The 57,671-nt window shown below is 59.3% G+C and carries 51 protein-coding genes and 1 pseudogene (2 of these 52 cut by a window edge); 20 read left to right on the top strand and 32 right to left on the bottom strand.

Going from position 1 to position 57,671, the window contains the following annotated elements:
- Positions 1-838 carry the 5' portion of an LLM class flavin-dependent oxidoreductase gene (locus KVU_RS14335; RefSeq protein ID WP_013368473.1) on the bottom strand. 482 nt of this gene lie to the left of the window's left edge, so only the first 838 of its 1,320 coding nucleotides appear in the window; its start codon is at positions 836-838; the stop codon falls past the left edge of the window.
- A 747-nt stretch (positions 839-1,585) separates the two neighbouring features.
- On the opposite strand from KVU_RS14335, the gene KVU_RS14330 reads away from it, so the two are divergent.
- The 5 genes and pseudogenes from KVU_RS14330 to KVU_RS14320 all read left to right on the top strand — a co-directional run bounded on the left by KVU_RS14330 (position 1,586) and on the right by KVU_RS14320 (position 4,167).
- Positions 1,586-3,211, top strand: a complete 1,626-nt coding sequence (locus KVU_RS14330) for a flavin monoamine oxidase family protein (RefSeq protein ID WP_013368471.1) — start codon at positions 1,586-1,588, stop codon at positions 3,209-3,211.
- A 1-nt stretch (position 3,212) separates the two neighbouring features.
- The gene (locus KVU_RS16305) at positions 3,213-3,431 is read left to right on the top strand and encodes a c-type cytochrome (protein WP_014538252.1); all 219 of its coding nucleotides are present in this window, start codon (positions 3,213-3,215) and stop codon (positions 3,429-3,431) included.
- Positions 3,428-3,478: pseudogene (locus KVU_RS16300) on the top strand (c-type cytochrome); the annotation flags it as partial. The gene KVU_RS16305 and the pseudogene KVU_RS16300, both read left to right, overlap by 4 nt.
- On the top strand, positions 3,479-3,607 hold the full coding sequence (locus KVU_RS16380; protein ID WP_014538251.1) for a hypothetical protein: 129 nt from the start codon (positions 3,479-3,481) through the stop codon (positions 3,605-3,607).
- 74 nt (positions 3,608-3,681) lie between these two features.
- Positions 3,682-4,167: a RidA family protein gene (locus KVU_RS14320; protein ID WP_013368469.1), complete on the top strand. Its 486-nt coding sequence runs from the start codon at positions 3,682-3,684 to the stop codon at positions 4,165-4,167.
- 187 nt (positions 4,168-4,354) lie between these two features.
- On the opposite strand, the gene KVU_RS14315 is transcribed toward KVU_RS14320, so the two are convergent.
- The 10 genes from KVU_RS14315 to KVU_RS14270 form a co-directional block, all read right to left on the bottom strand.
- The gene (locus KVU_RS14315) at positions 4,355-4,651 is read right to left on the bottom strand and encodes a PRC-barrel domain-containing protein (protein WP_013368468.1); all 297 of its coding nucleotides are present in this window, start codon (positions 4,649-4,651) and stop codon (positions 4,355-4,357) included.
- 140 nt (positions 4,652-4,791) lie between these two features.
- Positions 4,792-5,529 carry an ABC transporter permease gene (locus KVU_RS14310; protein ID WP_013368467.1) on the bottom strand — a complete coding sequence of 246 codons (738 nt, stop codon included), beginning with the start codon at positions 5,527-5,529 and terminating at the stop codon, positions 4,792-4,794.
- The gene (locus tag KVU_RS14305; protein ID WP_013368466.1) at positions 5,526-6,461 is read right to left on the bottom strand and encodes an ABC transporter ATP-binding protein; all 936 of its coding nucleotides are present in this window, start codon (positions 6,459-6,461) and stop codon (positions 5,526-5,528) included. Before KVU_RS14305 ends, KVU_RS14310 begins: the two co-directional genes overlap by 4 nt.
- Entirely contained in the window at positions 6,458-7,417 is a 960-nt protein-coding gene (locus KVU_RS14300) for an ABC transporter permease (protein WP_014538250.1), read from the bottom strand. The genes KVU_RS14305 and KVU_RS14300 overlap by 4 nt, the downstream gene beginning before the upstream one ends.
- Entirely contained in the window at positions 7,375-7,596 is a 222-nt protein-coding gene (locus KVU_RS14295) for a hypothetical protein (protein WP_164928161.1), read from the bottom strand. Before KVU_RS14295 ends, KVU_RS14300 begins: the two co-directional genes overlap by 43 nt.
- A gap of 5 nt (positions 7,597-7,601) precedes the next feature.
- Positions 7,602-8,501: a glycine betaine ABC transporter substrate-binding protein OsmF gene (osmF, locus tag KVU_RS14290; protein WP_013368464.1), complete on the bottom strand. Its 900-nt coding sequence runs from the start codon at positions 8,499-8,501 to the stop codon at positions 7,602-7,604.
- Between the two features lie 67 nt (positions 8,502-8,568).
- On the bottom strand, positions 8,569-8,847 hold the full coding sequence (locus KVU_RS14285) for a hypothetical protein (RefSeq protein ID WP_236953168.1): 279 nt from the start codon (positions 8,845-8,847) through the stop codon (positions 8,569-8,571).
- Positions 8,848-9,151: 304 nt separating this feature from the next.
- Positions 9,152-9,706: a DNA-3-methyladenine glycosylase gene (locus KVU_RS14280; RefSeq protein WP_014538249.1), complete on the bottom strand. Its 555-nt coding sequence runs from the start codon at positions 9,704-9,706 to the stop codon at positions 9,152-9,154.
- A gap of 2 nt (positions 9,707-9,708) precedes the next feature.
- Positions 9,709-9,951 carry a hypothetical protein gene (locus KVU_RS14275; protein WP_162467621.1) on the bottom strand — a complete coding sequence of 81 codons (243 nt, stop codon included), beginning with the start codon at positions 9,949-9,951 and terminating at the stop codon, positions 9,709-9,711.
- 317 nt (positions 9,952-10,268) lie between these two features.
- A complete protein-coding gene (locus KVU_RS14270) occupies positions 10,269-12,317 on the bottom strand; it encodes a catalase (RefSeq protein WP_013368459.1) in 2,049 nt (682 codons plus the stop codon).
- Between the two features lie 328 nt (positions 12,318-12,645).
- On the opposite strand from KVU_RS14270, the gene KVU_RS14265 reads away from it, so the two are divergent.
- Positions 12,646-13,533, top strand: a complete 888-nt coding sequence (locus KVU_RS14265; RefSeq protein WP_013368457.1) for an SDR family oxidoreductase — start codon at positions 12,646-12,648, stop codon at positions 13,531-13,533.
- 50 nt (positions 13,534-13,583) lie between these two features.
- Here the strand turns inward: KVU_RS14265 and KVU_RS14260 are convergent, their stop codons facing one another.
- Both KVU_RS14260 and KVU_RS14255 read right to left on the bottom strand, forming a co-directional pair.
- Positions 13,584-13,973: a PRC-barrel domain-containing protein gene (locus KVU_RS14260; RefSeq protein WP_013368456.1), complete on the bottom strand. Its 390-nt coding sequence runs from the start codon at positions 13,971-13,973 to the stop codon at positions 13,584-13,586.
- 22 nt (positions 13,974-13,995) lie between these two features.
- Entirely contained in the window at positions 13,996-14,388 is a 393-nt protein-coding gene (locus tag KVU_RS14255) for a hypothetical protein (RefSeq protein WP_162467625.1), read from the bottom strand.
- Positions 14,389-14,467: 79 nt separating this feature from the next.
- Between KVU_RS14255 and KVU_RS14250 the strand changes: the two genes are divergently transcribed.
- Together KVU_RS14250 and KVU_RS14245 are read left to right on the top strand one after the other, a co-directional pair.
- Positions 14,468-15,118: a response regulator gene (locus tag KVU_RS14250; protein ID WP_013368454.1), complete on the top strand. Its 651-nt coding sequence runs from the start codon at positions 14,468-14,470 to the stop codon at positions 15,116-15,118.
- Positions 15,119-15,172: 54 nt separating this feature from the next.
- Positions 15,173-15,409, top strand: coding sequence for a hypothetical protein (locus KVU_RS14245; protein ID WP_013368453.1), 237 nt, complete (start codon positions 15,173-15,175; stop codon positions 15,407-15,409).
- Positions 15,410-15,418: 9 nt separating this feature from the next.
- Here KVU_RS14245 and KVU_RS14240 read toward each other — a convergent pair whose 3' ends face one another.
- Positions 15,419-16,015, bottom strand: coding sequence for a sigma-70 family RNA polymerase sigma factor (locus KVU_RS14240; protein WP_014538245.1), 597 nt, complete (start codon positions 16,013-16,015; stop codon positions 15,419-15,421).
- 300 nt (positions 16,016-16,315) lie between these two features.
- Between KVU_RS14240 and KVU_RS14235 the strand changes: the two genes are divergently transcribed.
- Positions 16,316-19,438, top strand: a complete 3,123-nt coding sequence (locus KVU_RS14235) for a CheR family methyltransferase (RefSeq protein WP_013368451.1) — start codon at positions 16,316-16,318, stop codon at positions 19,436-19,438.
- Here the strand turns inward: KVU_RS14235 and KVU_RS14230 are convergent.
- Entirely contained in the window at positions 19,435-20,664 is a 1,230-nt protein-coding gene (locus KVU_RS14230) for an NAD(P)/FAD-dependent oxidoreductase (RefSeq protein WP_013368450.1), read from the bottom strand. The two genes, KVU_RS14235 and KVU_RS14230, sit on opposite strands and share 4 nt — an antisense overlap.
- A 233-nt stretch (positions 20,665-20,897) precedes the next feature.
- Here KVU_RS14230 and KVU_RS14225 point away from each other — a divergent pair, with 233 nt between their 5' ends.
- Entirely contained in the window at positions 20,898-21,395 is a 498-nt protein-coding gene (locus KVU_RS14225; RefSeq protein WP_013368448.1) for a YciE/YciF ferroxidase family protein, read from the top strand.
- Between the two features lie 30 nt (positions 21,396-21,425).
- Here the strand turns inward: KVU_RS14225 and KVU_RS14220 are convergent, their stop codons facing one another.
- Positions 21,426-22,874, bottom strand: coding sequence for a PAS domain-containing protein (locus KVU_RS14220; protein WP_236953167.1), 1,449 nt, complete (start codon positions 22,872-22,874; stop codon positions 21,426-21,428).
- A gap of 355 nt (positions 22,875-23,229) precedes the next feature.
- On the opposite strand from KVU_RS14220, the gene KVU_RS14215 reads away from it, so the two are divergent.
- The gene (locus KVU_RS14215; RefSeq protein WP_013368446.1) at positions 23,230-23,679 is read left to right on the top strand and encodes a TspO/MBR family protein; all 450 of its coding nucleotides are present in this window, start codon (positions 23,230-23,232) and stop codon (positions 23,677-23,679) included.
- A 48-nt stretch (positions 23,680-23,727) separates the two neighbouring features.
- Here KVU_RS14215 and KVU_RS14210 read toward each other — a convergent pair whose 3' ends face one another.
- Both KVU_RS14210 and KVU_RS14205 read right to left on the bottom strand, forming a co-directional pair.
- Complete coding sequence (locus KVU_RS14210; protein ID WP_013368445.1) at positions 23,728-24,105, bottom strand: PRC-barrel domain-containing protein; 378 nt, start codon at positions 24,103-24,105, stop codon at positions 23,728-23,730.
- Between the two features lie 29 nt (positions 24,106-24,134).
- Positions 24,135-24,992 carry a PRC-barrel domain-containing protein gene (locus KVU_RS14205; protein ID WP_162467624.1) on the bottom strand — a complete coding sequence of 286 codons (858 nt, stop codon included), beginning with the start codon at positions 24,990-24,992 and terminating at the stop codon, positions 24,135-24,137.
- 429 nt (positions 24,993-25,421) lie between these two features.
- On the opposite strand from KVU_RS14205, the gene KVU_RS14200 reads away from it, so the two are divergent.
- Together KVU_RS14200 and KVU_RS14195 are read left to right on the top strand one after the other, a co-directional pair.
- Positions 25,422-25,610 (top strand): DUF3008 family protein, encoded by a 189-nt coding sequence (locus KVU_RS14200; protein WP_013368443.1) that lies wholly within the window; start codon positions 25,422-25,424, stop codon positions 25,608-25,610.
- A gap of 169 nt (positions 25,611-25,779) precedes the next feature.
- A complete protein-coding gene (locus KVU_RS14195) occupies positions 25,780-25,950 on the top strand; it encodes a hypothetical protein (RefSeq protein ID WP_162467623.1) in 171 nt (56 codons plus the stop codon).
- A gap of 136 nt (positions 25,951-26,086) precedes the next feature.
- Here the strand turns inward: KVU_RS14195 and KVU_RS14190 are convergent, their stop codons facing one another.
- Positions 26,087-27,007 (bottom strand): LysR family transcriptional regulator, encoded by a 921-nt coding sequence (locus KVU_RS14190; RefSeq protein WP_013368441.1) that lies wholly within the window; start codon positions 27,005-27,007, stop codon positions 26,087-26,089.
- 346 nt (positions 27,008-27,353) lie between these two features.
- Between KVU_RS14190 and KVU_RS14185 the strand changes: the two genes are divergently transcribed.
- The 7 genes from KVU_RS14185 (at position 27,354) to KVU_RS14155 (ending at position 35,515) form a co-directional block, all read left to right on the top strand.
- The gene (locus KVU_RS14185; protein ID WP_014538241.1) at positions 27,354-28,277 is read left to right on the top strand and encodes an ABC transporter permease; all 924 of its coding nucleotides are present in this window, start codon (positions 27,354-27,356) and stop codon (positions 28,275-28,277) included.
- The gene (locus tag KVU_RS14180; RefSeq protein WP_014538240.1) at positions 28,274-29,110 is read left to right on the top strand and encodes an ABC transporter permease; all 837 of its coding nucleotides are present in this window, start codon (positions 28,274-28,276) and stop codon (positions 29,108-29,110) included. The genes KVU_RS14185 and KVU_RS14180 overlap by 4 nt, the downstream gene beginning before the upstream one ends.
- A gap of 27 nt (positions 29,111-29,137) precedes the next feature.
- Complete coding sequence (locus KVU_RS14175) at positions 29,138-30,715, top strand: ABC transporter substrate-binding protein (RefSeq protein WP_013368437.1); 1,578 nt, start codon at positions 29,138-29,140, stop codon at positions 30,713-30,715.
- Positions 30,716-30,768: 53 nt separating this feature from the next.
- Positions 30,769-32,400 carry an ABC transporter ATP-binding protein gene (locus KVU_RS14170; RefSeq protein ID WP_044008232.1) on the top strand — a complete coding sequence of 544 codons (1,632 nt, stop codon included), beginning with the start codon at positions 30,769-30,771 and terminating at the stop codon, positions 32,398-32,400.
- A gap of 3 nt (positions 32,401-32,403) precedes the next feature.
- The gene (locus tag KVU_RS14165) at positions 32,404-33,087 is read left to right on the top strand and encodes an RraA family protein (protein WP_013368435.1); all 684 of its coding nucleotides are present in this window, start codon (positions 32,404-32,406) and stop codon (positions 33,085-33,087) included.
- Positions 33,074-34,633, top strand: a complete 1,560-nt coding sequence (locus tag KVU_RS14160) for a gamma-glutamyltransferase (RefSeq protein WP_013368434.1) — start codon at positions 33,074-33,076, stop codon at positions 34,631-34,633. The genes KVU_RS14165 and KVU_RS14160 overlap by 14 nt, the downstream gene beginning before the upstream one ends.
- Before the next feature lie 78 nt (positions 34,634-34,711).
- On the top strand, positions 34,712-35,515 hold the full coding sequence (locus KVU_RS14155; protein ID WP_254656201.1) for an N-formylglutamate amidohydrolase: 804 nt from the start codon (positions 34,712-34,714) through the stop codon (positions 35,513-35,515).
- A gap of 73 nt (positions 35,516-35,588) precedes the next feature.
- Here the strand turns inward: KVU_RS14155 and KVU_RS14150 are convergent, their stop codons facing one another.
- The 13 genes from KVU_RS14150 to KVU_RS14095 all read right to left on the bottom strand — a co-directional run.
- Entirely contained in the window at positions 35,589-36,563 is a 975-nt protein-coding gene (locus KVU_RS14150) for an ABC transporter ATP-binding protein (RefSeq protein ID WP_013368432.1), read from the bottom strand.
- Complete coding sequence (locus KVU_RS14145) at positions 36,560-37,555, bottom strand: ABC transporter ATP-binding protein (RefSeq protein ID WP_013368431.1); 996 nt, start codon at positions 37,553-37,555, stop codon at positions 36,560-36,562. Before KVU_RS14145 ends, KVU_RS14150 begins: the two co-directional genes overlap by 4 nt.
- 1 nt (position 37,556) lies before the next feature.
- On the bottom strand, positions 37,557-38,474 hold the full coding sequence (locus KVU_RS14140; protein WP_236953166.1) for an ABC transporter permease: 918 nt from the start codon (positions 38,472-38,474) through the stop codon (positions 37,557-37,559).
- Positions 38,446-39,360, bottom strand: a complete 915-nt coding sequence (locus KVU_RS14135; protein ID WP_013368429.1) for an ABC transporter permease — start codon at positions 39,358-39,360, stop codon at positions 38,446-38,448. Before KVU_RS14135 ends, KVU_RS14140 begins: the two co-directional genes overlap by 29 nt.
- A 55-nt stretch (positions 39,361-39,415) precedes the next feature.
- Positions 39,416-41,011, bottom strand: coding sequence for an ABC transporter substrate-binding protein (locus tag KVU_RS14130; RefSeq protein ID WP_236953165.1), 1,596 nt, complete (start codon positions 41,009-41,011; stop codon positions 39,416-39,418).
- A gap of 459 nt (positions 41,012-41,470) precedes the next feature.
- Complete coding sequence (locus KVU_RS14125) at positions 41,471-41,776, bottom strand: FAD-dependent oxidoreductase (protein ID WP_162467622.1); 306 nt, start codon at positions 41,774-41,776, stop codon at positions 41,471-41,473.
- On the bottom strand, positions 41,739-50,108 hold the full coding sequence (locus tag KVU_RS14120) for a GH36-type glycosyl hydrolase domain-containing protein (protein WP_014538238.1): 8,370 nt from the start codon (positions 50,106-50,108) through the stop codon (positions 41,739-41,741). The genes KVU_RS14125 and KVU_RS14120 overlap by 38 nt, the downstream gene beginning before the upstream one ends.
- An 89-nt stretch (positions 50,109-50,197) precedes the next feature.
- Positions 50,198-50,335 (bottom strand): hypothetical protein, encoded by a 138-nt coding sequence (locus KVU_RS16150; protein WP_013368425.1) that lies wholly within the window; start codon positions 50,333-50,335, stop codon positions 50,198-50,200.
- Positions 50,336-51,195: 860 nt separating this feature from the next.
- Positions 51,196-54,234: a type I restriction endonuclease subunit R gene (locus KVU_RS14115; RefSeq protein ID WP_013368424.1), complete on the bottom strand. Its 3,039-nt coding sequence runs from the start codon at positions 54,232-54,234 to the stop codon at positions 51,196-51,198.
- Positions 54,234-54,920, bottom strand: a complete 687-nt coding sequence (locus tag KVU_RS14110) for a retron system putative HNH endonuclease (protein WP_014538237.1) — start codon at positions 54,918-54,920, stop codon at positions 54,234-54,236. Before KVU_RS14110 ends, KVU_RS14115 begins: the two co-directional genes overlap by 1 nt.
- Complete coding sequence (locus tag KVU_RS14105; RefSeq protein WP_013368422.1) at positions 54,907-56,178, bottom strand: AAA family ATPase; 1,272 nt, start codon at positions 56,176-56,178, stop codon at positions 54,907-54,909. Before KVU_RS14105 ends, KVU_RS14110 begins: the two co-directional genes overlap by 14 nt.
- Complete coding sequence (locus KVU_RS14100) at positions 56,175-57,377, bottom strand: restriction endonuclease subunit S (RefSeq protein ID WP_236953174.1); 1,203 nt, start codon at positions 57,375-57,377, stop codon at positions 56,175-56,177. The genes KVU_RS14105 and KVU_RS14100 overlap by 4 nt, the downstream gene beginning before the upstream one ends.
- Positions 57,374-57,671, bottom strand: partial view of a type I restriction-modification system subunit M gene (locus KVU_RS14095; RefSeq protein WP_013368420.1) — the 3' end only. It continues 1,706 nt past the right edge of the window; only the last 298 of its 2,004 coding nucleotides appear in the window; the start codon falls outside the window, past its right edge; it ends in the stop codon at positions 57,374-57,376. Before KVU_RS14095 ends, KVU_RS14100 begins: the two co-directional genes overlap by 4 nt.

Raw genomic sequence — 57,671 nt, 5'->3', positions numbered from 1 at the left:
TATCGCCGACGACAATTTCCGCGCCGGGCAGGATGACAATCTCGTCCGGTTGGCGGCCATAGGCTGCGGCGCGCGATTTGATATCTTTGTAAAACGCCTGCCCGCTTTCCAGCGAAGCGGCATGGGTAAAGATCCCTTCGGCCACGCGCGCGCCAAAATCACGCCCCTGATCGGAATCGCCCGCCTGAAACAGCACCGGCTCGCCCTGTGCCGAGCGTTCGATATTCAGCGGGCCGTCCACGCGGAAATACTGTCCCTTGTGGTTAAGGGGTTGCAGCTTTGAGGGATCAAGGAACTGACCGGTGCTGCGGTCGCGCGGGAAGGCACCATCGTGGTAAGACTTCCACAGACCTTTGGACACCTCTACATGTTCCAGCGCGCGGCCATAGCGGGTATCGTAATCGTAATGATCCTCGCGGTTGTAGTTGCGCGCGGTGCCCGCATCGCCGCTGGTCACCAGATTCCAGCCCGCACGCCCATGGCTGATCAGATCAAGCGACGCCAAACGCCGCGCCACGTTATACGGCTCGTTATACGAGGTTGTCAGCGTCCCGACCAAACCCAGATGCTTTGTATGGGTCGCCAGCGCCGACAGCAGGGTCAGCGGCTCTAGCCGGTTCAGATAATGCGGCGGCGAATGGGGTGTGATGAACTGGCTGTCGACAATAAAGATCAGATCGAATTTCGCAGCTTCGGCCTGTTTGGCGATCTCAATGAACCAATCAATATTCACACTGGCATCGGCGGGGATCTCTGGATCAAGCCAGGTGTTATGTTTCGACGGGCCGCCCGCGCCCATTGGCACCAGCCCAAGCTTGATCTGCCGTTTCGATGTCATTTGCGTCTCCGTGTTGATCCAAAGGCGGACCCCACGCAGCGAAAGACGGTCGCGACAGGCCCGCTGCCCATGATTTGGACAGGTGTTTCGCCGATCTAGTCAGCCGATCATCCGCGCTTCAAATGAGTTATCATTGCGCGATCAATGATTATTTTTAATGGGTTGATTGGTGTCGTTTGGCCGTTCCAGCAGAAAAACTTCTTACTGAATTCCGGGATTGACCGACCATTTCCCACTCAGGCGCGGATAAACCCATGATAAAAATTTGTAGCTCGCCTGACGCCAATGCGGATGAGAGCCCATTTTAGGGCTGCGCGTGCGCGCGGCACGATATGCGATTCGCGCAAGGCCGCACCGGCATCTGCGAAATTCCCGTCACCTGCGGTGGATGAAAAGCCTTGAACGGCGCTGCGGTGTGCAGGTGCCCTTGGGGCGGCCCATGCCGATATTTTTATCGCTGCGACCTGATCCAGTTGGGTGGATGTGACGCGTCACCGCCGCGGCCGGCGAATGGCCTGCAAGGAGCGAATGCCGCCCAGAATCTGATATTTCGCCGCGCAGCAACAACGGATCATAGGAGAATATCATACTTCTATGCGTAGTTATTGGTCGCAATTCTTCTAATTGCACGTTTTAGACAGATATATTTTTTCTGATCGCAAAAATATTCAGCACAACCCGTCTTGACATAATGTCGCATGTGACAAACTGTCACGCCTAGCTATTTTAGCCAAGAAGGAAGACGTTATGGATGAAAGATCCGCGCAGCAGGTTGCGCAAACCGCCGACACCCCCCCGACAAGACGACAGTTTTTGACCATGGTTGGCGCCCTGGGCGGCGCGGCTGTGATGTATCAGGTCATGGGGATGATGGGCATGGCGCATGCCTCGCCCTATGCCGGTAAAATCGATCTGGGCAGTGCGCCGCCCAATACCAAAGTGCTGGTGCTGGGCGCGGGCATCGCAGGCATGGTCGCCGCGATGGAGCTGCGCGATGCCGGTTATGAGGTCGAGGTGATCGAGTTCCGTGACGTGGCCGGCGGCCGGTGCTGGACGCTGCGCGCGGGCGACACCTATGAAGAACTGGGCGGCTTCGTCCAGACCGTCGATTTCGCTGAGGGCAACTATTTCAACCCCGGCCCGTGGCGCGTCCCCTATAACCACTATGGTATTTTGGACTATTGCCGCCGCCTCGGCGTCGAGATGGAGGCGCTGATCCAGATCAATAACAATTCCTATCTGCATTCCGCGACAAAGTTTGACGGCAAGCCGATCCGCTATCGCGAGATCAATTCGGATTTCCGCGGCCATATCTCGGATCTGCTGTCCAAGGTCACGAACCAGGGCCTGCTGGACGAGGTGCTGAGCGACGCCGACAAGACCAACCTGCTGGCGGGCCTGCGCACCTTTGGCGGGCTGGATGCGGATAACGCCTATCTGCAGTCGAACAACGCCAGCGCGCGGCGCGGCTATGAGCGCGCCCCGGGTGGCGGTGTGGACGGCGCGCCGATCGCGAACGATCCGATCGAACTTTCCACGCTTCTGGACTCCGGCCTGTGGCGCTCGCTTGCCACCAGCGAGGCGCTGAACGGCTCGATGCCGATCTTCCAGCCCAAAGGCGGCATGGATATGATTGCCCGCGCGATGGCGGCGAACCTTGGCGATCTGGTCAAATACAACAAACGCGTCATCCGGATCAATCAGGACGACAGCCAAGTTACCGTGACCTATCAGGACATGGACAACGGCGGCGCCGAGGTCACGACAACCGCGCCTTACTGCGTTTGCACGATCCCCTTCTCGATCCTCAGCAAGATCGAGCACGACTTCTCGGACCCGCTGTGGGAGGTCATCGACTCGATGTACTATGCCTCCTCGATCAAGGTTGGGATCGAATTCAAGCGCCGCTTCTGGGAAGAGGACGAGCATATTTACGGCGGGACGACCTATACCGATTTGCCCATCGCGCAGATCTCGTATCCGTCGAACGATTATCTGTCGAACAAGCCGGGCGTGCTGCTGGCCGCCTATGCCTGGGGCGCGACGGCCTATCAGTTCTCGTCCATGGCGCCCGAGGAACGCATCCAGCGGACGCTGGATTTTGGCGCACAGATCCACCCGCAAATGCATGACGAGTTCAAAGCAGGCGTTGCCGTTGCATGGCACCGCGTGCCGTGGACACATGGCTGCTATGGCCAGTGGCGCGATAAAGAGGCGCAATATCAAGACGCTGTCGCGATGGACCGCCGCGTCGTCATGGCGGGCGAGCATCTGTCCTATCTGCCCGCATGGATGGAGGGGGCCGTGCTGTCGTCGCTGGACGCCATCACCCGCCTGCACGCCGTCGCAACCGCCAATGCAGGAGAGCAATAAGATGCGCAGCCTCGTTTTGATCGCAGCAAGCTGCATCCTTGCCACCGCTACGGCCGCTGCCGCCGATGACAGCCAACGTTGGTTCGAAAGCGGCTCAAAGCTGACGCAGCAAACCGGCGAAGGCATCTATAATGCCGTTTGCGCGGGCTGCCACATGCCCGATGGCGCAGGGGCGGTGGGGGCGGCCTCTATCCCGCGCTTGCCGGTAACGCTGCGCTGACCGCGCCTGACCGGTCGATCTACATCACCTTGCATGGTCAGGGCGCAATGCCCCCCTTGGGCGCGCTGCTGGATGACCAGCAGGTCGCCGATGTGGTGAACTATATCCGCACCGCTTTCGGGAATGCCTTTGCCGATCCGGCGGCAACGCCCGAAATGGTCTCCGCCGCGCGGTGACCCGTTGGCCCGGCGCCCGCTCCCTCGGTGCCGGGCCAGCATCCCTCCCCAAGAACTGAAAAAGAGGTTTGACGATGAAAACGCTTGCTGTCGCCGCCGCGATCGCGCTTGGCTTTGCTGGCACGGCCACTGCCGAAGTGATCCGCCACACCACGCCCGGATCGACTTTTCCGATCCTGCGCGCTGTTGAAATTCCGCCTGATGCGACGCTGGTTTATCTCAGCGGTGTGGTGCCGGGCGTCACGAACGAGGCCGCAGCCCCGAACACCCCCGAGGCCTTTGGCGATACCGAGGCGCAGACGGTTTCGGTTCTGAACCGCATCACCGCCAATCTGACCGACCTTGGCATGACGATGGGCGATGTGGTGAAAATGCAGGTCTATCTGGTCGCCGACGATAGCGGTGCGATGGATTTCCAAGGGTTCATGGATGGCTATGTCCAATTCTTTGGCACGGATGCCCAACCCAACCTGCCGACCCGCTCGGTCTTTGAGGTCGCGGGTCTCGCCAATCCCAACTGGCTGGTCGAGATCGAGGTCGTCGCCGTGCGCAGCGAGTAAGACCAACCGCCGTGCCATCGTTCATGCGTGTTGATTTGTGCAGTCTGAAATATCGCGCCGCGCCTTGGGGCGCTGTGGTTCGTAAAAGATTGTGGTTTTCAAAAGATAAGGTCAACGCCCTTGGAACGCGTCAACAGCCGCCCATTCCCGAAAGGTATGAGCGGCTGTTGCCTTGTTCGGTCGTCTGTCAGTGACGATGCTCGGGCAGTGCCTTTAGCTCGTCCTTGGTCCAGCGGGTCAGTGCATGAACGGTATTGTCCTCGTCACGCATGAAATCCAGATCGCTTGCCAGTAAGGCGACGGGCTTTGCGCCAATGCCCAAAAAGCCACCGATGTCGACAACGACATGCGCGCCGCTGCCTTGACCGTGTACTTCGGATACATGGCCGATCTTCTCGTCTGCGGGGCCGTAGATGGTTGCACCATTCAGCACAGCCTCGGTCAGCTCGGTGTCGTTCAGGCGGATATGTCTGGTATGGTCCATGGCATTTCGCTCCTCTCACGTCATGATCTTCTGTAAAAGAAACGTTTTCTGATCAGGAAAGTTCCCTCGCTGCGATTGTCTTGTGTCTTTTTGGGCCTGATATATTTACATAAGTGACTGATAAAAAAACAAATTATAATCTAATCAGACCTCACGCCTCTGTACTGAAAACATGCGGCCAAAACGCCCAGCGATCCGTGGATGATCAGGGCAAGCGCTGCGGTTAAAAGCGCGCCTTGCAAGATGAAGGCCTGATTGTTCAGGTTCAGCCCCGCGATAATCACCTCGCCAAGGCTGCTTGCCGCGACGGTCGAGCCGATGGTCGCCGTCGATATGGCAATGACCGCTGCGATGCGGATGCCGGCGATGATCAGCGGGGCGGCAAGGGGCAGGTCGAGGCGCCAAAAGATCTGCAATTCGGACATGCCCATCGCGCGCGCCGATAGTCGTGTTGCGGTGGGAACACCGCGCAGCCCTGCCAGCGCATTCTCGAAAATGGGCAAAAGGCTATAGAGGAAAAGCGCCGTAATCGTCGGCCATGTTCCGAAACCCATCAGCGGCACGCAAAGCGCCAGCACGGCAACAGGGGGGATGGTTTGCCCCAGATTGACCAGCGAACGCGCGATGGGCAGAAACGGCGCACCCGCCGGACGGTTCACCAGAGCCGCCACCGCAACGGCGAGAAGCGTTGCCGGAAGGACCGCAAAGGCCACCATGCCGATATGGGACAATGTCAGCGCCATCATGCTGCTGCGATCATACAGAACGGGGCCATTCGCCGGCGCAACCAGACCGATGAGGGGCGAGAAGAGCGGCGGCCAGATGATCATGGCTGCGGTGATGATCATGCCAAGGATAAGGCCGATGTAGCGTCTCATGTCGGGCGCCCCGCCTGTATAACGTCGGATAACTCAATACTGCCAATCACTTGCCCCGTATCGTCTGCCATCGGGACTTGGCTGCGGCCAGACCAGATCATCGCAGCAAGCACTGCTGCAAGTGTGCTGTTTCGGGGTAGAGCCTCGCCCGCGGCGGGCATATCGGTGATCAGCGGGGCTGCAGGCAGCAGGGCAAGGTGGCGAAAGGCGCGCTCGCTCTCCGTGATCAGCGCCCGGACAAAGGCATTCGCCGGATGGGTGATAATACGGTCCGGCGCATCGCATTGCACGATCCGTCCCGCATCCATCACGGCAATCCGGTCCGCCAGCAGCATCGCCTCGCCCATATCATGGGTGACCATCAGGATTGTGGTTCCAGAGGCGCGATGCACATCGCGCAGCACCTGCTGTGCATCGGCGCGAATGACAGGGTCCAGCGCCCCGAACGGCTCGTCCATCAGCAGCACATCCGGCGCGGCTGCAATCGCGCGGGCGACGCCCACACGCTGCGACTGGCCGCCGGAAAGCTCATGCGGATAGCGACCGGCAAAGATACTTGGGTCAAGCTGCAGCAGTCGCATGACCTCGTCAACGCGTGCATCTATACGCGCCCGCTGCCAGCCTAGCAGTTGCGGCACGGTGCCGATATTGCGGCGCACGGTCCAATGCGGGAACAGGCCGTGATCCTGGATCACATATCCCATCTGGCGGCATAGCGCTGCCTGCGGCACGGATCGGGTCGATTGGCCGTTCAGCAGAACCTCTCCGCCATCGGGTTCAACCAAGCGGTTGACCATGCGCAAAAGCGTGGACTTGCCCGAGCCCGAGGTGCCGACAATCGCGGTGATCGAGCCGCGCTCGAGTGTAAGCGACACATCATCGACCGCGCGCATATCGCCAAAACTTTTGGTCAGGTTCCGAATTTCAATCATGACGGCACCTTTGCGGTAAAAACGATCAGCACATCAAAAATCTTGGCAATGATTGCGGCAAGAATGACCGTCGGCAGCGCCCCCAGCAGCACCAAATCCATCGCCCCCTGCGCAAGGCCTTGAAAGACGAACGTGCCAAGCCCGCCCGCGCCAATCAGCGCGCCAACAGTCGCAAGGCCGATGGATTGCACCAGCACGATCCGGGCGCCGGTCAAGATGACAGGCAAGGCAAGCGGCACATCGACCTGCCACAGACGCTGGCGATCCGTCATTCCCATCGCGCGTGCCGCATCCTGCACCGACGGGCTGACGGCTTGCAGGCCGCTGACCGTATTCGCCACGATGGGGAGCAGTGCATAAAGTGTCAGTGCCATGAATGCAGGCGCAAACCCGATGCCTTTGATCCCGAGGGCCGCAGCCAAGGGCAGGTTATTCGCCATCCAACCCAGCGGCAGGATCATCAGTCCAAACAGCGCAATCGATGGCACGGTCTGAACCGCCGTCAGCGCGCCCAATGTTACGCCGCGCCATCTTGCGCGCATATGCAGGAACAGCCCCAGCGGGATACCGATCAAAAGCGCGGCCGCGAATGCGCCAAATGTCAGGAAGAGATGGGTATTAATCTCGCGCAGGAAGGTGCGGGCGCGGGCGTGATACTCCGCGACCACCGATATGTTGTCGAACAGTCCCGTGGCGGCCAAAGCCGCAACCACGCCGATCAACCCAAGCCCGATGCACAGGCGGAACAGCTCGGACGCGCCGCTGCGTGTCAGGCTATCTGCCGTCCAAAGCCCCGCAACACTCAGCCAGATCCATAGGGCCGGGCCGATGGACACGCGCCCATATTGCCCAAGATCTGCCGCGATCACCGTCGTGCCCAGCCCCGCGATCAGCAGTGTCGCAAGTAACGCCCCTAGGGATAGGGCAAGGCGCAGGGGGGCTTCCGCGCGAGGCACATTGCGACAATCAGCACGATGGCGCCCGCGAACAGCGCCGGCCCGTAGGTTGGAAAGGCATCGAACAGGCTACGCGGCTCGGCAGCAGAAATGCGCGAGGCCCGCGCCCCGAAGGCCGCGAACCCGAAGGAGGCCAGTGCTGGCAGGCCCAGCACCAGCGAGAGCGGATCAAGACGCATCAGCTTCAGTCGATAAAGGCGTTTTCCGTCAACCAGTCACGGGCGACATCCTCGGCCGGAACGCCTTCGACCTGCACACGCCCGTTCAGCATCTGTAGCGTTTCCAGCGAGAGGGCGGAAAAGACCGGATCGAGCAGCGTTTCAATCTGGGGGTATTCGTCCAGAACGGCACTGCGGATGATGGGCGCAGGCTCGTAAACCGGCTGCACATGCAGATCATCCTCCAGCACCTGCAGGCCCGAGAAGGCGATCCCCCCGTCGGTGCCATAGACCATGGCCGCATTCGCGCCACTGGTTTGCTGTGCGGCGGCCTGGATCGTTGCCGCCGTATCGCCGCCCGAAAGCACAATCAGCTGATCCGCCGTCAGTGTGAAATCATAGGCGGTCTGAAACGCAGGCAGGGCGGGCGGCGAGTTTACGAATTCGGCAGCCGCCGCAAGTTTCACCGTGCCGCCGTCGCGGATAAAGGCGCTAAAGTCGGAAAAGGTGGTGATGCCATTCGCGCTTGCCACATCCTGACGGAGCGCAATGCCCCAGGTGTTATTTGCCGGCGCGGGTGTCAGCCAGACGATCTGATTGGCGGCAAAATCCAGCTCTTTGGCGATCTGATAGGCCTGATCGGCGTCCTGCCAGATCGGCTCATCGGCGCGATCAAAGAAATAGGCGGCATTGCCGGTATATTCGGGATAGATGTCGATCTCGCCCGCCAGCAGGGCCTGACGCATGATCGGTGTGCCGCCCAGTTGGACGCGATCTTGCGTCGGGATGCCGGCATTTTCCAGCACCGCAAGGATGATATTGCCAAGGACGCCGCCTTCGGTGTCGATTTTGGAGGACACAACGACATCGGCGGCAGCCGCACCGGTCAGGCCGATCAGCGCAAGAGAAGCCAAAGCAAGTCTCATAATGATATCCTTTCGAGGATCGCGTGTTGTGATTGAATCGGCATCTGTCCCGCCGAAAAGATTTACCTTACTTTGCGCTTTCATCTTCGCCGGGCGTGCGCGTGGATCTGTCAAACTGTAGAAACAAAGCACCGAGCGCCTCATTCGCCTGCGTCTTCTGAACGAAGAAAACCCCCTCAATCATCGGCAATAGCGGGTCATCCTTGATCAATACATCATGGACTACGTTCGATTTCGCATCAAAACGATCTTGTCGGATCGGATGAAACATCCTGCCGCTTGTCCCCACAATCACGATAGTCGGAATCGATGCTGAAAAAGAGACCGTTCTTGCGATAGCGCGCATATGGCACCTTTTGAGGCGTTTCGCATAACCCGCACCCTGCCGACATCGCGCGTCGATAGGACGGGCAGCAACTGCGCAACTAACGCGGGAAAGGCTTGGGCGGTTCCCGCAATGGCTGCACTGTTTTCCTTGGCAAGGCGCCTTCGGCAGACGGCTGTGACGCCCCCGATAACAGGATGCTGCCGCTCGCCTCCTATGCTCCACAGCCTTGAGTGGTCCGCCCCATCTGACGCTTGTTTCTGCAAAGGTCACGCGAGGTTTAATCATCGGAAGACCTGCGACAACCCGCCCGCGCGCCGCAATTTCAGAACTTTCGACTAAGCCCCGGCTCTCCAGCCAATCCAAAACGCCACGGCACATCTTTGGCCCGCGTGATGCCAATGCGCGGGCCGCAAAGAATGTCTTTGTTCGATCTGTCATCAAATGTCAGCGCAAGATCGGTGCCATCGAAGGGGCGGCCATTATCTGAGAGCTGGACATTCAACGCCTGGGTCAGTCGCCCCGGTCCTGCGCAAAGCGGGCCTGTCGGGCGCCGTGCACGCATGTGATCAAGCCCCCATTGCGGCCGCAGGGCGCGGATAAGGACCGCTTCACCGGGCCGGCCAACCACATTCAGACAGACGTGGATTCCATAAGAGAGGTATACATAAGCGTGCCCCGCTGGCCCGAACATCGCGCCATTACGCAGGGTTGGCCCGCGAAAGCTATGCGACGCGGGATCGGTTGCGCCATAGGCTTCGGTCTCGATGATCACGCCCCCGACGACCCCGCGTACGGTCAAGGTCGCGCCCAGCAACAGCTTTGCAAGCGTGCATACATCCAAAGAGGGGTCAAACGGCGGAAAGGCGGGCAATGACATCACTAATCAGCAGAGGCGTATAGCAGGGCAATATCGCGGTGATAAAGCGCGCAGGCAGCGCTCTCATGGCGCAGAACCGCGCGGCGCGGCTCGAGGGTCACCACGCATCCATTCTCAAATTGATAGGCACGCTCACCATTGGCCAGCACCTGCTGCTGTGGCACCTCGTCCATCGGGCGCTGTGCGACTGACGGGGCGCAGGCCGCAACGAGGGTTAAACACATAAACGCCGCGTATTTCGTCATGATATTTCCCTTGGTGGTAAACGCATATTGCACGCGCTCTGATGGCCTATCAACTCATCCGCCCTGCCGGACAGATTTGTGTGCGACGGGGGGTAAGTTCAGCGGCTAAGTCATCAGATGAAAAGAATAAGTTTCGCGTTTCATATGCGGCAAACCGGACCGGTTCGTCCAATAAGAGCGACAGCGATCAGGCCGCGGCGGCGTCTTTTAAGGCGCGGGATCGACCATGCCCACCGTGCAACACCGCGCGCCAGATCGCGCCGCAAAAATACGGGTGGGGCGCCCGCGCATAAGACGCCCCACCGCAATACCCGCTCTTACGCCAAATCGCGCAGCGTCGCTTCGCGCGACCAATAGCGGTATTTCGCCATCTCGGCCAATTGGGCGTTGGTGCCAATGCCTTCACCATCTGCGATCCCCGCCCGGTCCAAAATGACTTGCGAGCCCTTGCAGTGCCCGATGGCCTTCAGATGCGCATAGGCATCCATGACAAATGCGATCGCGGCGGCCTCTTTTGCCAGCGCCTCGGCCTGCTTGGGCATCAAGATCATAGCGATCGCATCGAACAGCACCGAAGGGGAGCCCGCAAGCTGGCCATCTGCCTTGATCGTGCCACCCTTGAGCTGCAATTCTCCAACCTTCGGTGCCACAATAAATGCCTGACCGCCCTCGCCCTCGATCGCGGCAATGAGATCATCCAACGCCTGCTTGTCTGACCCTTCGGCGATCAGCACGCCGACCTTGCGGCCCTCTAGCTTTGCATGCCAGTTCGATTGGATTGACAGCGCGGCCGAGGTTCCCAAATCTTGCGGCGCCACGAATGGGGTGGCAGCCTGCGGCAAAGCCACGCCCAGACCGCGCGCCACACGCGCGCCAAGCTTTTCGTCGATGACCCGCAGATGCGACAGCACCCGCTGACGCACGTGATCAGCCTGGACTTTTGACAGTTCAAAGACGAAAGCAGACGCAATATGCGCGCGTTCATTATCCGTCATCGAGTGCCAATACATGCGCGGCTGGCTGTAGTGATCGCCGAAACTTTGCGGCCGCAATCGCTGCTTATCACCCTGCACCGCCTGCCTCGCGGTTGCAAAGCCCTGGGCGCTGGGACGTGGGCCGGGGTTCTCGCCTAATTCATCAAGGCTATTTGGTTCGTAATTCGCGCGCCCTTTGGGCACGGCGGTCTGCATCAGGCCATCGCGCATCATATTGGCATAGGGACATTTCGGGGCGTTCACCGGGATCTGGTGGAAATTCGTCGTTCCAAGGCGCGACTTTTGCGTATCAAGATAGCTGAAAAGCCGACCCTGCAGCAGCGGATCGTCCGAAAAATCAATACCCGGCACGACATTCGAGGGCAGGAAGGCCGCCTGCTCGTTCTCAGCGAAATGATTGTCGGGGTTTCGATTGAGGGTCAGGCGACCGATCACCCGCAGCGGCACAAGTTCTTCGGGGATAATCTTCGTGGGGTCGAGAACATCATAGGGCAGGCTATCGGCGAAATCTTGGTCAAAGATCTGCACCGCGAAATCCCATGACGGGTAATCGCCTGCCGCGATAGCCTCATAGAGGTCGCGCCGGTGATAATCATTGTCGGCACCCTGCAGCTTTGCGCTTTCATCCCAGACCAGCGATTGCGTCCCCAGCACCGGCTTCCAGTGAAACTTCACAAAATGACTTTCACCCTCGGCATTGACCAACTTAAAGGTATGGACCCCAAAGCCTTCCATCATGCGCAGGCTTCGCGGAATGGCGCGGTCGGACATGGCCCAGATCACCGTATGAAGCGATTCCGGCATCAGCGAGATAAAGTCCCAAAACGTGTCATGAGCAGAGGCGGCCTGCGGAAATCCACGATCCGCCTCCATCTTCACGGAATGGATCAAATCCGGGAACTTGATCGCGTCTTGGATGAAAAAGACGGGGATATTGTTCCCGACAAGGTCCCAGTTGCCCTCGTCGGTGTAGAACTTAACCGCAAAGCCGCGCACATCGCGCGGTGTGTCAACAGACCCCGCGCCCCCCGCGACCGTCGAAAAGCGTACAAAGACCGGGGTCTCTTTGCCTTTTGCGGCAAACAGAGTTGCGCGGGAAAGTTCCGGGATCGGATCGGTGCAGGTGAACACCCCATGGGCGGCGGACCCGCGTGCATGGACAATGCGCTCGGGGATGCGCTCGTGATCGAAATGAAAGATCTTCTCGCGTAGAAGAAAGTCCTCCAAAAGTGTGGGGCCACGCTGGCCAGCGGTCAATGAATTCTGGTTATCCGATATCGGTATACCGTGATTGGTTGTCAGTGCTGCGCCACCCGTCTGCTGGGTCTCGCCACCATTTCCAATTTTGCTTTCATAGGGCTTGCGCGTCATCTTCCTGCCTTTGGTATGAGGTGGGCCTCGCCGGGCGCGCCGACGTTACGGTTCAAACCGCTCTCCCTTCCAACGATCTCGCCCGGTATAGGTTCCCCTTCACGGCGTCCGCCAAGTTTGATCCAGCACAGACGAAACCCGCGCAGCCGGCCGTTATAGACAAGGCCGGTGACCATCAGATGTGGTCGCTGCGCGACGCGGATCACCCCAGCGTTCCAATTCAGGCCCGCCGTTTGAAATCAGGCCAAAGCGGGACGGCGCATGGGGGACATTGTCTGGAACAATTGGCCACCCTGCCCGTTTTCTTCTTGCATCAAGGAGACAGAAAATGAGCGATGATAAGAACACGGCGCATCCCGCATATCCCATGCCACCCTACCCTGCGCAAACACAGCCCGCGCCGGGTTCGTTTCTTAAAATGGACCCCCGGCCCGATCATGGCGAGACAACCTATAAGGGCAGCGGCAGGCTAACGGGAAAAAGGGCTTTCATCACCGGCGGTGATAGCGGCATTGGTCGCGCTGTCGCGATCGCATTTGCCCGCGAAGGTGCCGATGTCGCGATCGGATATCTGAATGACGCCGAAGACGCCGATGCCAAGGACACGTTGCGCATGATCGAGGCCGCAGGCCAACGCGGCCTGTTGATCCCCGGCGATATCGCAGATGCAGATTTTTGTCGCAGCGCTATTGCCCGCGTGGTCGAGGCCTTTGGCGGCATTGATATTCTGGTCAACAACGCCGCCCATCAGTCAGAGTTTTCCGAAATCGAGGACTATGCTGATGCCGAATGGGAAAAGACATTCGCCGTCAACATTCACGCGATGTTTTATCTGGTGAAGGCCGCAGTTCCGCATATGCAGGCGGGCGCGTCGATCATTAATTCGACCTCTGTGAACGCTGACCAGCCAAGCCCGGCTATGGTGGCCTATGCGGCGACAAAAGGCGCGATTCAAAATTTCACAGGGGGCTTGGCGCATCTTTTGGCCAAACGCGCAATTCGTGTGAACTGCGTCGCGCCCGGACCCGTCTGGACCCCATTGCAGCCGGCGTCAAAATCCGCCGAGGATGTCGCACAATTTGGTGCAAATAGCCCAATGGGCCGTCCGGGACAGCCCGCCGAGCTGGCGTCGGCCTATGTCATGCTGGCAGATCCGATTTCCAGCTATACATCAGGTGCGACAATCGCTGTGACGGGCGGCAGACCGATGATTTAATGGAAAGGCCGGGCGAAAACGCCCGGCTCAATCCCGAAAAGGCGCAGGACTTAATCCTGATGGGGGTCCATGGCTTCCAGCTCGGCCCGCGTGACCGAGGCCTCAATATGCGTGGCAGAGCCATCGCCCGCGCGGGCAACATGGAATGCGTCAATCGGCAGGTGCACGATTTTGCTCTCGCCGCCGATATAGGCGCCGACATCGATCAAGACAGCGGTGACGGCGTCGCCGTCCACTTCCAAATCAGTGACGGTGCCGATCGTCTCTCCCGAAGCATCCAGGACTGTCGCACCGGTCAACTCTTGGGCAGAGGGCGCGGCCATACCAGCATCCGTGCGCGGCGCGGCCGGATCAACAGCCTGTCCATCAAGGGTGGTCGTACCCGACGGGCCCGCACCTGCATCTTCGGGCGGCGCTGCTGTCGCCTCTGGGGCAGGCATTGCCGGTGCCCCGGCGGGCGGTTCAGCGGCTTGCTGGGCCCAGCCCGCGGTTGCGGCGGTTAAAACAATAGCGCTCGTTAGCATGAAGGTTTTCATTGGATATTCCGATCATGTTCATGCCGCCACTTGGCAGCCATATGAGGGAAACCGGCTGACGCTGCGATAGTTCCATGTCATTCTGGGCCCCAAGCGGGGTAAAGCGGCCCGCGGCCCTGATGCGCGCAAAACTGCGAGGAAACCCGCCATTTTCCCCGATCACGGCTGGCGGAAAACCGCGCTGCCCGTCCGGGTTTCGCCATGAGACGCCGCCCTCATACCCCTGCAAGCGACGATTCCAGTTGTCATCCTGCGCCCGGTCTATACAAACTGAAACCGTTAGGTTCGTGCCAGAACGATCGGTCAACGGCTGGCGCATTCCATCCAACGCCTAGGAATCTATACGGCTTCACAAGTCCGGTTGTGCGCCGCATCCCCGCATAAAGGAGGGACGCGTGATGGCATATCTTGAACAGAAATTTAGCGCGGCGAATGACCCGTCCGAAGGCCAAAGTCTTGGCACATTCGGCCATGCGCTTTCCCACAAAAAAGCAGTAAGAATACTGGTCGCTGAAGACGATTTTATGATGTCGGACCAAATCGTCAGCGATATTGAGATGACCGGAAATACTGTCGTTGGCCCCTTCGCATCGATTGAGGCCGCAGCCCCGTTCATAGCCGAGGCGCAGGCTGCTATATTGGATATCCGGCTGGGTCGGCTCAATACGTTCGATCTTGCGATGAAGCTGCGTATGCGGCGTTGCCCTTTTTTGTTTTATACCTCTTTCTCGCCGCGGGCGTTGCCCGATGCATTACGCACGGCAAGCCTGCATAATAAACCGACGTCGACACTGGCGCTTCTTGCTGACCTCGATCTGCAAAATCGCGATATCCCCCTGAAGGATAAGGTTTTTAGCCTGCTGCCCTTCCTGCGGATGCGCGCAAGGCAGCTTGTATATGATCAGGCGGCGGCAGATCGGCTGGTGGCCGCCACACTGGAAAAATCGATTTCACAGACAGCGATGCTTGATGAAATGAATGTCACACCTTTTCTTTTTCAGAAACTTGAACGCGAGTTCATGCGTTACGGTCGTGAGTATATGATATAGGGACATTCAATCCCTTAGCGCAGTGGTCCCGCATTATCCGCAGTCAGGTAGATTATGACGTCAAACGATAAGTTAACACATCTTTCCGACCAAGCGGAACGCGCATCCGAAGCACTGATGCCGGAGATCCGCGACAACCTGCGTGCAATGGTCGGCGCCGTGGCGATGGAGCCGTTGCCTGACCACCTTACAAAGCTGGCAATCGCCTTGGGCGAGGCGCTGGAGCGCGCCCAAGAACAGAAGCAAGCCTCTGAAGCAGATCGTCTAAACGCCACCCCCGACAGGGAATAGCCCCGAGATTTAGCTGTCCAGATCTAGCTGTTCGCGCAGCGCCGCTCTGGCTCTGCTCAGCCGGCTTTTCACTGTGCCGACATCACAGCCAAAGACCTCGGCCGCGTGCGTATAGCTTTCGCCCATCACCGCGATGACCATGATCGCTTCGCGGTGATGCAAAGGCAATTTTGCGATGGCTTGTTCCATTTCGACCAGCCTGAGATTCCAATACTGGCCGTCGACTTCGATCGAAATCTCATCGGCGATACATTCGGGGCCGCCGGTATATTCCCGCTGGCGCTTGTGCCAGAGTGTGTAGAACCGGTTGCGCATGATGGTGCAGAGCCAGGCGCGTAAATTCGTCCCAGGCTCGAACTGTGCTGCCTTTTCGATGGCGCGCAACAGCGTGTCTTGCAACAGATCGTCGGCATCCGCGTTATTACGGCAAAGGCTGCGTGCGAACAGGCGAAGCGCGGGTATGTGCGCGACCACATTGATCCGCTCGACTTTGCGTATCATGCTTGGCGATTTGGCAAGTTTACGCGTCCCTTGCGCAAAAAGCCTGTCGGCGTCCAAATGTGCATGGACACTGTCACGCGCCGACAACAGGCCAAACTCAGTCATCGATAAATCCCCCCACCGGATGCAAGGCATGCGCTGAAATTGCAGGCCGCCCTCTCCCAAGCACTAGTCAAATTCCCGCTGCCCTGATTCGGTTCCCGTCTGGCCGTTATGCCTAGACAAAATTCAGCTATGCAGCCGAGCTTGTTGCGGCGCAGCGGCGCAGCGATCACATCGATAAGGATCGTCCGTTCATGCCAAGAAGCGCGCCGCGACGCGACAAGTCCCACACTTGCGCCACTTCATACCCTGACAAACTGCGCACCTATCACTAGAATGCACCGCAACAGGTCTTAATTTTGGATGCTGCGCTTGTCTGACAGGTTTCCTATCGTCTCAATCGGTTGCGCCCAAAGCGCCCTTCCCGCGCTCGAGACATTTTTCGAGACGCTCGAGCCGAACCCGGGGTTCGCCATCGTTATTGTGATGCACCTAGAGGAGCTTCGCGACAGCGATGTTTGCGACGCCATCGCAGGCTGGACCGGTATGCCCGTCGCTGTCGCAGCCGCAGATACGCCTGTTGCGTCTAACACCGTTTACATCATGCCCGCGGATGCAATCCTGACGATCGAGGATGGCGTGCTGCGGTCAAACGCGCCGGACATGGCCAAGCGCGAGCGTAAGCCCGTGGATGTGTTCTTTGCCGACCTTGCCCAAGATCAGCGCGAATATGCCGTTGGGGTCATACTTTCGGGCGGAAACGCAGACGGAACCTTGGGCGCCAAGGCCATTCGCGAAGCGGGCGGTCTGACGCTTGCCCAATCCCTTGATGATGACGAAGCGCTCAACCCTGACATGCCGCAAAGCGCTATCAGCATCAACATCATCGACCTTGCCATCCCTGTCGAAGAAATCCCCGACCGCCTTCGGATTTTTGCACGCAGCTTTGACACGCTGGAGGCCGTAAGCCGCGCAAGCGACGAGTTGACCCGGACGGATCTGCAGCGTGCGCATCGTGAAATCTGCGCCATACTTGCAGGCCACTCGACCCATGACTTTTCAGGCTACAAAACCAAGACGTTTTTCCGGCGTGTTCGCAGACGGATGCAGGTTCAGCAAAGCGAGACACTGGACAATTATATTGATTTGTTGCGCAAGGACCCGACAGAGGTAACGAACCTTTTTCGTGATCTTCTGATCAACGTCACGAGCTTTTTTCGGGACGAAGACGCGTTCAAGTTACTGGAAAAAGAGATTATTCCGAAACTTTTCGAACATAAAAAGTCTTCTGATACCCTGCGCATTTGGGTGCCCGGATGTGCAACGGGCGAAGAGGTCTATTCCATTGCAATCTTGATGCGCGAATTCATTGAGCGGCATCCGAATGCCCCGCGCGTGCAGATATTTGCGACCGACATCGACGAGGCTGCACTCTCTGTTGCGCGCGCCGGGCGCTATCCAGAGGCATTGCTCGACGGCCTGTCGGCGGAGCGTCGTCGGCGCTATGTGCGCCCCGATGGCGCGAGCTTTGTGATCATCAACGAAGTGCGCGAGATGTGTGTTTTCTCGCCCCATAGTCTGGTGCGCGACCCGCCGTTTTCGCGCATGGATATGGTGTCGTGCCGTAATCTACTGATCTATTTTGGCCCCGAGGTGCAGCGCGATGTGATCCCGGTGTTTCACTATTCTTTGCGCCCGCGTGGGTATCTGTTTCTTGGCAGCTCGGAAAGTATTGGCAAACATAGCCATCTTTTTAGCACGCTCGATAAAAAGCACCGTATTTTCCAGGCCCGCGACCATTCGCCAAAAGCGCTGCGACTGACGTCGAATGTCAGCCACAATCGGTCTTTCCTTTTCACGGATGCCAGCGCGAGCTCGCAAAAGGAGCGGGACACCTCGCTGCGAAGCAAAGTGGAATCCCGCATTCTGGAACGGTTTGCCCCCGCGCATGTTGTGGTGAACTCTGATGCGGATATCGTTTATTATTCTGCGGGAACCTCGCCCTTTCTAGAAGCGCCCCAAGGCGTTCCGAGCCGTCAATTGATGACCCTCGCACGAAAGGGGCTACGTCTGGATCTGCGCGCTGCGCTAAGTGAATGCGTTTCAACGCAAAAAAGGGTGACGCGCCAAAATCTGCTGGCCGAACGCGAAAGCGATGAGGTGCAAATCGTAGATTTCACCATCGAGCCAATCAGCGATCGGGCCGGTGCGGAACAGCTCTATCTTGTTGTGTTCGAGGCGAAGTCCCCGCCATCCGCACAGGCACTGGGTGGCCAGTACAGCCTGTCGGACGACCGGCACACAGAGCTTGAACACGAGTTGCGGGATACCAAAGAACGGCTTCAATCAACGATTGAAGAATACGAAACAGCGCTTGAAGAGCTTAAATCCTCGAATGAGGAGCTTGTTTCTGTGAATGAAGAAGTCCAATCAAGTAACGAAGAGCTGGAGGCATCCAAAGAGGAGATGCAGTCGCTCAACGAAGAATTAAATACCATAAATTCCGAATTGAACGGAAAGATTGAGGAGCTAGATCGCGCCAATAATGATTTGCGCAATCTTTTTGAAAGCACCCGCATTGCAACGATCTTCTTGGATCGTGGACTTGTTATTCGTACCTTTACACCTGAAGCCGCCCAATTCTTCAATCTGCGCACGAATGATGTCGGTCGCCCCCTGACAGAACTGTCCAGCCAACTCGATTATCCCAGCCTGAGCGAAGATATAAGAGCCGTTTTCGCCTCGGGCGATGCTTTGGATCATCATGTCGCAAAAGACCGCGACGGGCAGCAATATCTTGTGCGCGTTATCCCATACCGCACCGACGGGAACGAAATAGATGGTGTGATCGTCACTTTTGTAGATGTTACACAATTGGCCGAAGCCGAGCATATGCAGCATGTTCTGGTGGAGGAACTCAACCATCGTGTTAAAAACCTGCTCCTCGTCGTGGGATCTATTGCCAAGCGCACGATTGAAAAGTCTCAATCCGTTTCAACATTTGAGCGCGCGTTTAGTGGACGATTGGCGGCCTTAAGCCGCGCATATGGATCTCTCTCGCGGGATCAATGGGTCGATTCCTCGATCGCTGACATATTCACTGCGGAACTTGCGCCGTTTGGGCATAGTGCTTTTCACATTGAGGGCCCCGATTTATCGCTGCCGGTGCAAATCGGTCTTTCACTCACCATGGTCGCCCACGAGTTAACAACGAATGCGGCCAAATATGGCGCGCTTTCGGTCGATGCGGGTCTGGTGAAAGTGCAATGGCAGTTCGAGAACAGCCAACTTACGATTGATTGGTCGGAAACGGGTGGGCCGGGCGCGAAAGAGCCGTCTGAAAACGGCTTTGGATTCGAATTGCTAGAGGGCGAAATATCTTATCGCCTCAGCGGTGAGATCAAGAAGGTTTATGAAAAGACCGGATTTCGTGCGACGATCACGATCCCCCTGTCGCCCTATGCCACTGAAAAGTCTAAATTTTAGCGATAACGGAATATATCGGAATCTGGATCTTGATCGCCTGCAATTGCGGCCGATATGATCTGTGCGCCAATCATTGAGAAGGTTATCCCATTCCCCCCAAATCCCATAAGCGAATAGGCGTTTTTAAATCCCGGCACGCGATCAATAATAGGCAGCCCATCAACTGTGGCACTAAACGGTGCGGCCCAGGCATAATCAGGGTCCTGTAAAGTGACGCCTGTGAGCGTGGCGAGCTTTTCTTGTATAAGATGTGATTTACGCTTTAGTTTTCTTTCACTCTCATTCGCATGGGCCGCATCCTCGTCTTCACCGCCGACGATGACGCGCCCATGTGCATCGGTTCGAAAATATAAATAGGGGTCTGATGCCTCCCAGACGATTGTGTCTTCCATCCAGCGGGGCAGCGGCGTGGTTGGATAGGACGCAAGGGCCCAAGTGGATGTCACGCGGTGTGCTTTAGACCGCATCTGCACGAGATGTTCATAGCCCGTGCAAAAGACAATATCGCGCGCACTAATAGAATGCCCGTCACCTGTTGCAATAGAGACGACACCCGACATTTCTGATATATCGGTGACCTCGAGTGGTGAGACGAGACATGCCCCTCGCGCAATTGCTACCTCTAAAAGCCCGGCGGTCAATTGCGCTGGATTGGCGGATGCAGAATCCTGCGACAATATCGCCCCCGTTCTGGATATATTAAAACGATCTTTTAAAGCCCCGCCGCTCAGATATTCTGCTTTAATGCCTATCTTGTTCCGCGCAGCAGCCTCGGCCGTCATAGCGCGATGGCCCATCTGGTTCCCGCAAAGGTAAAGCGCAGGCTTTGGCGCAAATTGGCAGTCTATCTTTAAGTCCTGAACCAGATCTGTCAGGTCTTTGACCGCTTTGACAGAACGCAGCCAAGCGCGATCGGCTTTTTGCACACCGATTTTGCGCCTTAGATGAACAAGTGGAACGTCAATCTCATGTTGTATCATCGCGGTCGACGCCGCAGTCGAGCCGCGCGCAGGCGGCCTGCGATCCACGATCAATACGCGATGGCCGGCGCGGGTTAGCGCCTCGCTCACCAGGGCGCCTGACACGCCAGCCCCGACCACGACGACATCGAACGCGCCGTTAGGCAACGCGTGATTGGCCTCGACCGTTGAATGTGGGGTTTTAACCCAGATAGGTGTGCCGATACGCAAATCGTCCTTGCGCGTCCGCGCGTTGTATCGCCCCATCTTGCACCTGCTCCCACTCATCCGATGTCATCATAACGCTTTATAGTCCGCGCTCAATTTCGCGCAGGCAGATCGCGCGCGGGCAGCGCCTTTTGGCCAAAGGCCTCTTGCGCAGACCGCATCATGTCTGCGGATTTTTGCGCATGATGTGACGTTGCAAGAAAAATGACGCAGATTGGGAACAAGCGCCCGGCGTGGCCGTTACTCAGACAGTCGCAAACGGAGTTAGAACCATGGCCGAGAAAACACTGGACACCCTGTTCCATGACACTTTGCGTGACATCTACTATGCAGAGCGCAAAATCCTGTCCACCCTTCCCAAGATGGCGCGGGCCGCACAGGATCAGAACCTGAAAGCCGCGTTCAAAACGCATCACGAAGAGACCGAGGGCCATATCGAGCGCCTTCAATTGATCTTTGAAATGCTGGGGAAAAACCCCCGTGGCAAAACCTGCGCCGCCATCGAAGGCATCGTCGAAGAAGGGGCCGAAATTATCGAAGAGTATAAGGGCAGCCCGGCCCTTGACGCTGGGCTGCTTGCCGTAGCCCAAGCGGTCGAGCATTATGAGATCACGCGTTACGGCACGCTACGCGCGTGGGCAAAGCAGCTTGGCATGAACGACGCTGCTGATCTCCTGTCCAAAACGCTGGATGAAGAAAGCGCGACAGACGAGGCGCTCACCGCGCTTGCAGGTGATGCGGTAAACGCTGCTGCGCAAAAGGCAGCCTAATCCATGCGGCGGGTGGCCCCAAGCCACCCGCTATCTGACCGGCACATGCGGCACCGGCGCTGTAATGCGATAAGTCAATCCGGCGTCCTCAAACAGCATTTCGCTAGACCCCCTGAACTGATTTGGCACGACGGTTTCCATGATGGTCGAGCCGAACCCGCGTGCCTTTGGCTTGACGGCGGGTGGCCCGCCGCGTTCCTGCCATTCGAACATAAAGTAGTTTTCCTGGCCTTTGATGATAGACCAGCGAATATTAACGGCGCCTGTCTCGACGCTCAGCGCACCGTATTTTATCGAATTCGTCGCAAGCTCGTAGAGGCCGAGAGTAAGCGCCGAAACCCCCACTTCGTCCAATACCAAATCCGGGCCATCAAAGGTAATCGCGTGACCGTAAAATGGTGCGATACCTTTGGCCACCACGGCCTTTGTATCGGCCGAGGTCCAGCCCTCTAATATCAGCAGGTCCTGCGCGGCGGCCAATGCGCGGATTCTGCCACCGGCGCGATGCTTTGCATCTTGTAAGTCGGTGGCATTGCGCAGCGAATGGTTAAAGATCGACTGTGCGGCGGCCATCGTATTCTTTACGCGGTGAACAAGCTCACGCGACATGATCTTGCGCTGTTCCTCTAGCTCCTTACGCGCCGTAATATCTTGCGAAATGCCAATCATAATCGGTGAAAGCGGTGCGCTTTCCGCCTGAATATGGCCGCGCACCTCGACCCATCTGTTTTGTGCATCGGGCGTCACGATACGATACTCGATGGCAAGCTCTGTGCGCCCGTCTATCACGCGTCCCACCTCGGCCTGCCACCGATCCAGATCATCCGGGTGGATGGATGCGCGCAAATCTGCGTAGCTGAAGCTGTCTTGCGGGCGCCGACCGAAGATCATTTTGCACTGGGCCGTTGCATCCAGCCGCTGGCTGGCAATGTCGAGCGTCCAGCTGCCCATACGGCTTGCACCGAGGATGAATTTCAATCGGGCTTCGGTCGCGGCGATGTCGCGCATACGGATCTCGATCTCGGCCTGCAGCTGATCCTTGTTCTTCTTCAGCTCGGCCAACCGGTTTCGCTCGGGCGATATGTCGAACTGCGACGCCGTGAAATACAGTGCCTGCCCATCCCCTGCGAAAACGGGCGACACGACCAGGCGGTTCCAGAACGACGACCCATCTTTACGATAATTCAGCAAATCAAGTTCGATGGGTTGGCGATCCGCGATGGCGGTGCGCAGCCGCGCAATGTCACCCCGGTTGGTACCTGGGCCCTGCAAAAAGCGGCAATTCCGACCGATGACGTCATCGCGTTCGTATCCCGTCAGCGCGCAAAACGCGGCATTTACAAATACGATTGGATTGTCAGGCCGCCTTGGATCGGTAACCAACATGGGCATCGGCGTCGCCAGCGCCGCGATAAAAAATGGGTTGCCTTCGAATTCACGCCCCAAGCTTTCTGGCTGCACGGCCTGTGTACCGCTCATCATAATAACTTAGCTCTCACTCAGGTTGCGTGATCGCCAGAGGCGACAACGTGTCGGGCTGCACAATATGGTTCAAAATTAGGCGTGACGTCATGCTAGCTCCAAAGAGAAAAAATGCAAGTCACAACGGATTTGCATTATAAAACAGCTATTTAGTTGTATTGAATTGGTGGCCTACGCGTCCAGCCCAGCAGGGTGTCAAGGCGGCACGATAAACGGGATCTGACGGGAGGCATGTTTTGAACCACCCTGGGCAGGTAAGGTTCCATCGATAATCAGATTTTTGGGAACTTATCAGCAGGCTGCACATTTTAGCATCACATCAATTGCACACGCATCGTGCTAAGGAGGCCATATGGCAGGTAAAATCGGGCTGGTCGCATTCATCGTCGTGGTTCTTGCCGTGGGCTTGATCATTGGCGCAACCAATATACCCGGCGCGTGGTATCAGGGCCTTGCAAAGCCACCCTTCAACCCGCCCAACTGGATATTTTCCCCTGTCTGGAGCGCACTTTACATCATAATTGGAATAGTTGGATGGCGCAGTTGGCGCGGCACAGACCTGTCGCTAAAGGTCCTGTGGGCGGCACAGATGGGCCTTAACTACCTATGGTCTCCCAGCTTTTTCGGCTTGCAGAACATAGCGCTGGCAACGGCGATTATCATCGCACTTATGGTGACAATCATCGCCTTTGTGGCCCGTGCGTTCACCGCAGACCGCACTAGCGCATGGCTGTTCATGCCCTATCTTGCCTGGGTGTCATTCGCCACGCTTCTTACGGTTTCAATCCTAGTCCTCAACTGACAAAAAAACCGGCCCAATGGGCCGGTTTTAATAGATTGTTAGCCGACTTTACGGCCAATATGGGGCGACACCAAAGTAGTCATACGACTGCTGCTGCCACTCGCGGTTGGTGCGCCAGTCATCGCTATAGCGCGGTGCACCTTCCAACTCCTCTTTCGTCAGATTCGTCGTGTAACCATGGCGCGCCTGATCATAGGTCAACTTGCCGAACGGAATGGGGTGGTAGTCCGAGCCGATACCCAGAAAACCCCCAAATTGAAGAACGCCGTAAACCACCTTGCCGCTGGTCGCGTCGATCATGACGTCATCAATATGGCCCAGATCGTCGCCTGCGGGGCTGAACACTTTGGTGCCTTTGATTTCGTCCACGGCTGACAGAAGGTGCGAAGCCTCTGCGGGATTATACGATGTTACGGGACTGCTCATCTTGGATCTCCTTCTATCGCTAAACCAGTTTACTGTGCGTGCTCGGGCAGTGCTTCCAACTGCTCGCGGGTCATGGACGTTGCAACATGCATCGCTGTGCCGTCGGGGTTGCGGACGACGCTGAGGGCATCAATCGGCAAGAGGACAGGCTTTGCGCCCATGCCCAGAAATCCGCCAACATCAATAATCGCACCAGTCACCATGTCGCCTTCGAGGCGCAGATCACTGACGCTGCCGATCGCGTTGCCTGCGCCATCAACCACTGTCGCGCCGGTAAGCTCTTCTGCGGTGGGCGTGGCAAGGCCGGTGTCGGCCATTGGCGCGGCGATCTGCGGCGCGGCGCTATCGGCGACACCCATCGGGGCGGCAGCGTCCATCGCGGCGCCATTGTCCCAGGCGTAACCGATGGCAAGGTTCTCGTCGTCCCATTCGGGCAGCGCCTCGAGCTGCTCACGCGAAAGATTCGCCACGACGAAGAAATCGCCAAGGTTCTCGCCGTCAGCATTCTCGCGCACAAAGTAGAGGTCTTGGAAATCAACCAGCACCGTGCGCACGCCAATACCAAGGAAGCCGCCGACATCCAGCAAGACGCCCTGTACTTCGCCGTCTTGGCTCAGGACGATATCGTTGATCGCGCCGATATTCTCCCACTGGTCGCGGCCCGCGATAAAGGTATCGCTACTGGTCCATGCCGCATTGCGTTCGTTCCAAGCAGGGTTGGCCGGGGTCGCGGCGCGCAGCTCGACAATCGCGTCAGGGCTCAGCGTGTGCAAATCCATGCCGTTGAAATCCGTTGCACGGAATCCTGGCACGTTCATTGCTTCATCGACATTCTGCTGGGCATTTGCCGCGCCCATGGTCACGAGAACGATTGCGGAGGTGAGCATGAGGGATTTCATTTCAAATTTTCCTATCATGATAATGTTGCCTCAGGTGAGGCCTGCTTAAACAACGCACGCTATCCGTCTATCGTTCCATTAATTAAGCAAATATTTATAAAATAATCATTTATAAACATGTACTTAAACGGTGAATGCGCCATGCAAATCATGCATCGCGTGAGGGCCGCCCTGTCCCTGCCTCGCCATGACGCAGGTATCAAATTCAGCAATTCAATCGGTAGAAAATGCGTTTGTTCCCTCGCTGGGGCGTAAATTTCGCGTCTCGCCCTGTTGCGGGCACTTTACATGGCCTGCCGATAGCACGAGCCGGCATTCGGGGCGGAGGTCAGCGGTGATAATCCTGGGCAGAAACGCTGCACAATGGAACTAAATCCAACGAAAAGCATTGCGTCCAAAATGCGAGGAGAGACCAACATGCCTGCAAAATCAAAAGCCCAACAAAAAGCAGCCGGGGCCGCACTGTCGGCCAAGCGCGGCGAGACAGCCGTCAAAGATTTGGTCGGTGCATCCAAAGAGATGTATGACACGATGACCGAGGCAGAGCTGGATGAGCTGGCGTCGACACCGCATGACGGGCTGCCCGATAAAGTCGAAGACGATTGATGCGACCGGTCATTTGCAAACGTTAAGCCCGGATATTCATTGACCAATCGCGAGATCACGCATGTATCACTCATTTGTGAGGGTACCGCACGCGGAACACCCATACGCCTTGATCGTTTCTAAAGCGCTGGCAGAGGAGGCCAGCTATCCAAATTGAGGAGTTATGGATATGGCAAATCAAAACCAAGACAAGCCACGCGATCCGCAAAATCAGCAGAAGCAACAGGACGGCAATCGTCCGGGCCAAGCTGGCGGCTCACAAAATCACGAAAACCAGCGCGATAAAAACCCGCGCTCGGAGAGTGAAAAGCGTGACCAAGAAAATCGGCAACACCGCTGATCTTTGATTTCGTGGTCAATCCAATCGTTGGCCGTGCGCGGTCGGACATCTGATCGCGCACGGCGCATCTGTAAATAGATGCGACCGGCCATATGATCGGCATCCGCTGTAAAGTCAGGCATCAAAGGCGCGCAGTTCATTCAACACCTGTCTGTCCACTTTGCGCAGTGGCAATTTTACGAATGAATGCAGCCAGATCGCGTGTTTTTACATCCGACGAGATATTGCGCGAGACGAGCATGATATCTGCGGTCGCTCCGGGCAGGTTAATCGGACGAAATACCACACCTGGCTGCGCCGTCATCGCAACCGATCGCGGCAGTATCGCAATGCCGTCGCCCGCCCCGACCAGACAAAGGGCGGAACTGGTATCGGTGAATTCCGACCCGGTCACCGGATGTGCGCCTGCGCGCTTGATGGCACGATGTATTTCACGCTCATAGCCGGTACCCAGCTTGGCTGCAAAATTCATCAGTTCGACATTGTCCAGATCCGTCGCCTCAAGCGTTTCCAGATGGGCCAAAGGATGATCACTTGGGATCGCGGCACAAAAAGTTTCGCGAAATATAATCTCTCCATGCAAATAATTGGGCAGTGATGTCGGGCGGGTAAGCGCCAAGTCCAACCGGTCATCCAATAGCATCTCGATCTGAATGCCGGTTGTTTGGGTGACGGGTATAACACTGGTCGCCGGATGTAATTGTTTCAGCATCCGGATTGCACCCGGAAGGATCGTTGCCAGCACCATATTGATGCAGCCCACCCTGATCTTTCCCACCTCGTCACTGGATTGCACGCGCGTAAAGCGGATAGCCTCGTCCACATCCTCAAGGATACGTTGCGCATAGGGCAAAAAACGATGACCCGCAGCGCTGAGTTGCACATGGCGTGTGGTGCGATGAAAAAGCGGGACCCCGATACGTTCTTCGAGCTGCCGTATTTGTTGGCTTAACGGCGCCTGCGCCATATTCAAACGCTCGGCGGCGCGGCCGAAGTGCAGTTCCTCGGCAAGCACAGAGAAATATCGGAAATGTCTGAGTTCTATCTGTGTGCTCATACCTGATACATATCAAACCCATACATTCTGTATTTTAATACTGCCGGCCTCGCTGACACTTGTCCAGATCGGGCCGCGAATGGACCAGTGCAGCGCATGAAAATCTGCGCAAAACCCGCTGATCTGAGAAGCCTGTGCCAATAATCATAGCCAGAACCAAACAAATTGCCCGTTTTTGAAGCCGCCCCTGTCATCGCGGCAGTTTCCGTTTGCCGTCACCTGACGCTTATTCATATTCACTGCATATGAAAATAATTTGAACTGCGGGCTATGACACCGTGAATGACTTGGCTAACCATAATGGCAAGCTGGTCGCAGACACCGGCAAGACAACACGGAGATTTGGGTGACAGCACAGTTTTGGCTGGTCAAGTTGGGACGTATGTCCCTTACGATATTTGTCGTTTTGACTTTTACTTTCATAGCTTTAAGGTCAGCATATGATCCGGCCCAGGCTATGCTTGGCCCCGATGCAACCCAGCGCGAAATCGCGCTCTTTCGAGAAAAGTGGTTGTTGGATCGATCGCTGTTCGAGCAATATCTAGTGTATATCAAAAACGCATTGACCGGTAATTTCGGCATGTCGTTCAGGGATGGGCGACCTGTGGTTGATCTGATCGCCGAACGTATTCCCAAGACCCTTGCGCTTGGAGGGCTGTCCTATTTGATCGCCATCTTGATAGGCGTCCCGCTGGGCATTCTTGCTGCGCTTTATCGGGGTTCGGCGCTTGATCGCCTTGTCATGATTTTTTCGGTCGTCTGGTTCGCCTTGCCGAATTTCTTTCTCGGCATTTTGATGATCCTGCTGTTCTCGCTGACATTGCAATGGCTGCCCAGCTCGGGTTCGACGACCTTTCTGCACTTCATCATGCCCGCTGCGGCCCTTGGCCTCAGCCTCGCCGCGATCCTTGCGCGCTTTACCCGTTCCGCCATGCTGGATGTGCAGTCCAAACTTTATGTGCGTGCCGCGCAGGCCAAAGGTGTCTCGAAATGGCGGCGCACGCTGTTCCATGCCTTGCCCAATGCGGCCATTCCGCTGGTGACCATCATGGGATTGATGCTGGGCAATCTGGTCGCGGGCACCGTCGTCGTTGAAACCGTATTCGCATGGCCCGGGGTCGGTCGCCTGCTGATCACTGCCGTGTCCTCAAAGGATATGGCTGTTGTTCAGGCGCTCGTTGTCCTGATCGCTGTCTCGATGGTTACGGTTAACCTGCTTGTAGACCTGTCCTACGGGCTTCTGGATCCACGCGTCAGGAGCCGCACATGACCCGATCGAGAATGGTTCTTGCCATCGCCGCGTTAATCCTGGGCTGCATTGTTTTCATGATGTTTTTCGGCAGTTTTATCTGGCAAGTCGACCCGGCAAAGCAGAATCTTTTGTCGCGTCTTGTCGGGCCGTTTTGGACCGAAAAAGGCAGCTGGGCGCACCCGCTGGGCACCGACAGATTGGGCCGCGACATGCTGGCACGGTTGATCGTTGCGACGCAGATATCGGTGCTGGTTGCGCTGCTGGGGACGGTGATCGGCGCCGTGTTTGGATCGCTTATCGGCGTGCTATCGGGTCACTTCGAAGGCAAAATTGACAGCGTGCTGATGACGATTGTCGATATCCAGCTCTCGCTGCCCTTCATCTTGATTGCCCTGACTTGCGTCGCCTTCTTCGGCAACTCGTTTACCTTGTTCATCATACTGATGGGGCTTTATGGCTGGGAGACCTATGCCCGCCTTGCCCGCGGCCTTGTCCTGTCCGCAAAGCGACAAGCCTATTCACAGGCCGTCATCGCATTGGGCGCATCACCGGCCAGGCTCTATCTGCGCCATATTCTGCCCAATATTGCCAGCGCACTCATCGTCCAACTCACCCTGACCGTTCCCGCCATCATCTTGCTGGAAAGTGCGCTCAGCTTTCTGGGGATGGGCATTCAGCCCCCCAATACCAGCTTGGGTCAAATTCTAGGCGAAGGCCGCGATTATCTTGCAACCGCATGGTGGATCGCTGTTTGGCCGGGGCTGATCATTTTCCTGGTCACCTTGTCGATCAGCGTGCTTGGCGATGCGCTGCGCGACCGTCTCGACCCTGCTTTGCGTGCCCGAACCTGACTGCACCCTTTGTCAAAGGATCAACCCATGATTACACGTCGCATTTTCAATTCTCTTTTGCTGGGCGCAAGCACCTTGGCCTATACCGGCGTATTGGCCCGCCCCGCTGCTGCACAAAACACTCAGCTGCTGAAGGTGGCCGTCGACTCGCTGTGGCAAACCATGTCGCCGGTCACCGGCTTTGCCACCAGCTCTGCACGTATCTACTGCAATTTCTATGAACGTTTCACCGTGGTTGACTATCTGGCTGATCCCAATGGCTCGGTCGTCGTCAACCAGCTTGCGGAAAGCTTTGAACGCGACGGGGCGGTTTGGACGGTGAAAATGCGCGAGGGCGTGCTTTTCCATAATGGCGAAGAGATGACGGCCGAGGATGCCGCCTTTACGCTGTCGGACGAACGTTATCGCGCGGATGACGCCTATGAGCCGCGCGGCGCGACCTTTACCGAAGGCTTTATCCGTGTCGAGGCGATCGACCGATACACGCTAGAGATCGAAACCCAGAGCCCTGATATTCACGTGCCGGCAAAGCTTTCCAGCGTCGGCGGGATTATCGTGCCAAAGGCCTATTATCTGGAAAAAGGCGTCGATGCCTTTGGGCAGGAACCGATCGGCACCGGCCCTTATCGTGTGACGACTTTCCGCTCGGGCGAGATCATGGTGCTTGAGGCCTTTGACCAATATTGGGGGGATGCCGCGCCGGTCAGCCGTCTTGAATGGCATGTCGTGCCTGAATTTGCCGCCCGTATGGCGGGGGTCGTATCGGGTGAATACCACGTCATGGTCGGCATCCCGACCGATCAAGAGGCGCAATTGGCCAGCTATGACGGCGTCAATGTCATTAGCGTTCCCTTTAGCAGCTATGCAGCGGTCGCGTTCAACACGCTGCCCGATCCGGTCGACAATCCACTTGTGGATGCGCGCCTGCGCTATGCGATGGTGCAGGCTGTCGATATGGACTTGATCGTCCAAGCGCTATTTGGCGATACGACATTCCACCCCGCAGTTCCGTTCAACTTCCCCGAATACGGCGAATTCTATGAGCCGGACCTGCAGTCGAACCTGCCCTATGACCCCGACGCGGCGCGCGCCTTGGTCGCGCAAACCGATTACGATGGTCAACCGCTGATCTGGCATATCACGCGCAGCTTCTATCCCAATTACGAGACGGCGGCCGAAATCATGGTGGCCCAATGGGCCGAGGTCGGCATCAACGTGGAAATGCGTGTGCTGGACAATTTCTCGATGGTCTATCAGCGGCCGTTCCATCTGATGAATTTCGGCAATGCCACATCCTTCATCCCCGGCGATCCCTATCAGCCGCTGTGGATGGACTGGAACCCCGAGGCGAACCGCTCGCGCGCGGATTGGAAAACATGGGCGCCCTCCGCAGATTACATCGCTGCCGGTGCCCGCTTTAACAGCGCGTTGACATTCGAGGAACGGTTCACCGCATTCAAGGATCTCTCCGCCGCTTGGCAAGAGGTCACCCCGGCCTTGTTCATGTGGCGTCAGGTGGGCAGCTTTGCCGTGCGTGACGGGGTTACCTGGCACCCAGCAGGTTCCGAGATGCGCATGTTCGGTGGCTATCTGTCCTTAGCTTAATGCATCAGCGGCCACGTAAAGTGGCCGCCCCCGCGCCGATCAGAGAGAATTCGATGTCATCGCCCCTGCTTCGTTATGAAAACTTGACCATCCCACTGCCGGGCAACGCCGATCGCGCATATGCGGTTCAGGATCTGTCGCTGACATTAGCGCCGCATGAAATTCTGTGTATCGTCGGCGAAAGCGGATCAGGAAAATCGCTGACTGCGCTGTCCACGATGGGCTTGTTAGAGGCACAATTCGACAAGCCGCAAGGCGGCATCTATTTTGGCCCAGACAACCTGCTGGATCTGAACGAACGGCAACGCGCGCAAAAGATCGGCGGCAAAATCTCGATGATTTTCCAAGAGCCGATGGCCTCTCTGAACCCGTTTTACACGGTCGGGCAGCAGGTCAGCGAAACGTTCCGCATCCATACCGACCTGTCCAAGGCCCAGATCAGGCAAAAGGTTCTGGCCCTTTTTGACGAGGTACTGCTGCCAGACCCCGAACGGATCTATCGCAGCTATCCGCATCAGCTATCGGGCGGTCAGTGCCAACGCGTGATGATCGCATCGGCACTTGCGCTTAACCCCCAAGTCCTGATTGCCGATGAGCCGACGACGGCGCTGGATGTGACGACGCAGGCGCAGATCCTGAAACTGATGCTGCGTCTGCGCGAAAGCCACGGCACCGGTATTTTGTTCATTACCCATGACTTTGGCGTGGTGGCTGAAATTGCAGACCGCGTTGCGGTCATGCGGCACGGGCAGGTGGTCGAGATTGGCGCGGTGGCGCAGGTGCTGAACGACCCACAGCATGAATATACCAAAAGCCTTGTCGCTGCGGTGCCGCGCCTGCTTCCCCGTAACGCCCGGCAAAACCTGGGGCCTGCGGTCCTGCGGGCCGAAAACGTCAAGAAAACCTTTTCGCTGCGCAGTCTCTCGCAGGGGCGAAAGGATATTAAGGCGGTCGATGACGTTACACTGACCCTGCGCCGGGGCGAAACTTTGGGACTGGTGGGCGAAAGCGGCTCGGGAAAATCGACGCTGGCGCAATGCATAATCCGCATGGTTCAGCCCGATAGCGGCGTGATCGAAATCGACGGCATTCGCTTTGATCAGCTTGGCAAACGTGCTTTGCGCGATGCAAGGCGCCATGTGCAGATCATTTTCCAAGATCCCTATACCGCGCTTGATCCGCGACAAAAGGTTGGTGATGCCATTGCCGAGGGGCAAGTGATCCACGGCGCCAGCATGGCGCAAGCCGCCAAACGGACCGCCGAATTGCTCAAAGCGGTCGGGCTGGATGCGAGCGCCGCAGATCGGTTTCCCCATCAGTTTTCGGGCGGTCAACGCCAACGCATCTGCATCGCCCGCGCACTTGCGCTCGAGCCATCGCTGCTGATCGCGGATGAAAGTGTCTCGGCACTGGATGTGTCAGTGCAGGCGCAAATCCTTGCGCTTTTGGCTGATATCCAAAGCAAGCTGCAGTTTGGGCTGTTGTTCGTCACGCATGATCTGCGCGTTGCCAGCCAGCTTTGCGACCGGATCGCCGTGATGCAACGGGGTCAGTTGGTCGAGATCGGCGAGCCCGCGCAGTTGTTCCAAAATCCATCGGCCGCATACACGCGGCAATTGCTGTCCGCCGTTCCCGGTGCGGGCTGGGTGCCCCGGGCAGCAGATCAATCCCGATACACGGAGTAGAAAATGATCCCCAAATACAAGATCAACCCAATGCCCCCCCAGATCGATGCGGAAAAGCTTGCGCGCTATAGCGGGGTCGAGGTGGCGATGGTCGGGCATTTCCGGGATCGCGGCTTTGTACATCGCGCGATCCAGCCCATCTTGCGTAAACCGGGCACCGTCGTCGGCACGGCGGTGACAGTGGCCATTCCCTCGGACGACTCGACGATGCTGCATTACGCAATCAAACAGCTGCGGCCGGGTGATTTTCTGATGATTGACCGCCTGGGCGATGACCGCCATGCACCCATCGGTGGCGGCACGGGGCAGATGCTGAAACTGCGCGGCGCCGCAGGTGTGGTTATTGATGGCCCCTGCACCGACCCTGACGAGATCCTCGAACTGGATCTGCCCTGCTGGTCGCGCGGCTTTTCGCATATCACGACGCGCGTTTACAACCGCGGCGGCGCGATGAATGTTCCCGTATCGGTCGGCAATACGCCTGTCATGCCCGGCGATGTTGTGATCGCAGACGCAACGGGTGTCATTGTGCTGCCGCCGGACGAAGCAGATGCCGTCTGTGACCACGCGCTGATGCGCCAGGCGCGCTATAACGACTTCATTGCCAAAGTCCGCGCAGGCGAAGTTATGCCGCCCTCGGCCGCGCAGAATTTTGTCGAAGACGAGCTGAAAAATGCACAGATCTGACATCGAATCCGCCCGTCACGAACGGTGGCTGCGCCACAAGCCCGCCGGAAAAAGTGCGAATGGCGTCGTTACAGCCCAGCATTATATCGCCGCCGAGGCCGGCGCCCGCGTGCTGGAGGAAGGCGGGAACGCGGTTGACGCCGCAGTGACAACCGCGCTGACCATGCAAACGGTCGAGCCCTGGATGTCAGGCCTTGCCGCTTGCGGCTATATGCAGATCCTGCATCCGGACGGCAGCGCCGAAACGATCGAATTCACGGGGCGTCTGCCGGCAAAGTTGGACATGCAGGTCTATGCGCCCGACGACAGCGGCGCGACCTATTTCAACGGCAATGCGCTATCTAAAAACGGCGCAAACGTGCGCGGCATGACATCGGCCGTGATCCCCGGCGCGGTGCGTGGTTTTGCGCTGGCATTGCAGCGTTATGGCACGATCGGCTTTGATCGCGCGATCCGCCCCGCCCGTGATCAAGCGGCCAAAGGGATGACCGTCGATTGGCACACTTCGCTTGCGATCGGCCTGGGTCACGGCGAGATGCGTGCAGATCCTGTGATGCAGGCCGTCTATCAACCCGGCGGCAAGATCCCGGGGCCGGGCGCGGTGCTGCACAACCCCCAGTTGGCAGCTACACTTGCCCGCTTGCACGACAATGGCCCCGAGGATCTTTACACCGGACAGACCGCAGCCGCGCTGGTCGCAGATCTGAATGCCGGCGGCAGTTCGATCACCGCCGGGGATCTGGCCGCATATGCGCCGAAAATCTACCCCTCCCTGCCCTTTACCTTTGCCGGGCATACGATCTTTACCCCTGGGCCCACCAGCGGTGGCGCCCGTTTGCGTCTTGCGCTTTTGAGGTTCGAGCAGCTTTTCGGCGCATCAGGCGCGGTCGGCCCCAAATTCTATGCCGATTTCGCGACCGCATTGCGCCATGCCTATTGCGAAAAGATCGCGCCCCTTACCGTGAACGAGCATGATAAAAACGGCTCGACCACACAGATCAATGCGGTTGATCGCGAGGGCCGGTTTGTCGCGATCACCTTCACGCTGCTGAACCGATTTGGCGCCTATGCCATGTCGCCCAGCACGGGGATCTTGCTCAATAACGGTATGGCCTGGTTCGATCCGCGTCCGGGGAAAATCAGCTCAATGGCACCCAACGCATATGCACATAATAACATGTGCCCCGTTGCCATTGCGGCGCATGGCAAATCAGTCGCAGTGCTTGGTGCCTCGGGCGGCAATATGATTGTTCCCGCACTGGCCCAGATCACCGCCATGCATCTTGTTGCGGGCTATAGCGTCGATCAAGCCGTCAGCCATCCGCGTATTGATGCCGGCCCAACACCGACCATGACGGTGAATGTCGATATGACAGATGACGAAATAGCTGCGGTCGCGGCCATCGGCCCAATCCGTGCCGCGCAAAACGAGGTTATGCCCCGGCCCTTTGCCTCGCCGGCCATGACCGGCCGCGATGGCGATGTCTTTATCGGTATGCCAGACACCTCCTACCCTCCTGCTGCCGCAGCACCAGCCCAAAGGTAAAGCATGATCCCTGCATCGTTACTTTCCAGCATCCCTGGCGTACTTGACGTCCAGGGCCCCATCACTTCGCCGCGCTGCGTGGTCTATGACAGCCCGCATAGCGGCCTTGATCTGCCACGCGACTTTCATCCTGCGGTTGACCAAGAGATGGTTTTAAAGGCCTCGGACAGTTATGTGGATGAGCTATTCGCCCATGCGCCGCATACGGGGGCCCCATTGCTGCGCGCGTTATTTCCCCGCAGTTTTCTTGACGTGAACCGCGCCGAGAATGACGTCGACCTTGCAATGATCGAGGGCCATTGGCCTTATCCGGTCGCAGGTTCTTCGGCGGCCCAGCGAGGCATGGGCCTCGCATGGCGTTTTGCCTGGGGCGATACGCTGATGCATGACCGCCTTCTCACCGTTGCCGAGATGCAAAATCGCATCGATCAGTACTGGACGCCCTATCACAATCGCCTCAAAGCCTTGCTGGACCAGACCTATCAAGCGTTTGGCCGTGTCTATCATATCAATTGCCATTCAATGCCGGCCTTTGGCCACGCATTGTCGCCCGATCCCGCAGGAACACGGCGACCCGATTTTGTCATCGGTGACTTTGACGGGCAAAGTGCAGAGCGATCGTTTGTCGACATGATCAAAACCAGCCTGTCAGACATGGGCTATGATGTGGTTCTGAACAAACCCTTCCGCGGCGCAGAGCTGATCCGGCGCTACTGCGACCCCGCACGTGGCCGTCACTCTGTACAGATTGAGGTCAATCGCGCCCTTTATATGGATGAGGCAACGCGCGCGAAATCTGCAGGCTTTGCGCGCATTCAAAGCGACTTGGCAAAGCTCAGCGAAAACGTCGAAGGCTATGCCGCATCCGCTTTGAAAGGTTAGGGTCTCCTTCACATTACACAAAAGCGGCGCAGGGATATCCCGGCGCCGCCTTTTGTATCGCCCCGCCTCGGTCTCAGGTCGGGTAGTGGTGACAGGCCACGGGGCCCAGCCTGCCCGGATCGAGCAGAATCGGGGCCTGCGTCGCGCAGATTTCTCCCAGCTTCATCTGACAGCGCGGATGAAAGGCACAGCCTGTGGGGGGATTCAGCGGCGAGGGCAGCTCTCCGCTCAAGATGATTTCGTCATGCGGATCATCGGGATGACCCGGCAGCGCCGCCGAGAACAGCGCACGCGTATAGGGGTGGCGCGGGGCGCTGAAAATCGCATCCGCCGCTCCGGTCTCCACCACCCGGCCCAGATACATCACTGCCACCTCATCCGCGAGATATCGGGTGGTGGCCAGATCATGCGCGACCAGCAGATAGCTGACGCCATATTCCTGCTGGATATCCTTGAACAGGTTCATGATCTGCGACCGGATCGAGACATCCAGCGCCGAGACCGGCTCGTCCAGCACGATTAGCTTCGGCTCGGCGATCAGGGCCGAGGCGATAGCGATCCGCTGCCGCTGCCCACCCGAGAACTCATGCGGAAAGTTGCGCGCCTGATCAGGACGCAAGCCCACATCGCCCAATACTTTGTCGACCCGCATGTCGACTTCCTTGCGCGTCAGCTTGCGGCTGGCCATCAAGGGTTCCGCGACCAGATCGCGCACACGCATCCGGGGATTGAGCGAGGACCACGGGTCCTGGAACACGGCCTGCACCTTCGAGCGGAAGAGGCGCAGCGCCGCCCCCTTCAGCGCATGGATATCCTGCCCGTCGACCAACACGCGACCGCGGGTCGGCTGGTCCAGCCGCAGGATCATCCGCGTGGCCGTTGTCTTGCCACAGCCGGATTCTCCGACCAGCGCCAGAGTCTTGCCGGCGGGGATGGCAAAATCCATGCCGTCCACGGCCTTGACCATCCTGGGGGCGCCACCGAGCAGGCCAGTGCCCAGCGTGAAATGGCGGGCCAGATCCCGCACTTCCAGAACGGGATGGGTCATGGCACCAGCCTCCAGCAACTTGCAGAATGTCTTTCGCGCCCAGACCCGCCCAGTTCGGTCAGCGGCGGCGGCGTGGTCCGGCAGGTATCGGTGGCAAAGCCGCAGCGCGGCGCAAAACGGCAGCCCGGCGGTTTCGCCCATAGCGCCGGTGGCTGACCGTCGATCGCCGGCAATCGCCCCGACTGGTTGTGCAGCTTAGGCACCGAGTCCAGCAAAGCCCGCGTATAGGGATGCGATGGACGGTCAAATATCCTGCGCACCGGTCCGCTTTCAACGATCTGCCCGGCATACATCACCGCCAGACTGTGGCAGACACGGGCGACAATGCCGAAATCATGGGTGATGAATAGGATCCCCATGCCGGTCTCTTGCTGCAACTGGCGCAGCAGCCGCAAATATTGCGCCTGCACCGTCACATCCAGCGCGGTTGTCGGCTCGTCCGCGATGATGACTTGCGGCTGACAGGAAATGGCGATGGCACCGACCGCGCGTTGGCGCATCCCCCCGCTCATCTGATGCGGATAGGCCTTTACCCTCATCTCTGGCGCCGCGACCTGCACCTTGCGCAGGGCGTCCACCGCCATCGCCATATAGCCCCCCTGCCCCGGCTTGCCATGCAGGCGCAGCGCCTCGGCGATCTGGTCGCCGATGGTGAACGCGGGGTTCAACGAGGTTTGCGGGTCCTGCAGGATCATCGCGATGTCGCGGCCACGCACCCGGCGCATCTCGCGATCAGACAGCGTGGTCAGCTCTCGCCCCGCAAGGGTGATGCTGCCGGCAGCGACCTGTCCGGTACGCGGTGGCAACAGCCGCATCAGAGACATGCCGGTCATGGATTTGCCACTGCCGGATTCGCCGACGATACCCAGTGTCTCGCCCCGGTGCAGGTCAAAACTGACACCGTCGACGGCAAGAAAATCGCCGCGCTTGGTGGAAATCAGGGTTTGAAGGTCGCGCACGGACAGGATCGGCGCAGTGTCGGTCTGGGTCATCTCATAGGTCCCTATGCCGCGGGTCCAGCCGGTCGCGCAGCCAGTCCCCGAAAAGGTTTACGGACAGCACGGTCAGCAGGATCGCCATGCCGGGAAAGAACGACATCCACCAGGCGCTGGTCAAAAGCTGCCGGCCATCGGCCACCATCAGCCCCCAGGTCGGGGTCGGACGGGGAATGCCAATGCCCAAAAAGCTGAGCGAAGCCTCTAGCGTGATGACAACGCCGACCTGCAAGGTCGCCAGAACCACGATGGTATTGGTGACATTGGCAAGGATATGGCGGCGCAGAATGGTCAGATGGGGCGTGCCCGCCACGACGGCACGGGCGACGAAATCCCTTTCGCGCAGGCTCAGCACCTCGGCCCGCACCTGTCTGGCGAAATACGCCCAGAGTACAAAGGCCACGACGATGATGACCGAGGAAAAGCTAGGTCCCGACAGTGCCGACAGCGCCAGCGCCAGCAGCATTGCCGGCAGCGCGAAAGAGATATCGACCAGACGCATGATGACCGTGTCGAACCAGCCGCGCGTATATCCCGCGATGATACCCAGCGTGCTGCCGATGAAGACGCCGACAAAAATACCGACGGCCGAGATCGACAGCGCATACCAGGCGCCATGCATGGTGCGCGCCAGGATATCACGACCCAGCCGGTCGGTGCCAAAGGGATGCGCCCAGTCCCCGCCAAAGAACACCGGCGGCTTTAGCCGCGCGCGCAGGTCGGTCTGTTCAGGGCCATAGGGCGCGATCCAGGTCGAGAACAGCGCCGGAATGATCAGCACGGCCAAGAGGATCAGGATCGGCAGCACCGGCCAGCCGCCGGGCCGCAAGAACGAGCGGCGGCGCCGGCGCGGCCTCTCGCTCACACGGATGGACGACACGGCGCTGTCAGCGGATCCGGGGGTCAACATAAGCATATAGGAGGTCCACCAAAAGGTTTGCCAATATGAAGATGACCGCAAAGACGATCACCACGGATTGCACGACCGGAAAATCGCGGGCCTTGATCGCCTCGATGGCGATCCAGCCAAGGCCGGGCCAAGAGAACACCGTCTCGATCACCACCGAGCCGGTTAGGACCGAACCGGCCAGCACGCCGAAATAGGTCAGGGGCACGATCGCGGCGTTGCGCAGCGCGTGCTTCCAGGTGATCTTGACCTCTGACACGCCCTTGGCCCTGGCCAGCTTGATGTATTCGGCGTCCATCACCTCGAGCATCGCCGAGCGGGTCAGCCGGGTCAGCGCCGAGATTTGAAACCAGGCGATGGACACGGCCGGCAGCACCAGATGCCAGAGGCTGCCGGCGCCAGACGTCGGGAACCAACCCAGCCAGACGGACAGCACCCAGATCAGGATGATCCCCAGCCAAAAGCTCGGCATCGACTGTCCGACCAGCGCGATGGCCTGCGCGGTCGAGTCCACCCAGCTGCCGCGCCGCGCCGCCGCGACCACACCCAGCGGGATGGCGATGACAATGCTGATCAACATTGCGGTGCCGCCCAGTTGTAGCGTCGCCGGCATACGGGTCAGAACCACCTGCATCGCGGATTCGCCGGGCCATTTCATCGACTGCCCGAAATCCCCCTGCAGGGCATTGGTCAAAAAGCGCCAGTATTGCACCGGCAGAGGCTGATCGAGGCCAAGTCGCGCGATCAGGAAATCGATCTGTTCTTGGCTGGCATCATCGGGCAGCAGCGCCCCGACAGGATTACCGGACAGATGAGTCAGTCCGAACACGATCAGCGTGATCACCCATAGGGCTACCAATGCCTCGAGCGAGCGGACGAGCAGGAATTTTGGCATGGAGTTTCTCCGGGGGGCTGGGTCCGGGGCACATCCCGGACCTTGCATGCAATCCTCAGTCGGCAGCGGTCTCGATCAGATGAAAGTGGCTGTAGCCGCTGGACGAGGCCCCCGGGAACGACCACCCCAGAACCCGTTCGGGATTCACAACCACCTCGGCCGAGACGGTGGCGATCGGCAGGTGCGTGTAGTTGTCGAAGATGTAGGTGAACATCTCGGACACAATTTCCGCACGTTCTGCAGGCACATGGTTGGCGATCAGGCGATCGCCCATGGCATTCAGCTCGGCGCTGCCGACGCTATAGGCCGGGCTGAGTTGCGAGGTGTAAGAGGCCAGAACCCCGATCGCATTGGGTCGCACCGGCGCATTGCGCATCGGGTGGACGAAATCCGCAGTAAAGCCCAGTCGCGCATTTTGCAGCGTTGGCCAGTCCATCTCGCGGATCTCGGCCTGCAATCCGACTTCGGCGAACAGCGCCTGCGCCAGCTCCGCCATCAGGCCGAACTCGGGGCTCCCCCCCAGCGCGGTGGCGATGATCGGGATGACGGGATTGGCGAAGGCCTCGGGATAGCCGGCCTCGGCCAGCAGGGCACGGGCGCGATCGGGATCATAGCCATAGTTAGCCTCGAACTTATCCGCAAGATCCGCAGCATAGCCGTCAAAGCGCGGGTCCATCGAAAAGGCGACCAGCGGCTCGGCGCGGCCGTCATACAGAATCTCGATCAATGCCTCGCGGTCCAGCGCGCGGTTCATCGCCTCGCGCACGCGGATATCCTGCCAAGGCAAGTTCAAATCGCTGGCCGGACCGGCGGGGTCAAGAAACAGCCCGGACAGCACCAGCGCGCTTTGCATCGAGGCCTGCGCCGAGGCGATGATCTCATTTCCTGCGGCCACCGCCTCGGGTTGCAATTCGCGCGGCAGGCTGACGATATCGGCCTCACCGGCCAGGACCATGGCCAGACGGGTCGCGGGCTCGCCGACAAAGCGCAGCTCCAGCGTGTCATAGCTGACGTCAACCCCGCCCCAGTAATCCTCGACCGCGTCCAGACGCAGTGTATTGGCAAGGTCGCGGCTGACGAAGGTGAAGGGACCGCTGCCGGCGGGATTGGCGGCATAGCCCTCCAGCCCCTCGGCATCGAACTGGGCCTTGGAATAGATCACCAGCACCGCGCGGCCCGCATGCATGAACAGGAAATCGGGGTCGGGGTTGGCAAGGTCAAAGCGCACCTGCCGCTCGCCCAATGCGGTCACACGCGCGTCGCGCAGGGCCTGAATGCCGCTCAGGCGCGAGGATTCCCCGATATGCAGTCCGACGGAATGCACCACATCCGCCGCGGTAACCGGCCCCCAGTCGCCGCTGAATGCGGCATTTTCCTTCAGGGTAAAGGTCCAGCTGGTAAAGTCTTCGTTATGCTCCCAGCTCTCGGCAAGGCCGGAATTGTCATAGACGCCGGTGACCGGGTCATTGCCGACCAAAGATTGCATATTCGGCGTGATCAGCCCGCCGATGGTTTCCCAATAGAGGTTTGACTCGGCCGATCCGGGATCGACAGCCATGACGATGTGCTGCGCCATGGCAGGCAAGCCGACAAGCGAGGCGAAAGATGCGGACAACAGATAGCGCCGGAAAGCGCAGCGGTTTGATTTCATGATGTACTTCCCCGAGGTTCTTTGTTTTTGCACATCGGAGCTGGCCGTCGGCACCTGCATCGCGCCTTCGGCCACCCGCGTGATCCGTTTAGCCTGGCAGAACATTCGGGCGGCTGAGTAAGACTAATCCGAGATGTAGCGATAACGCATACGCATAGCTCTTGGGCTAGACTGCCCTGATTGGCGACTTCGACGGCCATTGCAGTGCGGCACAGGCCGGCCGAAGGTCGGTATCCGCTCGCCTCACATCAGGAATCTTTTGTGATGCCTGGCATCGTGGCGCCAGAATAATGCCTGCAGAGCGCTTTCAGGGCCACTCGACTGGGTGGACAAGGCAGAGGGTCCAGTACGACCAGCTCCACTGGCCTCGCCCAACCACGGCGCACCACTCTGTGGCGCAAGCCGCACCGTTCAGTCACGCATCTGCATGCCGATCTTGGCGCCCTCGGGTTCACCGGTTCATATGGCAGCGCCGCTGAACTGCCGGTCGTCCAGCCCGTCAATATAGGTGCTGATCACCGGCGGAATTTCTATGCTGTTGGTATGTGCGCGCATCGATGTGCTGAAGGTTTCCGGGGAATAGGGCATGCCGACCCCGATCTGCGCGCGCTTTTCGAAAAGAGCGGTCTCATCGGGCGCATGCCCCTCACTCAGGTGGCGACGCGCATGGTTGACCCGTGCCGACGGCCGCACCACGCCCCGCCGCGCCCCATACCGGCCGGCGGTTTCACGGCTCGCCACCCCCGAGATGGAGTTGAATGACATGCTGCGCCCCGTCCAGCGGGACCAGGGTATTGTCGCCGTCCGGTGTGCGGGCGTCGTAAGGCGTGGGGCCACCCTGCGTCACGCGGATATCGATGACCGTGCCGGCAACCTGTACCCGTGCTGAAAAGGCTGGCCAGCCCGAAGGCAGACAAGGGTCTATCCGCACGTGATTGCCCTGACGTCGGATACCTAGAATACCCTCGACCGCAGCACGATACATCCAGGCCGCAGAACCCGTGTACCAGGTCCAGCCTCCGCGCCCCTCATGCGGGCTGACCGAATAGACATCCGCGGCCACGACATAGGGCTCGACCTTGTATCGCTCGGTCGCAGCCGGGGTCAGCGCATGGTTGATCGGGTTCAGCATGGCAAAGAGCCGCCAGGCGCCGTCTCCGTCGCGCAGTCGGGTATGGGCGAGGATCGCCCACATCGCCGCATGGCTGTACTGGCCGCCGTTTTCACGCAGACCGGGCGGGTAGCCCGCGATATAGCCAGGATCATGGGCGAAATCGGGTGCCGCATTGTCGAGTGGCGGCGTGAACAACAGCGCTATCCCGGGACCCTGGCGGATCAGGTGCCGCTCGACCGCGGCCATCGCCTGAACGGCGCGCGCGGGATCGGCCTCGCCGGACAGTGCCGCCCAGCTTTGCGCGATAGAGTCGATCCGGCAGGCCATTGCGGCGGCCGAACCCAGCCAAGTGCCGTCATCAAAGGTGGCGCGGCGATACCACTCCCCATCCCATGCCTCCCGCTCGAGCGCCGCGCGCAGCGCGCCATGGTGGGTGCGCCAACGTGCGGCACTGGCCGGATCGCGGGACTCGGCCAGCGGAATGAACCGTGACAGCGTGTCGAGGAGCAGCCAGCCAAGCCAGACACTTTCGCCCTGTCCGCCTTCGCCCACCCGGTTCATGCCGTCATTCCAGTCGCCTGTTCCCATCAGCGGCAGGCCCAGCGTTCCGGTCAGCGCAATGGCCCGGTCAAGACCAAGCGCACAGTGCTGATAGAGGCTCGCCCATGTCCCCGACACGTCTGGCATGAAGAAAGCATCGTGCTGACCGGGGGCAAGCCGCGGCCCTTCAACGAAGGGGATTTCCTCGTCCAGCACAGCCCTATCACCAGTCACCGCAACATAATCGGCCACGGCATAGGCCAGCCAGACGCTGTCATCCGAGATCCGCGTACGGACACCCTGCCCGGAATGGGGCAGCCACCAGTGCTGCACGTCACCCTCGGGGAACTGCCGCCCGGCGGCGCGCAGCAGATGTGCGCGCACACGCGCGGGCTGCGACAGTGTCAGCGCCATCCCATCTTGCAACTGATCGCGAAAGCCATAGGCGCCGCTTGCCTGATAGAACCCCGACCGCGCCTGCACGCGGCAGGCCAGCGTCTGATAGGGCAACCAGCCATTGACCATAATATCGATCGCGCGGTCTGGCGTCTTAATCCGGACGGTGCCAAGAACGCTGTCCCAATGCGCGGTGACCTCTGCCAAGGCCGCGTCGAGGTCGCTCGCGCGAAGCTGGCGGATCAGGGCGCGGGCGGTCTGTGACGACGAGGTCTGGCCCAGAAAATGATCGATGGTCAAATCGGCACCCGGCGGCAGCTCTACCGTCCGGGCCAGCACCATGCAGGGATCCAGACCGGCCCCGGTAGTGCCCAGCAAGGGCAGCCCCCCCAACAGCGCCTGCGGTGCCCCAAGATCCCCCCCACGGCCTAGAAATTCCGTCCTGTCGGCGGTGAACCCTGTCTGTGTGCCGCCAAGATCCGCGAACATCACGCGGTCGGGAAATGCGCCCCCCCAGGGGTTGCGCGCAAAAAGCGCGCCGGTATCGTCATCACATTGGGTGGTCAGAAACGGCGCAGAAGCTGCGCGCGAGGTGCCCATTACAGGCTCGGCAAAGGTCATCACCGTCAGCCGGCGCACCCGTGCTGAACGGTTGCGCAGCGTCAGGCGAGAGATTTTCACCGGCCCGGTCAGCGGCACGAATTGCAGCAGCTCGAACGCAATCCCCCCCGCCTGGTACCCGAACCGGCTGTAGCCAAAGCCATGGCGTGCAACATGCGGCCCCGCGCGGCGCAACGGCCGGGCCGTAGGCGAAAACACCTCGCCGCTCGCCTCGTCGCGGATGTAAAAGGCCTCGCCGGTCGGGTCGCAGACCGGGTCGTTCGACCAAGGCGTCAGCCTGTTCTCGCGGCTGTTTTCGGCCCAAGTGCTGGTGCTGCCGGTGGCCGAGACGTGAAAGCCAAATCCGTCATTGGCGATGATATTGACCCAAGGGGCAGGTGTCGAAATACCGTCCTGAAGGATCGTGACATATTCGCGCCCGTCTTTGGCAAAGCCACCCATACCATTGAAAAACTCCAGATCCTCCACCGCCGCAGGTGCGGCGGGCGAGCGCGTCGTGACAGGCGCGGGGCGCGGCGCCGGTGTCGGATGCGTATGGACCTCATCGGACAGGACGGCCGCGACCTGTTCGGCCAGCGTGCCGCGCCGTGCCACCAGCACGACCCGCGCCACCGAGATCAGCAATGCGCGCGCCGCAGGCAGCATCAGATCGGCGCGCAGGGCATAGGCCTGTCCGCGCCCCGCGCCCTCATCGGGACTGCGGCTGGCCCGCAGCGCCGCTTCGATCGCGGATTGCAGACTTTGCACATAAGAGGCCGGATGCTCGTTCAGGATCACAAGATCGACCGCAAGCCGCTTGCCGCGCCAATATTCCTGGGCCCGCAGCATCTCGTGCACCTGCGCCATATCGGCGGGATCGTCGATGCGCAAAACCACAATGGGCAAATCGCCCGAGAACCCCATGGGCCACAACGCAGATTGCTTGCCCGCACCCTGGGCGATCAGGTCAGGCCGGGCGCGGAACCGCAGATCGCCATATAGGATCGGGCCGGTCAGGCGCTGAAACGCCGCCGCCTGCGCGGGCGTGATACCCAGATGGCGCAACTGCACCTGTGCCTGGGTCCAGGCCAGCGTCTTTGCCCGGTCAAAGGCACTGCGGTCATGGTGACGGTCGATCAGGTCGAGCAGCGCCGCGCGCGTGGGCGCCGCCACCGTCCAGAACGAGACCCGCACGGTGCCACCCGCCGGAATTCTGACACGCTGGCGCAGCGCAAAGACCGGATCAAGGACGGTGCCGATACCGCCCTCCAGCTTGCTGCCTGCCTTCAGGCCCTGCGCGCAGGTCAGGTCATTGTCGCGCCCGATAAAAGCGGCACGGTCTGTCTCATATTGCAGGGCCGCCGTGGGCTCGCCCTCGACTACCAGAAAATGTGCCGCCCAGACCGCCGGATCATCGGGCGCGCGCGGCCTGCGCGTCGCGATGATCGCGCCGAACTCTGGCAGGTATTCCGTCTGAACGAACATCTTGGCAAAGGCGGGATGGGCGTTATCCGCGGCCGGGGTGGTCAGGACCAGCTCCGCGCAGGACGTCAGCTCGATCTCGCGCGCGCGACGAGAGGTGGAGCTGACAGACACGCGGCGCACCTCGGCGTCATCCTCGGCCGAGACCAGCACATCCATCTGGCTCGACAGGGTGCCGTCGCTGCGCAAGATGACAGCGCGGTCCTCAAAGAAATGCACCTCGCGGTGATCGAACCGATTGGTCTCGGCCATTGCGTGGATCTGCCCGCTTTGCAGGTCGCGCAACCATATCTGCGGGCCATCTGCGTCACGGGTGGCATCGCCCTGCCAGCGTGTCAGCGCAATCTCGCCCCAGCGGCTATAGCCTCCGCCCGTCGCGGTCAGCATCACCGTATAGTTTCCATTCGACAGGATATGGCTGACGGGCGGCCCCTCTGGCATACCCAAAATCTGCATCATCCGGTGCAGTTCCAGCACGGTAGAGCCGGGCGTCACCTCCATCGCTTCAGAGCGCTGGATCGCAGCCGGAATGTTGCGCGGAATGCGTTCCTGCAGCAAAAGTTCGCTGGCCCGGATCATCGGCTCGGTATGGAAATGCGTCCGCATCCGGCCCGCGTGCAAGACATTGGCGATGGCGAGAATGGTCATGCCCTGATGATGCGCCATATAGCTGCGCACCACGGCGACTTTGTCCCCTTCGGGCAGGCGCGAGGGGGTGAAATCCAGCGCCTCGTAAAACCCATAGCGACCACGCCCCCCCGCCGCATCCAGCGCGGCATAGTTGCGATGAGCCTCATCCGGCATGAACATCGCCGCCAGCCCCGTGGCATAGGGCGCTACCACCAAATCACTCGCCAGACCGCGTTTCAGTCCCATCCACGGAATGCCAAAGGTGGAATACTGGTAATTCATATTGAGATCGCGGGCGTTGAAGCCGGATTCAGACACCCCCCAAGGGACGCCGCGCCTGCGGCCATAGGCGCATTGCCCGGCCACCACCTGGCGATTGGTCTGATCAAGCAGGCTGCCAGAGGGTTCCTCCATCACCAGCGCGGGCATCAAATATTCAAACATCGAGCCCGACCAGGACACCAGCACCGCGCCGCCGCGCGCGGGTGTGGCGGTGCGCGCCAGCCGGAACCAGTGACGCACCGGCGCATCGCCCTTCGCAATGGCAAAGAGGCTGGCCAGCCGGGCTTCGGAGGCCAGAAGATCATAGCAGCTTTCATCCAGCGCATTTTCGTCCCGCGACCAGCCAATCGACAGAAGTTTGCGGTCAGGATCGAACAGGAAGGCAAAATCCATCGCCAGCGCCATGGCCCGTGCCTGCGACCCGAGCGCCATCAGCCGGTCGTGCAGCGGATCTGTCTGCGCAGCGGCAGCGCATTGATCGCAAAACACGCCTAGCCAGGCGCGCAGATCATCGGTCGCGGGGCCAGGCGGCAGCGCGGCCTTGGCCCGAATGGCCAGACGTAGGGCGACAGGCCAGTTGGCCTGCGGTGGCCCCGGGGCAAGGATTGCCGCGGCGATACCATCCAAAAGGACCGATATCCCGGCCGCGTCCGAAGCCCCGCGCGCAACCTGCAGCGTGTCCATAAGGCCTGTCCGAAGGGTGGCGGGGTCCGGGTGATCGCCGCCTTCGGCCCAGGCTTCGCAGGCATTCGCCAGCGCGATCAGATGCCCCGCCAGATTGCCGCTGTCGACCGACGATACATAGGCCGGATTCAGGACTTGGCCATCGGCCGTGCTATACCAGTTGTAGAAATGCCCCTTGTGCTTTGTCAGCGACTGCATGGTGGCCAGTGTGGCCTCTATCCGTGCAGCGGCTGCCGCCGTTCCGATCCATCCAAAGTCGCGTGCGGCAACACAGGACAGCAGATAAAGGCCCATATTGGTGGGTGAGGTGCGCGCCGCCGTCAGCGGCACCGGGATCTCTTGGTGGTTGTCGGGCGGCAGATGGTTGTGCTCTGCCGTTACAAAGGTCTCGAAATAGTGCCAGGTCGCGCGGGCGATCAGGCGCAGATCGCGCGCGGCCTCGGGGGTCAGGGTGGCCTGCTCGGAAAGAGCCGGCGGGCGGCTGATCCACAATGCAATCAGCGGGGCACAGATCCACAGCGCTGCGAAAGGAAGCGCCAAGGGCGCCGCCCCGGGCGCAAGCGCCACGGCACCCGCCACCAGCACGAGGCCAAGGCCCATGCCCCCCGCCATAAAGCGCACCATGCTCCAAAGACCAGGCACCCCCCCGCGTGAGGCCTGCGCCGCCGTCGTCCATTCCAGCAAATGGCGGTGCGAAACGCCCATCCGCCAGAGGGTGCGCGTCACCGCATCCATCATCCGCCACGCCGTATCGGCAAGGAACGTCACACCCAGGCCCACCTGCAGGCCCGCAATGCCCAGATCCCCTGCCGACTGGCGCAACTGGCTTGACGGATCAAACCCCCAGCGGCGCGGAATGACACCGATGATGGCGGGCCAGATCACCGGCAGTGCAAGCGCGGCCAACAGCAGCACCGTCGCAATCAGCGCGACCGGGCCAGGCTGCATCCACCCCAGCGTCAGCGCTGCCATCATCGCAGGTGCCATCAGCGCGCGGCGCAGCGTATCGGCCATCTTGACCCGGCCCAGCAGCGGAACACCAGGCGCAAACAGCCAGCGCAACAGCTGCCAGTCGCCGCGCGTCCAGCGGTGCTGACGGCGGGCGGCGACATCGACACGGCCCGGAAAAACCTCGACCAGCTCTACATCGGATGCAAGGCCCGCGCGGGCGAAAATACCCTCCAGCAGATCATGGCTCAGAAGGGTATTGTCGGGCACCCGGCCCTGCATCGCCGCCTCGAACGCGTCGATGTCGTAGATGCCCTTGCCCGTGAACGACCCCTCGCCGAACATATCCTGCCACACATCCGATGCCGAGGCGGCATATGGGTCCATCCCCCCGGGCCCGGCCGTCGCTTTTTGGTAGATCGTCGCAGAGGTGCCCGGCTCTAGCGCCGGGGTGACGCGCGGTTGCAAGATGCCATAGCCGCTGATCACGCGCCCCTGCGCCGGATCGAACACCGGGCGGTTCAGCGGATGTGCAATCTTGCCGATCAGCCGCGCCGCCGTATCGCGGGGCATCCGCGTATCGGCATCGAGCGTAATAACATAGCGCACATCGGTTGGAGCAGACGGCACCAGACCTGCGGGATCGCGAAAACCCGTATCTGTTGCACCGCGCAAAAGCCGGTTCAGTTCGTGCAGCTTGCCGCGCTTACGCTCCCACCCCATCCAGACACCCTCGGCGGCGTTGAACTGCCGCGGGCGATGCAGGTGCAAAAAACGCGGCCCCGCAGGGCCGGGCGGATGCTTTTGGTTCAGGGCTGCGATACCCTCGCTCGCCTGTGTCAGCAGGGCTGCATCGCCGGGCATCACGCCCTCGGGGGCATCCAGATCGTCGGTCAGCAGCACGAAGGTCAGATCTCCCCCGGCCCCCGACAGGTGATGCACCTCAAGCGCCTCGATCTGTGCCCGCAGCTCCTCCGCCCCCGAGATCAGCACAGGCACTGCGACCACCGTGCGCAGCGCAGAGGGCACACCCGCCCGCAGATCCAGCCCCGGCAGCAGCGTCGCCCCAACCCCTGCACTGACCACGCGGTCCACCAACAACACCGCAATGCCGCTGGCCGGAATCACCATCGCCAGCAGCCACAGCCAGCCGGTTGCGCCCCCTGCGATCCACATCGCGCCAAACGACAGCAGTGCCAGCGTCACAATGGCGATGGCGCCAAGATACCCGCTGAGGCCGCTGGCAATCCCCCAGCGGCGACACCGCAACCGGGCGGGCGCCCGAAAGCCGATTTTCTGTTCAAACGCCTGCCGACCGGCAGCGATAAGCGACCAGCCAGGATCTGCCTTTACCGTCCCGGGCGGCTCTGCGGCCGCCTGCGCGCAGGCCAAAGCGACCACGGCCGTCTCGCTCAATGCGCTGCCGCGCGCCAGATCTTCGACCGCGCTGCGATAGAGATTGCGGCTTGGGAAATCCATCGCACCATAGCCTGGATGGGCCAGAAGACCCGCCTCGACCAGACTGACGCTTTCAAAAATATCCGCCCAGTCGGTGGCCGAAATACTGCGCATGGCGGTGACGATATTGCGCAGCGTGACGTTTGAGGCCCCCTGGCGCTCTTGCGCGTGGCGGACCACGGTATCGACCGTGGTGCCCTGAGCTGCCAGCCGCTCCTCGAGCCAGCCAAGCGCGGGGGTGGTGCGCGGATCAAGGTCGCGCAGTCGCTTGGCAAGCTGTGCGGCAAAGACCTCGGACAAGGGCCCCCGTGCCCGGTTTGCCGCTTCAGACAGAAGGGCGGCATGGGCCTGGCCCGGAACCGACAGGCGGTCGGCAAAATTGTCCGCTTCCAGCCGCTCGGCCCGGCCCCGCGTCATCTGATCCGCCAGACGGCGCAGGTTTTCGATCAGCACGATACGCAAAGTGATGGCAACAGCCCAGGTCTCACCGATCGTCAGCGGCTGGACGGTCTGATAGGCCACCAAAAAGCGGCGCAGGGTCTTTGGGTCAAAGTGGCTGTCTGTATGCGCGACAAAGGCCCAAGCGAGCCCGAAGACCCGCGGGTAGCCCGCAAAAGGGCCGGTGGCGAGCTTTGGCAGCAGGCGGTAATAGCCATCGGGAAGGTCGTTGCGGATCTCGCGGATCTGCGCCTCGACCAAGTGGAAATTATCGATCAGCCAGTTCGCGGCCGGCACGACGTCCCGCCCGGCGGCCAGCTCATTCTCGCTTGCCCGCCAAGCCGCGAGCAGAACCTTGGCGTTATCGTCAAGGCGCTGGCGCAGCGGCGGCACTTTGCGGGCGCGGGCGGCAACCGGCTGCGCCGCGGCCAGCGTGGCAGCGTGCTGTTCCAGCCGCTCGACACTGAACAGTTCAGCCCGAACGGGTTCGGTATCAGACCAGAGGCTGGCTCCGCGCGCGAGCACTCTGTCCGAACCATGGTCTGTCTCGGCTTTCGCCTCCCCCCTTCTGGCCGGTTTTAGTCGCAACGCGGCAGCAAAGAGGAGGCGGCGGATCAAGACTTTTTCTTCTTCGGCGCGTCCGCGCCAATCCGGGCAGCTTTCTCGAACAAGGGCACCGCGACGGCGGTGGTGGCCTTGACCTGTTTGGGCTTTTTGACTTCGCGGTTACCGCGTTTGTTTTCCTTGGCCACGGGAATTTTCCTTTGATGGTCCGGTCCCGATGAGGAACGGATATGGGGAGTGACCCCTTATAGGGGTGCGATGCGACGTCAGAGCCAACTGTCGCAATGATCCCGGTCATACGGGGGTTGCGACGATTTTCGGATATCAAGGCGAGCGGTGTCAGGCGGAGTTTTCTCAACGCAGGACCAAGTTCTTACCCGAGGATGAGGTGTGCAGGTCGAAAACGCAAGCCAGTATTCGAAATAGCCGATCATTTCGATAGATTGACGCCGCCCCTTGGCGTTTTAGCAGCACTCTGAGCGCGCGGGTTTCACATCGTGAGCCCGTGGGTTTAGGCGATCTTTATGCGCCAGCCGACACCTGCCCGCTACCCACCGACGAACTGGCCCAGCTCCACTGCTTGACGTCGCGCATGCGGGTCGCCGCTGATCTGGCTCGCTCTGCATGATGCTCGCCAGCGATGCGCTTCTGTGTTCTTGGACGAGGCGATCCGGTTCTGTCTGACCATCAAGGTCGGGATGGCGAGCCTCGACTGGGCAGTGCCGGCGACAGAAGACGCATGCTGTTATGGCCTATCGTCGCGTTCAAAGGCGCTTTCAGGGCGCCTTTCCGCTGCTGCGTTTCTAGTTTGTTGTCTATCGTTTTGTATTTGAGGGTTGTCGCGGCTGGTGTGCGTCAGCTGCGATTGTGGTTATTGGCGTTTTGCGTTTTGATTCTTTTTGCGGGCTTGGCATCCGAACGGCAAAAAGCCTCCGTTTTACGGGAGGTTATTTGAAGACGCGCGTATCGTTGGTTGCGGGGACACGCAACTACCGATACCGACACTCCCTGGAAATCGCTATCTAACAAGCTTTTTGACACCCGATCATTAATCAGCAGGTGTATCTTCTAACGAATGGTTGAGCTTGCGATAGGCTTCAGACGACAGCCAACCCGTAACGACTTTTTGGAAGGACTTGTCGTTCATGAAGCGGGCGAAAATTTCTTCGTTCTGGTCCATTCGCTCCACGAACAGTGCTTCCAGCAAATTCTTGAACACCAGCTCAAACTTGTCACCCGGATTGACAGTCGCCGCCTGCTTCAGGGCCACATCAGAGATTGCCGCTTCGACAATCTGATCGAAGAACAACTGGTCGGCCTGATTAAAATCAGTACCAAAACGGTCGTTGACGACATCGATGAGCCGCGACAGTGGAACCGCTTCCTCATGCAGCACGCCGGTTCCGACTTCCGAGGGACCATCGAGCCGGTTGGCCTGGCCATTGCTCAGGCTGATCGAGCCTTCGCTGATCTTCTGCAGACGATAATACTCAAGCCGCACCTCGTCATCGAACTGGTAAGACGGCCCAGCGCCGCGCTTCGGCAGCTTGGTCGCGAGGTGACGCAGGAAAACATACAGGCGCTCAAGGTCCGTATCCTGATAGGGAATGATCTGGCTGAGGAACCCATAGAGGCTACAGAAGGCCAATAGCTTGCCGCGCCACAGCTCAGCCTCGTCCGGAGTTTCTTGCTGAAGCTCCTTGAAACGGGCCACGCACGGATCAAGTGCCGCATTCATCAACTGATGATCGTTCGGGCTCTGGCGTTGGCGCGGCTTGAAATAGACGGCGCTAAAGCGTTCAACGTCCTCGCCGATATAGATTCCGTCGGCGTCGAGTTCGCTCTTTATCTCATACATTCGGGCTGGGTCGACGTCCTCGCCTACCTCGGCGCCCTCGAAATAGGTCTTGAATGCCTCGCGGATTTCATCTCGTTCGTTGACGAAATCGAGGACGAAGGTGTCTTCTTTCAGCGGATGGATACGGTTCAGGCGCGATAGCGTTTGAACTGCCTGAATGCCAGCAAGCCGCCTGTCGACATACATTGTGTGCAACAAGGGTTGGTCGAAGCCCGTTTGGTACTTCTCGGCGACGAGCAGCACCTGATACTCCTGCGTGGAGAAAACCTCTGGCAGTTCCTTCTCACGGACGCCGAGATTCATCCCTTCTTCGGTGTAGGCGACATCCTTCAGCCTGTCGTCCGTGACAATGCCGGAGAAGGCCACCAGCGACTTGATGGCATAGCCCTTATCCTTAATATAGCGGTCAAAGCTCTGCTTGTAGCGGACCGCTTCGAGGCGCGAACCCGTGATTACCATCGCCTTGGCACGGCCACCGATCTTGTGCTGGGTCGCGGCGTGGAAATGCTCGATCATCACCTCCGTCTTCTGGGCGATATTGTGAGGATGCAGCTTGAGAAAGCGGGCGAGCGCGCGGGCAGCCTTCTTCCGCTCGACGTTCGGATCGTCTTCGCTCGCCCTTAGGAGCCGGAAATAGGTGGCGTAGGTCGTGTAGTGCTTCAGCACGTCGAGGATGAACCCTTCCTCGATCGCCTGCCGCATTGTGTAGCGATGGGCGGGCTTGTCATCGCGTCCGAAAACCTTGAAGGTCTTGTGCTTCGGTGTTGCGGTGAAGGCAAAGAAGCTCAAGTTCGCCTGCCGCCCGCGCTTCGCCATCGAGCGGTAGAGTTCCTCTACATCCTCTTCGTCGTTCTCGGCCATGTATTTCGCGGCTTCCTCGCGAAGGCCCTGGCCGCCCAGAACCTCCTTGAGGTCGGTCGCCGTTTCGCCGCCCTGCGAGCTGTGCGCTTCGTCGATGATAACGGCGCAGTGCCGTGACCTTAGCGTGCCGCTATTCGCTTCCCCGCGCTCCTCCGCCATCTTAGCGAGCTGACGCGAGACGAAGGGGAACTTCTGCAAGGTAGTGATGATGATCGGCACGGCGCTTTCCAGGGCTTCCGCCAGCTGGCGCGAACTTTCGTCGATCTTCTGCACGACGCCGTGCTTATGCTCGAACTGATAGATCGTGTCCTGCAACTGCTTATCCAGCACCACGCGATCGGTGATCACGACCACGCTGTCGAACACGCGTGCGTTCTTGTCGTCATGAAGTGACGCCAGCCGGTGTGTGAGCCAGCCGATGGTGTTGCTCTTGCCGCTACCGGCGGAATGCTCGATTAGGTAGTTGCTGCCTACGCCTTCGCGCTGCGCCTGATCAACCAGCAAGCGAACCGCTTCGAGCTGGTGGTAACGCGGAAAGATCATCGTCTCCTTTTTTACCTTCCGGCCCTGATCGTCGCGCTTTTCCTCTATCTGCAGGTGGATGAAGCGTGCCAACAGATCGAGCAGACTGTCCGGCTGCAACACCTCTTCCCAGAGATAGGCCGTGCGGTAACTGCGACCCTTGGGATCGGGCGCATTACCGGCACCACCGTTGTTGCCTTTGTTGAAGGGCAGGAAATGGGTGGCCGCTCCCGCAAGCCGTGTAGTCATGAACACCGTGTCGGTGTCGGCTGCGAAGTGGACCAGCATACGACGCTTGAACTCGAAGATCGGCTCGCGCGGATCGCGGTCATGGCGGTACTGGTGCAAGGCGTGCTCGACCGTCTGTCCGGTCATCGGGTTCTTGAGTTCGACCGACGCGACTGGAATGCCGTTTACGCTCAGCGCAACGTCTAAGGACTTTTCGGAGACCTTTGAGAAATGGAGTTGCCGCGTGATCCCGACGCGGTTGGCGGCGTAGCGAGCTTCCAACTCGGGGTTCAGCCCATGCGCCGCCTTAAAGAAGGCCACACGCAGAGTCTTGCCGTAGCACTTGAAACCGTGCCGCAAGGTGGCCAGAGAACCCTCTCGATCCATCCATGTGGTCAGATCGGCAAGGACTTGGGTGCCGGTCTTTTCTCCGTGGAGTGCCTCCAGAGCTTTCCATTCCTTCGGCTGTGTGTCGCGGATGAAGGAGAGGACAGTCTCCGGGAAGATGGCACGATCACGGTTGAACCCCGACGTAGGTTCCGGCACGGCTCCATTTGCCAACATCGTGGCTTCAATGACGGTCTCGAATGCACCTTCTGAATGCCGAGCGTGGTTCATTACTTCTTCTTCTTTCCGCTAATCTTTTGAAGCCGGATGATATGTTTCTCCAGCGCGTCGATAAGCGCGAAGGAGAACTGCTCCAAATCACGTGACGTCAGCTCTTTCTGCTGCAAGCCTTGCAATCGTCGCCGCGCCAATTTCGCATCCATCTGACGACCGCGCGACTGGATCGTTCCCTTGATCGCTGCTTGCCGGAAGGCGATAAGAATATCGTGATTCAGCCCCAAACGCTTTATGGTCTCATCTGCGGCAGTATCCGTTGAATTGCGTGGCGAGATTCTACCAGTGAAGCTGAATGAGAACCTAGCCGAGCATCCGGCTGAAAGAGGCGAAACAAATAGGCTTGACTCAGCCAAGGACGGCCAATTGTCCTTCAGATGTGCTCCATACGGCAGCTTTGGTGTATTTGGTTGCGGCACAGCCGCAACCAAATTTAAGTAAGTTACGTCCTCTAAGTCACCGCAATGCGCTTGTGGCTTCAAATGCTCGATGTGGCATGTGTCGGCATCAATCTTGCGACCCGTATACGCGCATAAACCGCCCTGTTCGGAGACGAGCGCCGCCCTGATGATCCGTCGCAATTCACCTCCAACTGAATTGTAACTACAGTTCTGTCCGTTTCTATTAACGGCGATCCATTCTGTTAGCGCTGCTGGCGGAGCCGCTTTATTAATCTTCCTCATCTGCCAGTGCTTCTAGGTTGTTTATCTCCGCCTCAAATCCGACAGTGGTGGGATCATCTCCGTGCTGCAGTTTGCGCAATATTGCCAACTTTTCGCGCGCCAGATCTAAATCTGCGTCCTCCAGCGCATTCTCGACTTCATCGATCGCAGCCTTTACAAACGTCGGCCGGGAAGGCGTACCCATGATCTGCTCGAGTACAAAACTCGTGTCCAGACCATACGCCTGCCCACATCGCTGAGGAACAACGCGCCCCGCAGATTGTTTCAGAAGAACCACTTGGCTCGGTTGCGTCTCGCCAATCACCTGCGGCGAATGAGTGGTGGCGATAAACTGGCAACTGCAAAACGTCTCCGTCAAAAGGGACACAATCTGCCGCTGCCAAAGCGGGTGCATGTGCATATCGATTTCATCAATCAGGACGACTCCAACGCCGTCCCCGATTGGATCGTCAAGGGCTGGATTGGCTTGCGAAAGGCGGCGAGCAAGGTCGAGTGCCAACGCAAGCACGCCCCTCTCACCCTCAGAGAGATACCGCACATCGAGTTCAATGCCGTCCTTCGAGATCAAAAGCCGTGGCTTGTCCGCGCCGTTGGTCGCTCGCAGGCCCTTGCAGGTCGGCAAGAAACGGGCTGCTGCAGATTTCAGGGCCTCAAGATGGAATCGTGCACGCGGCAGTTCCTCCGCCAACGCCTCTTGCGCCACCATCCAGGACGCCATGTCCCGAAGGTGGAGCGGCCGGACATCGGAAAGCGCATCGGCAAATGCCGCAGCCTGGCCTCCGCGGCTCCGACCAATCTTGATCTGCTCATCCGTGGGGTGAGACCTACGCGTTCCGAAGTAGATTGCTATAGGTTGATTGCCTGACGGATCGGCCTTTGGCCAGTGTGGTGGTGACAGCTCTTCCCTTTCAGGCGTGTCTAGCGTCGCGTTCCGAACAGACCCCTCTTCATCCGGAACAAACCGTTCTCTCGGCTTGTGCAGCAGTAAGTTCCGTTGCCCTTCGGGAAACTCGAGATCCAGATCGACGGTCAGCGAGGCGCTTACCTGCCGGATATCATCGGCGGCGAATGCCAGAGGCGTCGAGCGGCTCGCCGTGAACTTAGGTAGAACCCGAGACAGTGAGACCCGCAGAGCCTCGAGGACGCTGCTCTTGCCGACGCCGTTGACACCCACCAGTAACGTGAAGTGCGGATCGAATTCGAAGGTCGCCTGGTCGAAGCCGCGAAGGCCGGCAACGCTGAGCCGTCTGATCTTCATGCCACCTCCGGGATTTCGATCTGGCCGGTCACGGCCGCCGCAATAAGGGCCGCCCGGCGCTCCTTCAGCAATGCGATGGAGTTCTCTGTCGCAGCGCGCAGGCGGTCGATCTTGGTTGTTTCGGCACTGATGTGCTCGACGATCTGCTGTTGTTCATCAAGCGGCGGGACGGGCCACCAGGTTTCAAAGAAGCCTTCGGGATAAAGCCGCAGGCGGGAGGACCAGACGCCCTTGGAGTAGCGGGTCACTTCCTGCGCGAAGACGTGTATGCGGACCAGCGCGTCGACGTAATCGGGCAGCAGCCGCGGGCCTGGGGTGTAGACGTTGTAGGCGGGGCTCACGATGCCGTCGACGCGGGCTGTGCCCATAGCACCCATCCAGGCCCAGAGGGTGTTGATGGCCAAGTCACCGGCGAGGCACAGCTTGTAACCAGCCGTGCTTTCGGCCTCGAACATGTTCACATCCTTCTCGGATCGGGGGGTGACGCCAGTCAAGTGCGAGACCGTAAGCATTTCCTCCTTACCGGTCTGGGATCGCTGGTCGCGTTCAGTGAACAGCCAGCGGGACCGCTCGATCTCCCAATGCGCAGGGATGTCTCCGAGCCATTCGATGCCCGATGGGCGTAGAGGCACGGAAGGGTCGAGACCACGCATGACCGTCTCGGCCACGATTGCGCGCCGCTTCTCTGCCATCAGATCAAGCAGGCTCTGCTTGGCGGCGATCAGGGTGTCGATGTCGGCGGTTTCCCGATTGAGGAAAAGCGCAATTGCGTGTTGCGTAGAGCTCGGTGGAACTGGGATCGATAGATTTGCAATCACCTCAACGGCAATTCCGGGTTGCGCAGCAGATTGCGAATATTGATTCAGGTTCATGAAAGAGAGAAGCTCACCGAGCCATCTAACTTCAGCGTTGCCTTGTGTATCGGCTACAATTGCATGCTCGGATGCCCAGAACTTTCCGGCGGCATAGTTGATATTCCCGCAGAGAGCTCCTTGGCGCCCGATAAGCACGAAATCGCCCTCGCGGTTGAAGCGATCCGTGTACCCTCTGAGGCCATTCCCACCAAAGACTGGATAGTCATCAGCTTCGCGAATTTCATCGGAGGTGATTGCATCACCTGAGGCCATTCTTGCTACATACTTCAGCTTTTTGAAGGTCCACTGATTAGGCAGAACCGTCGTGGCGAAACCATCACTCACTCCGTCACCTCACGCAAAAGCCGCAGAATTTCGTCCTCTGCCTTCTTCAGATCTGCGTCGATCTCGACCAGCTTCCGGGGCGTCGTGAACTGATAGAAGTGGCGGTTGAAGTTGATCTCGTAACCGACCTTGTCCTTGCTCCGGTCCATCCAGGCGTCGGGTACGTGCGGCAGAACCTCACGCGCAAAATAGGCGTCGACATCCTCTTTCAACGGGATGTTCTCGAAATCGCGCAGATCGGGGTCCGCCTCGAAGCCCTTTCCAGACTTCACCCGCTCGGCCTTGGCGTCCTTC

This window comes from Ketogulonicigenium vulgare WSH-001, from assembly GCF_000223375.1.
In the GTDB taxonomy this organism is placed as follows: Bacteria; Pseudomonadota; Alphaproteobacteria; order Rhodobacterales; family Rhodobacteraceae; genus Ketogulonicigenium; species Ketogulonicigenium vulgare.
Note: the sequence above shows the minus strand (reverse complement) of the source record. Positions and strands in the feature narration are given on the sequence as shown.

Bases quoted from the DNA above. Each gene is read 5' to 3' on its own strand.
- KVU_RS14330 (WP_013368471.1), top strand. From the start codon at position 1,586: ATGGATGAAAGATCCGCGCAGCAGGTTGCGCAAACCGCCGACACCCCC.
- KVU_RS16305 (WP_014538252.1), top strand. From the start codon at position 3,213: ATGCGCAGCCTCGTTTTGATCGCAGCAAGCTGCATCCTTGCCACCGCT.
- KVU_RS16380 (WP_014538251.1), top strand. From the start codon at position 3,479: ATGCCCCCCTTGGGCGCGCTGCTGGATGACCAGCAGGTCGCCGATGTG.
- KVU_RS14320 (WP_013368469.1), top strand. From the start codon at position 3,682: ATGAAAACGCTTGCTGTCGCCGCCGCGATCGCGCTTGGCTTTGCTGGC.
- KVU_RS14315 (WP_013368468.1), bottom strand. From the start codon at position 4,651: ATGGACCATACCAGACATATCCGCCTGAACGACACCGAGCTGACCGAG.
- KVU_RS14310 (WP_013368467.1), bottom strand. From the start codon at position 5,529: ATGAGACGCTACATCGGCCTTATCCTTGGCATGATCATCACCGCAGCC.
- KVU_RS14305 (WP_013368466.1), bottom strand. From the start codon at position 6,461: ATGATTGAAATTCGGAACCTGACCAAAAGTTTTGGCGATATGCGCGCG.
- KVU_RS14295 (WP_164928161.1), bottom strand. From the start codon at position 7,596: ATGCGTCTTGATCCGCTCTCGCTGGTGCTGGGCCTGCCAGCACTGGCC.
- osmF (WP_013368464.1), bottom strand. From the start codon at position 8,501: ATGAGACTTGCTTTGGCTTCTCTTGCGCTGATCGGCCTGACCGGTGCG.
- KVU_RS14285 (WP_236953168.1), bottom strand. From the start codon at position 8,847: ATGCGCGCTATCGCAAGAACGGTCTCTTTTTCAGCATCGATTCCGACT.
- KVU_RS14280 (WP_014538249.1), bottom strand. From the start codon at position 9,706: ATGTCATTGCCCGCCTTTCCGCCGTTTGACCCCTCTTTGGATGTATGC.
- KVU_RS14275 (WP_162467621.1), bottom strand. From the start codon at position 9,951: ATGACGAAATACGCGGCGTTTATGTGTTTAACCCTCGTTGCGGCCTGC.
- KVU_RS14270 (WP_013368459.1), bottom strand. From the start codon at position 12,317: ATGACGCGCAAGCCCTATGAAAGCAAAATTGGAAATGGTGGCGAGACC.
- KVU_RS14265 (WP_013368457.1), top strand. From the start codon at position 12,646: ATGAGCGATGATAAGAACACGGCGCATCCCGCATATCCCATGCCACCC.
- KVU_RS14260 (WP_013368456.1), bottom strand. From the start codon at position 13,973: ATGCCTGCCCCAGAGGCGACAGCAGCGCCGCCCGAAGATGCAGGTGCG.
- KVU_RS14255 (WP_162467625.1), bottom strand. From the start codon at position 14,388: ATGCGCCAGCCGTTGACCGATCGTTCTGGCACGAACCTAACGGTTTCA.
- KVU_RS14250 (WP_013368454.1), top strand. From the start codon at position 14,468: ATGGCATATCTTGAACAGAAATTTAGCGCGGCGAATGACCCGTCCGAA.
- KVU_RS14245 (WP_013368453.1), top strand. From the start codon at position 15,173: ATGACGTCAAACGATAAGTTAACACATCTTTCCGACCAAGCGGAACGC.
- KVU_RS14240 (WP_014538245.1), bottom strand. From the start codon at position 16,015: ATGACTGAGTTTGGCCTGTTGTCGGCGCGTGACAGTGTCCATGCACAT.
- KVU_RS14235 (WP_013368451.1), top strand. From the start codon at position 16,316: ATGCTGCGCTTGTCTGACAGGTTTCCTATCGTCTCAATCGGTTGCGCC.
- KVU_RS14230 (WP_013368450.1), bottom strand. From the start codon at position 20,664: ATGGGGCGATACAACGCGCGGACGCGCAAGGACGATTTGCGTATCGGC.
- KVU_RS14225 (WP_013368448.1), top strand. From the start codon at position 20,898: ATGGCCGAGAAAACACTGGACACCCTGTTCCATGACACTTTGCGTGAC.
- KVU_RS14220 (WP_236953167.1), bottom strand. From the start codon at position 22,874: ATGAGCGGTACACAGGCCGTGCAGCCAGAAAGCTTGGGGCGTGAATTC.
- KVU_RS14215 (WP_013368446.1), top strand. From the start codon at position 23,230: ATGGCAGGTAAAATCGGGCTGGTCGCATTCATCGTCGTGGTTCTTGCC.
- KVU_RS14210 (WP_013368445.1), bottom strand. From the start codon at position 24,105: ATGAGCAGTCCCGTAACATCGTATAATCCCGCAGAGGCTTCGCACCTT.
- KVU_RS14205 (WP_162467624.1), bottom strand. From the start codon at position 24,992: ATGCTCACCTCCGCAATCGTTCTCGTGACCATGGGCGCGGCAAATGCC.
- KVU_RS14200 (WP_013368443.1), top strand. From the start codon at position 25,422: ATGCCTGCAAAATCAAAAGCCCAACAAAAAGCAGCCGGGGCCGCACTG.
- KVU_RS14195 (WP_162467623.1), top strand. From the start codon at position 25,780: ATGGCAAATCAAAACCAAGACAAGCCACGCGATCCGCAAAATCAGCAG.
- KVU_RS14190 (WP_013368441.1), bottom strand. From the start codon at position 27,007: ATGAGCACACAGATAGAACTCAGACATTTCCGATATTTCTCTGTGCTT.
- KVU_RS14180 (WP_014538240.1), top strand. From the start codon at position 28,274: ATGACCCGATCGAGAATGGTTCTTGCCATCGCCGCGTTAATCCTGGGC.
- KVU_RS14175 (WP_013368437.1), top strand. From the start codon at position 29,138: ATGATTACACGTCGCATTTTCAATTCTCTTTTGCTGGGCGCAAGCACC.
- KVU_RS14170 (WP_044008232.1), top strand. From the start codon at position 30,769: ATGTCATCGCCCCTGCTTCGTTATGAAAACTTGACCATCCCACTGCCG.
- KVU_RS14165 (WP_013368435.1), top strand. From the start codon at position 32,404: ATGATCCCCAAATACAAGATCAACCCAATGCCCCCCCAGATCGATGCG.
- KVU_RS14160 (WP_013368434.1), top strand. From the start codon at position 33,074: ATGCACAGATCTGACATCGAATCCGCCCGTCACGAACGGTGGCTGCGC.
- KVU_RS14150 (WP_013368432.1), bottom strand. From the start codon at position 36,563: ATGACCCATCCCGTTCTGGAAGTGCGGGATCTGGCCCGCCATTTCACG.
- KVU_RS14145 (WP_013368431.1), bottom strand. From the start codon at position 37,555: ATGACCCAGACCGACACTGCGCCGATCCTGTCCGTGCGCGACCTTCAA.
- KVU_RS14140 (WP_236953166.1), bottom strand. From the start codon at position 38,474: ATGCTTATGTTGACCCCCGGATCCGCTGACAGCGCCGTGTCGTCCATC.
- KVU_RS14135 (WP_013368429.1), bottom strand. From the start codon at position 39,360: ATGCCAAAATTCCTGCTCGTCCGCTCGCTCGAGGCATTGGTAGCCCTA.
- KVU_RS14130 (WP_236953165.1), bottom strand. From the start codon at position 41,011: ATGAAATCAAACCGCTGCGCTTTCCGGCGCTATCTGTTGTCCGCATCT.
- KVU_RS14125 (WP_162467622.1), bottom strand. From the start codon at position 41,776: ATGTCATTCAACTCCATCTCGGGGGTGGCGAGCCGTGAAACCGCCGGC.
- KVU_RS14115 (WP_013368424.1), bottom strand. From the start codon at position 54,234: ATGAACCACGCTCGGCATTCAGAAGGTGCATTCGAGACCGTCATTGAA.
- KVU_RS14110 (WP_014538237.1), bottom strand. From the start codon at position 54,920: ATGAGGAAGATTAATAAAGCGGCTCCGCCAGCAGCGCTAACAGAATGG.
- KVU_RS14105 (WP_013368422.1), bottom strand. From the start codon at position 56,178: ATGAAGATCAGACGGCTCAGCGTTGCCGGCCTTCGCGGCTTCGACCAG.